The organism is Streptomyces sp. NPDC007095 (assembly GCF_040634475.1).
GTDB lineage: Bacteria > Actinomycetota > Actinomycetes > Streptomycetales > Streptomycetaceae > Streptomyces.
On record NZ_JBEYFS010000070.1, the window covers coordinates 1 to 52,824 of the forward strand.

The following is a 52,824-nucleotide window of genomic DNA, read 5'->3' on the forward strand; positions in this document are numbered from 1 at the left end:
CTCGTACTGGACGTACTTGGGTCTGTGCCTGGTGCGGTGAGAGTGCGTGCATGGCGTCGCAGGGCAGACGGGAATTTGACGACAGGGCCTAGTCGGAGGCGGGCAGCGGCTTGGCCGCCTTGATGGTCATCGGGACGCCGTCGCAGCTCAGTTCGCCGGTGCCGGAGGAGGTGCAGAGCACTTCGAGGGCTCCGTCGGCGTCCACGTACCGCTTGCCGATGAGGGTGACGGCCTCGGCCGCACCGCCGGGTGCCGGCCTCGCGCCGGTCGCGGGGACCATCGGACTGCCCCCGCAGGAGAGCTGGACCGAGCCGCCCGCGGGGGCGCGGACGACGACCACCCGCGTGCCGCAGACGGCGCTGGCGAGCTGGTCACCTGGGCGCGGCGTCGTTACCGGTGGGGTCATGGTGGATGTCCCTTTCGAGCAGGCGGTCGGCGAGCAGGTTGATGTCGTAGGACTGGCGGGCCATCCAGAAGCGCAGGAAGCCGGTCAGCGAGTACCGAAGGAAGAGCGCGGAGCCCACCACGGTCGCGGAGATACCCCCCAGTCCGAGCGCGAGTCCGTCGCCCTGGACGAGCGGGTCGACGGTGTTGTGGGACACCAGGTAGCCCGACACGCCGAGCACCAGGCCGCCCACCATCAGCAGGACGCCGAGGCGCAGCCAGAGGGTGGCCCGGGCGGCGGCCGGGTCGGGGATCTTCAGTACCGCCAGTTCCCGGACGAAGCGGTCGGCGCGCGGCTCGGTGGTGGTCATGCGGAACTCCCCAGGTAGAGGGCGGACAGTTCGGCGCGCAGCCCGCCGTCGGGGTGGCCCTGCCGTTGGACCCGGCCACGTACGAGGACGGCCGCGTGGTCGGCGATGTCGAGGACGGCGGCCGCGAACTGCTCGACCACCAGCACGGCCACGCCCTGCCGGGCGATCTCGGCGACCTGTTCGTAGAGCCGGCCGACGATCAACGGGGCGAGCCCCATGGAGAGTTCGTCGAGCAGCAGGACGGCGGGGTCGGTGGCGAGGCCGCGGGCGAGGGCGAGCATCTGCTGCTCGCCGCCGGAGAGGGTGCCGGCCGCCTGCGAGGCGCGGCGGTGGAGGATCGGGAAGCGCTGGAAGGCGATCTCCTCGATCTCCGCACGGCTGCGGCCGGTGAAGGTCATCATCAGGAGGTTGTCGCGGACGGACAGGTTGGGGAACACGCCGCGGCCCTCGGGGATCAGACAGACCCCGGCGCGGGCCAGGTCGCGGGGGTCGGCTCCGGTCATGTCCCGGCCGCCCAGCCGGAGATGGCCGGATTCGACGGGGTGGACTCCGGAGGCGACGCGCAGGGTGGTGGTCTTGCCCGCCCCGTTCGGGCCCAGCAGGGCCACCACCTGCCCGGCGGCGACCTGGAGGTCGACGCCGTGCAGGACCGTGATCCGGTCGTAGGCGGCACGGACGCCGCTCAGTTCGAGAATGGCGCTCACGCGTCCCCCAGGTAGGCCGCCAGGACGGTCTCGTCGTTCCGGATCACCTCGGGCGGGCCGGACGCGATGACCTTGCCGAGATCGAGTACGTACACCTCGTCGCACACGCCCATGACGAGGCTCATGTCGTGTTCGACGAGGACCACGGCCGTGCCGTCGTCGGTCAGCGAGCGCAGCAGCGCGGCGAACCGTTCGGTCTCCTCGCTGTCCTGTCCGGCGGCGGGTTCGTCGAGGAGGAGCACCTTGGGCCGGATGACCATCGCGCGGCCGACCTCGACCAGGCGGCCGACTCCGGTGGGCAGTGCGTCGGGCGGGCTGTCGGCGAGATGTGTCAGGCCGAGCCTGGTGAGGGTCTCGGTGACGGCGTGGTGGGCCCGGCGCCTGTCGGGGCCGAGTTCGGCCGCGACGAGGAGGTTGTCGCGGACGGTGAGTCGGCCGAAGAGCTCCAGCCGCTGGAAGGTGCGGGCGAGTCCGCGCCGGGCGCGGCCCGCGGGACTGGTCCGGGTGATGTCCTGTCCGTCGAGGAAGACCTGTCCGGCGGAGGGCCGGCGCAGTCCGGAGGCGACGTCGAACAGGGTGCTCTTGCCGGCTCCGTTGGGGCCGATGAGTCCGGTCACGCGGGCCGGTTCGGCAGTCAGGGCGACGCCGTCCAGGGCCCGGTTGCCGCCGAAGGCGACGGTCACTCCGCTAATCCGCAGCGAGGCCACGGGCGAGCACCTCCCTGTCCTCGGGGCGCCAGGCGCGCCGTAGTCCCCACCATTCGACGGGGACCTCCGGTTCGGTCGGGGCGGCGGTCTGCCGGGCCGTCGCCCAGATCCGCAGTGCCACCCCAGCGGCCACCGAACAGCCCAGGAACGTCCAGCCGTTGATCAGGTCGCCGAGCCGCAGGACCCACAGCAGGGCGAGTACGCAGAGCAGGCCGGGCAGGGCGATCCGGTCCCGGCCGAGCGGCTCCCACTCGCGGCGGAAGCGGACCACGATGCCGTCGGGGTTGTGGCCGAGCCCGATGCCGGCGAGGCCGGGCAGCAGGGCGACGAGGTTCTGCGCCCAGGGCGCCACGGCGACCAGCGCGTTCGTCGGGCCGATGTAGGCGGTCCCGGCGAACAGTCCGTTGCCGACCGTGCCGAGGCCGCCGACCACCGCGACCAGGAAGATCGGCAGTCCCGCCACCAGGTTGAACTGGTCGGCGGTGATGGACCGCTGCTGCATTCCGTAGAGCGCGCCGCCGAGCCCGGCGATCCCCGAGGAGAGCGCGAACACCAGGACCTTGGCCCGCAGCAGGCTGCCGCCGAGGGTCGCGTAGGCGGCCTCGCTGTCGCGCAGTGCGATCAGCCTCCGCCCGAAGCGGCCCCGGCGCACCGCCGCCACGACCAGCGAGGCGAGCGCGAGGCAGACGGCCGCGAACACCAGTTGCTTCGCCGCGGTGTCCAGTTCGAGGCCGAAGAGCCGAGGTCCGGCCACGTCCACCGACCCCTGGTCGAACAGGGCGATCCGCATCCCGAAGAGGTGGAAGGCCGGCAGGGTGAAGATCCATCGGTCCAGGACGACCGCGAAGGCGGCGGTCCCGAGCGCCCGATACACCCCGGACAGCCGCAGCGCGGGCAGCGCGACGACGGCGCCGGCCATCGCGGAGACCAGGATCGCGGCGCCGAGCGCCCAGAACTCCCCGTGCGCGCCCAGGTGGGCCCATACGACGGCCCCGATCCCGGCCATGCTCAGCTGGCAGAGCGAGATCTGCCCGGCGTACCCGGCCAGGGGTACGTACGACAGGGCCACCACGCCGAGCGAGAAGATGGCGCCGTAGGTGATGAGGTCGGCCTCGCCGAGGACCGAGGCCAGCACCGCGCCGAACGCGACGACACAGGCGGCGAACACGGCCGTGCCGCGGGCCGTCGGAACCGGCACCGGGCGCAGCTTGCGGTCCCGGCCTCGCAGCCGCCGGTGCGGGAACGCCAGCAGGGCCACGAACAGCAGCAGTGCGGGGGCGGCCAGCCTGAGGCCGGGCAGGTAGGCGTTCTGCGGGAGATAACCGGTCAGATAGCTCTCCATGCAGCCGACCACGATCGCGCCGACGAAGGTCAGGGGCACGCTGCGGAGCCGGCCGAAGACGGCCGCGGTGTAGGCGCTCACGATCAGCAGCGAGAGCTGGGCGGCGTCGAGGGTGACGGTCGGGGCGATGAGGATGCCGCCGATCGCGGCGAGTTGGGTGCCGAGGATCCAGGCGGTCTTGTTGGCCCGTACGGGATGGGCCCCCGTCAGCCCGACCAGGGCGCGGTCGTCGACGGTCGCCCGCATCTCGGCGCCGGGGCGGGTGCGGTGGAGCAGGATCCGCAGGCCGACCGCGACCAGCACCGCGACGGCCATGGTGAGGGCCTGGTGCCAGGTGACCACGGCCGAGCCGATGTGGAAGGGTTTGCGGTCGGCGAAGAACGTGGGCAGCGTGCGTGGCACGTTGGGATCCCAGATCCAGCGGGCGACGGCGATGAGGCCGCTGAGCAGCGCCACCGTCATGACCAGCCGTTCGGCCTCGCCCAGCGCCTGGACGGGCCGGAGGACGACCCTCTCGACGAACAGGCCGAAGGCCGGGGCGAGGACGAGCAGGACCACGGCCAGCGCCACCGGTACCGGCCAGCCCCAGCCGGTGGTGAGCTGCCAGTAGGTGAAGGCCGACAGCATGCCCGCCGCGCCGTGCGCGAAGTTGAAGACGCCGGTCGTCGTGTAGGTGAGCACCAGACCGCTGCCGATGACCGCGTAGATCGCGGCGGTGCTCAGGCCGACGATCCCGAAGGTGAGGAACTGCTCCATGACGGGCCCTCACTCAGACTCTCGCCGGGGCCGGCGAGAGCGAACGGTCTCGGCGGCCGGTCGGCCGGGAGGCGGCGGTGCCATCTGCTGCGAGGCGTACTCGGCGACCGCCCCCAGGGCGGCGAAGGGTGTGGGCTGGTTCAAGGGGTCTCCTCCTCGGTGCTGTCCCCGAGCGGCCGGCGGGAACAGGTGATCGCCCCGGCCACCTTGAGCGCGAGGTGGTTCTCCTCCTCTCTATTGATGGAAACTAGCTTCTCACTAAGAGAGAATCAACCATTCAAACAAAGGCAGGAGAGACGATGAGCGGACAGCGCAGGGGAACCGCGATCGCCATGACCGACCCCGAGCGGGACACCTTCCTGCGAACCCAGCCGCTGTGCCGGGTCGCGACCGTCGGACGGAACGGGGATCCCCATGTCAGCGCCCTGTGGTTCGTGTGGGACGGGTCCACGCTGTGGCTCAACTCGCTGGTACGCAGTCAGCGCTGGACCGATCTGGACCGGGATCCGCGGCTCAGCGTGATCGTCGACGACGGGGGCACGGACTTCACGGCCCTGCGCGGCGTCGAACTGCGGGGCAGTATCGAGGCCGTCGGCGAGACACCCCGCAAGGGAGACCCCCTGGACGAGCTCGTGCACCCCGAACAGCTCTTCGCGGACAAGTACATGGGCGGCGGCGCGTTCCGGCACGACGGGAAGCACGGCTGGCTCCGGCTCACCGCGGAGAAGGTCGTGAGCTGGGACTTCGCGAAGCTCCGCCGCGACCGTTGACGCCATGACCGTTGACGCCATGACCGACACATGGAAACCTGCCACTCGTGAATGAGAATGCCATTCTCACCGAAGGGCGGAAAGGTCCTTGTCCACTGACGACCTGATGGAGATTCAGCAGTTGCTGGGCCGCTACGCGGTCCACATGACCCGGGGCGACATCGACGGGGTGCTCGCGGTCTTCACCCCCGACGGCACCTACAGCGCCTTCGGGGACACCTATGGCCTCGACGAGTTCCCGGCCCTGGTCGCCGCCGCACCCAAGGGGCTGTTCCTGGTGGGTACGGCGGTGGTCGAACTGCCCGCGGAAGGAGACCGGGAAGGGGGCGGGGACACCGCGACCGGCACCCAGCCGCTGTGCTTCATCGACCACGCCACCCACGCCATGCGGATCGGCTACTACAACGACACCTATCTGCGGACCGCCGACGGCTGGCGGCTGCGGACACGGGCGATGACGTTCATCCGCCGCAGCGGGGCGCACGACTCGGGCCGCCCGCACGCCTTCGAACGCCCGGGCGCATGAACGTCACGGAGTTCCGGTCGGATCTGCGCCGCTGGCTCGACCGGAACGACCTCTCCCCCGGGCCCGATCACTCCCTCGACGGCCAGGTCGCGCAGCTGGCCCGGGTCCGGCGCGCCCTCTACGAGGCGGACTGGATGCGGTACGGCTGGCCCGCCGAGGTGGGGGGTCTCGGCGGGCCGGCCGTACTGCGGGCCGTGCTCGGCGAGGAGGTCGCCACGCGGGGCCTGGCCGAGCCCGGCATCTACTCGATGATCGAGGTGCTCGCCCCGACGATGATCTCGTACGCCCGTCCGGAGCTGGCGGCAAAGATGGTCCCGCTGCTGCTCGGCGGCCGGGAGCAGTGGTGCCAGGGCTTCTCCGAACCCGGCTCGGGCAGCGACCTCGCCTCCCTCACCACCCGGGCCGTCCCCCGGGGCGGGGACTGGGTGGTGACGGGCCAGAAGGTGTGGACGAGCCTCGCGCAGTACGCGGCCCGCTGTGTCCTGCTCACCCGCACCGCGCCGGGCCACGACGGGATCACCGCGTTCTTCGTCGACATGGACACCCCCGGCATCACCGTGCGGCCGCTGCGCACGATGCACGGTGTGGACGAGTTCGCCGAGGTGTTCTTCGACGACGTGGCCGTCCCCGCCGACCGGATGCTCGGCCGCCCCGGCGACGGCTGGCGACTCGCGATGGACCTGCTCCCGCACGAGCGCTCCACCTGCTTCTGGCATCGCGTCGCCCACCTCTACACCCGGCTCGACCGGCTGGTCACAGAGATGGCCGGACCGCAGGACACCGGGGAGGACCTGGCCCTGGGCGCCGCCTATCTGGCGCTGCACACCGTGCGCTGCCGCTCACACGGCACCCAGCGGCGACTCGCGGCGGGCGCCCGGCTCGGCCCGGAGACCTCCGTCGACAAGGTGCTGCTGGCCACCGCCGAGCAGCAACTCTTCGACACCGCCCGGGACCTGCTCCCCGGCGTGCTGGAGCTGACGGACACGCCGTGGCGGGAGGAGTACCTGTACTCGCGGGCGGCGACCATCTACGGCGGCACCGCCGAGATCCAGCGCAACATCATCGCCCGTCGGCTGCTGGACCTGGGAAGGGACTGACACACCATGGATGCCGCCGAGCGGGACCTGTTCGCGCAGACGCTCCGCAAGACGATGACGGCGGCGTCGGGCCGCGCGCTCGACACGGCCCTGGCCGACCTCGGCTGGTCCGACCTGCTCACGCAGGCGCCGGACGTGGCGGTCCCGCTCGCCTTCGGGCTGCTCGGCGAGACCGGCGCGCACGCACCGCTGCTGAACGACGTCATGCTGCACGCGGCGGGACGTGCCGTCGGGGGCACGCTGCCCCTGCCGTACACGGGCGGCGCGTGGGTCGTGTGGGAGCGCACGGACGAGACGGGCGGCGCGCTGGACGGCAAGCTGCCGTTGCGCACCGTCACGGCCGGGGATCCCGTCCCGCTCGCCGCGGGACGCCGGGCGCTCGGCTGGTGGCTCCTGGGCACCGGCCGGGCGATGCTCGCGCTCGCCCGCTCGCACGTGCTCGACCGGACCCAGTTCGGCCGTCCCCTGGCCTCGTTCCAGGCCGTACGGCACCGGCTCGCCGAGACCCTCGTCGCGCTCGACGGCGCCGAGGCGACCCTCGTGGCCGCCGAAGACGACCTCGGCTGCCTGCTCGCCAAGGCGGCGGCCGGACAGGCGGCACTGACGGCCGCCCGGCACTGTCAGCAGGTCCTCGGCGGGATCGGCTTCACCGCCGAGCACGATCTGCACCGGCACGTCCGGCGCGCCCTCGTGCTGGACGGACTGCTGGGCAGCGCCCGGGAGTTGACGCGGGAGGCCGGGGCGCTGATACGGCAGGGCCACTCGGCTCCGCGACTTGTTCAGCTGTGACGCGGGCCCGTGAAGTCGTCGTTCAGCTCTCGATCTCACCCGCGATGCCGTCCAGGGTCCACCACGTGCCCGACTGCCACACGCGGTCGTCCCAGACGGCGCGTCGGGCGCCACGGGGGTCGTCGACGGTGTGGGCCCCCGCCGCGTCGAAGACCATGGTGGTGCGCCGGGCGACGTCATAGGCGGGCCAGCTCGGCAGGCCTTCGGCGGTGGGGACGCCGGTCGTGACGAACGCCGCCCAGGCCTCGTGCAGCCGCTGGTTCACGCCCTGCCCGCCGAGCCAGACGGCGTCGCCGTCCGTGCCGTGCATCGCGGGCAGGGCACCGGACGGGGCGACGGCGGGCGGCAGGCCGGTCAGCGGCACGTCGTAGCGGGAGCGCCATACGGGGGCGTGGGCGGACTGGGCGTCGGCGAGGCGGCCCGAGGGGATGACGTACCGTTCGTCGGTCATGAGGTCGACCCGCAACTGGACCGGATCATGGGCGAGTTCGGGACGCGCCGCGATGTACGCGGCGAGGATCCGGTCGCGTGCGGCGGCACCGAAGTACTCCTCCAGCACGCGGTCGGCCTGCTCGGCCGCGTCCGGATCCAGCAGCTGGTACAGGGCGCATTCGTTGACGCACGTCTGCACCAGCAGCGGGATCCCCGTGGCGGCCCCCGCCCCGATGGCGTCCAACGGCTTGCGGGTGAGGGCGAGACCGTCGACGGAGGGGCGCCACAGCCAGCCGGCCCGCGTGCCCTCGCCCAGCGCGGTCTGCGCGTCGAGCATCTCCTCGGTACTCACCTTCCGGAGGTCTTCCGCTCCGGCTCCCAGCGCGCGCAGGAACCGCCTGGTGATCGCGGCGTCCTGGTCCCGGTCGGCGACGTGGTCCGCCCCGCCGCTCGACGAGGCGGCGCGATGGATCATTCCTCGGGTCAGGGGTGAGGCCAGCAGGTTGGCGACGGACTTGGCGCCGGCGGACAGGCCGTAGAGCGTGATCCGGTCCGGGTCGCCGCCGAAGACGGCGATGTTCTCGCGGACCCAGCGCAGCGCGGCGATCTGATCGTGCAGACCGAAGGCGCCGGTGTGCTCCTCACCGTCCACGGCGAGGAACCCGAGCGCGCCCAGCCGGTAGTTGAACGTCACGACGACCACGCCGTGACGGCGTGCGAAGGTACGGCCGTCCCCGGCGATGTCACTTCCGGTGCCGACCTGGTATCCGCCGCCGTGGATCCACAGCAGGACGGGGAGGCCCGCAGCGTCGGCCGGGGCCGTCACATTGACGTACAGGCAGTCCTCGGACGGTTCCGGCAGCACGGGAGCGTCGGTGGGACCTGCCGCACCGGCGGGGACCGGCATGGGCGGTTGCGGGGCGGGCGCCCCGTACGCCGTCGCGTCGCGCACCCCGCTCCACGGCTCGGGCCGCCGCGGCAGCCGCAGGCGCGACAGGCCCACGGGCGGGGCCGCGTAGGGGATGCCGCGCCAGGCGAGGACGCCCTCGTCGATCTCGGCGCCACGCACCTTGCCGCCGGTCGTGTCCACGACGTACGCCGTCATACCGTCCGTGCCCTCCTGCCGTGACGTCAGGACCGGGCCTGTGTCCGTCCCCGCGCGGTGACGTCGGCGCGCCGGGTGGCGACCTCGCTCGTCCCCGGCTGCCAGGTCTCGGCCAGGTACCCCTCGATGAGGTGCGCCTCGTCGAGGGTGGCCGCGCCCGCGATCTGACGGTAGTGCCGCAGCAACCGGCGGACGCCGCGCTGGTCGTTGTTCACGATGTCGGCGGCCAGCCTACGGGTGAAGGGGAGCAACTCCTCGTGCGGCACGACATGGTTGACCAGTCCGAGGCCGAGCGCCTCCTCGGCGGTCAGGAAGTTGCCGGTGAGCGACATCTCGACGGCCCGCCGGTGCCCGACGGCCTGGGTGAGGAGTACGGTCGCGCCGCCGCCCGGCATGATGCCGAGCCGGGCGTGGGTGTCGGCGAACCGGGCGCGCCGCGACGCCACCAGGAACGTGCACTGCAGGGCCACTTCGAGCCCGCCCGTCACCGCGACGCCGTTGACGGCCCCGATGACGGGCTTGCCTATCACCGGCAGGAACCGGAAGAGGCCGTTGGCATCGCGCTCCGGCCCTTGACCGGGCGCCCGGGGGACGGCGCTCGGCGGCGACTCCCCCGACACCTCCTTGAGGTCGGCCCCGGCGCAGAACGCGGGATCCGCGCCGGTCAGGATCACGGCATCGACGTCGAGGGCCTTCCCCGCGGCCGTGACCGCGTCCCACAGCGCGAAGGTGACCTCCCGGCTCAGCGCGTTGCGCGCCTCGGGCCGGTTGAGCGTCACCGTCGCGATCCGCTCCTCGACGTCTACAAGGACGACAGGCTCCCGCCCGGCCAAAGCGCCACCTCCACCCACCCGGAAGAACCTCACGGCCGAGGCAACCTCACACCGCAAGAACCTCGTTCTCAGAATATGCATACCTTACTATCGTCACATGAAAATCGACGGTATGGTCCTCGGGTTGCCGGACGCCGCGGAACGGGCCCGCACCCTCGAGGAGCACGGCTACGACGCCGCGTGGGCCGGAGAGGTCAATCAGGACCCCTTCCTCCCCCTGGCCGTCGCCGCCGGGGCGACCGGACGCCTCGCCCTGGGCACGTCCATCGCGGTGGCGCTCGCCCGCTCCCCGATGACCCTCGCCCACACCGCCGACGACCTCCAACGGCACAGCCGCGGCCGGTTCATGCTCGGAATCGGCTCGCAGGTGAAGGCCCATGTCGTACGCCGGTTCTCGATGCCGTGGGGCAGACCGGCCGCGCAGATGCGCGAGTACGTCCTCGCCCTGCGGGCGATCTGGTCGGCGTGGCACGACGGCACCCCCCTGGACTTCCAGGGCGAGTACTACCGTCACACCCTGATGCCCCCGGACTTCGTGCCGCCCCCGCACGACTTCGGGCCGCCTCGGGTGCTGCTCGCCGGCGTCGGCGACCTCATGACCCGGGTCGCGGGTGAGGTCGCGGACGGTTTCCTCTGCCACGGCTACACCACCGACCGCTGGATCCGCGAACGGACGCTGCCCGCCCTGCTTGAGGGGCGCGCACGCGCGGGCGTGTCCCTCGACGACTTCGAGGTGCTGGGTACCCCGTTCATCGTCACGGGCACCGACAAGGAGATCGAGACGACCCTCCCGGTGCTCCGCGGCCGTATCGCCTTCTACGCCTCCACACCGGCGTACCGGGGCGTCTTCGCGCTGCACGGCTGGGACGGCGCGAGCGAGGAGCTGACCGCGCTGTCGAAGGCGGGGCGCTGGCCGGACATGGCCGGGCTGATCACGGACGAGATGGTCGACGCGTTCGCGATCGTCGCCCCTGCCGACGAGTTGTCCGCCCGGGTCGCCGACCGCTTCGGCGGGCTGCTGACCCGTCTCTCGTTCACCCCACCGCCGAGCCTGGACCGTGAAGCCGCCATGGACCTCGTCGCGCGCCTGCGCGCCTGCTGACCCACGTACTGAACGCCGCACCACAGCCACCGCAACCCTCACAACCCAGCGCGACCCACCGCGACCCGTCGCATCCCACCGAACCGCACCGGGAGTGCCTGTGACCGACCTCTGGAACGACCTGCTCGCCTGTCTGGAGCTGCGCCCCGATCCGTCGGCACCCGAGCCCGTCACGGGCTTCGAAGGGTCCAATCAACACCTCAGCTATCACCGGCTGTTCGGCGGGCAACTGCTCGCCCAGTTCGTCCGGGCCGCCGCTCTCACCTGCCCGGACAAGGCCGTCAAGTCCCTGCACGCCCAGTTCCCGCGCGAGGGCCTGACCGACGAACCCGTGCGCTACGAAGTGACGCGCCATCGCGAGGGCGGCACCTTCGCGACGCTGACGATCGTCGCCCGGCAGACGCCGGGCGTCATCGCCACCGCCTCGGCGTCCCTGCACGCCGAGGAGGGCGGACCCGACCAGCAGAGCGACTTCAAGGTCCCCTCGGTGCCCGGCGCGGAGCACGACGTGGACCTCGGCCTCATCCCCTGGACGGCCCGGTCGGTCACCGACCTGGAGTCCCCGAAGGCGGAGCCGCCCGAGTACGACCTGTGGATGCGCACGCCGGAGGTCGCCCCCGAACTCACCCCGGCGCTCATCGCCTACGCCACCGACCTGACCCTCATCGGCACCGCGGTGCGCCGCCTCGACGGGATCTCGCAGCGGGACTCGCGTACGGCGTTCACCTCCGCCGTCACCTCGCACAGTCTCTGGTTCCACCGGCCGCTGCGCACCGAGGACTGGCTGCTGCTGCACCAGCACAGCCCGATCCTGGCCCACGGCCGCTGCTTCGGCCGGGGGGACGTCCTGACCGAGGACGGCTCTCTCGTCGCCTCGTACGCCCAGGAGGCGCTGCTCCGCTTCCGGAACTGATCCACCGGCGGCTTGCGGAGCCGACCCACCGGCGCGCCGGGGTTCGTCCGGGGCGCCGATCAGCGGGGCGCCCCGGCCCGGCGCGGGTACGCGCCGTACGCCGGGGCGCGCCGTCAGGTCAGGGTGCCGGGACCTCGATGACCGTCGCCGACCCCATACCGCCGCCCGCGCACAGGGCGGCCACGCCGATGCCACCGCCGCGCCTGCGCAGTTCGTGGACGAGCGTGACCAGCATGCGGGCCCCGGTGGCGGCGACCGGGTGGCCGAGGGAGCAGCCGCTGCCGCTGAAGTTCACCGTGTCCGGGTCGAGTTCGAGCAGCCGGACGGCGGCGACGGGCACCGAGGCGAACGCCTCGTTGATCTCGAACAGGTCGACGTCGGCGATCGCCAGGCCGGCGCGGGCCAGGGCCTTGGGGATCGCCTTCACCGGGGCCAGGCCCATCTCGGCGGGGTCGACGCCGACGGAAGCCCAGGACCGTACGGTGCCCAGGACCGTCAGCCCCTCACGGACCGCCGTCGTGTCACTGGCGACGACCAGGGCGACGGCAGCGTCGTTGGCGCCCCCGGCGTTGCCCGCCGTGATGCTGAACCCGTCGATCTCCGGGTGCAGCGGCTTCAGCTTGGCCAGTTTCTCGGCGCTGGTGTCCCGGCGCGGGTGCTCGTCGACGGAGAACAGACCGTGGGGGGTCTCGATCGGGACGATCTCCTCCTTGAAACGGCCCTCGTCGATGGCCGCCACGGCGTTGCGGTGCGAACGCAGCGCCCAGGCGTCCAGTTCGGCGCGGGTGAGGCCCGCCGCGACGGCGGTGTTCCAGCCCACCGTGATGGACATGTCCTTGTTGGGGGCGTCGGGGCGGTCGGGGTGGGTGGGCGACATCCAGGGTTCCCACTCCCCGTTGACCCGGAAGAGCGCCTTCGGGGAGGTGGAGGCCGAGTTGACGCCGCCGGCGATGACGAGTTCGTCCATGCCCGCCATCACGCTCGCGGCGGCGCTCTGGACGGCGGCCATGCCCGCGGCGCAGTGCCGGTTGTTGGCGAGCCCCGCGACCGAGGTGAGCCCCGCGGTGACCGCGGCGTGCCGGGCCAGGACGCCACCGCCGTAGAGGCCCTCGCCGAGGATCACGTCGTCGATGAGGGCCGGGTCGAGGCCCTCGGCCGCCGCGGTGACGATGTGGTGGGCCAGGTCGAACGCGGTCGTGTCGCGCAGGGTGCCCTTGACGGCGGTGCCGATGGGGGTGCGCAGGGCGGACGCGATGACTGCTTCAGGCATGGGTGGTCTCCAACTCGGCCAGGAGGGTGCGGCGCAGCAGTTTTCCGGTCTCGGTCTTGGGGAGTTCGGCTCGGAACACGATGGCGTCCGGCGTCTTGGACGAGCGGAGCCGGTCCTTGACCCACTGCCGGATCTCGGCCGGGTCGCCCGCACCGACGACGATGGCGACGATCCGCTGCCCCCACTCGGGGTCGGGCAGCCCGACGACGGCCGCCTCGACGACGCCGGGGTGGGCGAGGAGTACGTCCTCGATCTCGGCCGGGGCGATGTTCTCGCCGCCGCGGATGATGGTGTCGTCGGCGCGCCCCTCGATGAAGAGGTAGCCCTCGGCGTCGAGCCGCCCCCGGTCCCGGGTGGCGAACCAGCCCTCCGCGTCCAGGGCGCTGCGGCCGCCGTACTCGCCGGAGATCTGCTCCCCCCGAACGAAGACAAGCCCGGTCTCCCCCGCCGGGGCCGGCCTGTCGTCGTCCGTGCGGATCCGGATCTCGATTCCGGGCAGCGCCCGGCCCACCGAGCCGAGGCGGTCTCGTACCGCGGGGTCGTCCGACACGGACGCCTGCCAGTGGTCGTCGGGGCCCAGCACGGCGATGGAGGAGGCGGTCTCGGTCAGGCCGTAGGCGTTGACGAAGCCGGTCTGCGGGAAGACGCGCAACGCCCGTTCCACGATCGGCCCCGGGGTACGGGCGCCGCCGTAGGCGAGACTGCGCAGCAGGGGGGTTCCGGCGTCGTCGCCGGGCACTTCGGCGACGATCCGGGCGAGCATGGTGGGGACCACGAGGGCGTGGGTGATCCGCTCCCCGCGTACGGTCTCCAGCCACTGCCGTGGCTCGAACGTCTGCAGGTACACGATCCGGCGGCCGGAGTAGAGGTTCGTCAGCAGGTTCATCAGTCCCGCGACGTGGTACGGCGGTACCGCCACCAGCGACGCGTCGCTCTCCTCGGCCGACGCGAACTCCTGCGTGTTCAGCACGTAGGCGAGCAGATGGCGGTGGCGGAGCACGGCTGCCTTGGGCTCGGCGGTCGTGCCGCTGGTGTAGAGCAGCACGGCGACGGAGTCCTGGTCCTGCGGCGGGTCCAGCAGCTCCACGTGCGGCTGTTCGTCGAGGAGGGCGTCGAGGTCGGCCGGGCGCAGGACCACGGCGCCGGGATGACGGTCCAGCAGGGCGTTCAACTGCTGCTCACCGAGACGGTAGTTGACCGGGACGAAGGGAACTCCCGCCAGAGCGGCTCCGAACAGGGCGACGGGATAGGCGAGTTGATTGGCGCCGAGATAGACGACGGCCTGACGGCCCCGGAAGCGGTGGGCGGCGGCATGGGCGCGGTGCAGCAGTTCGGCGGCGGTCAGCGAACGGCCGCCCGCCGTTATCACCGCCCGATCGCCGGCCGAAGCCGCCATCTCAAGGATCATGGTGATATTCATGAGAATGCTATTCTCATATACACAGAGCCCTGCTTGCAAGAGAGGATAACCTTGATGCAGATCAGTGGGAGTTCCGCGGTCGTGGTCGGTGGGGCGGGGGGCCTGGGCGAGGCCACCGTCCGTCGCCTCCACGCGGCAGGAGCGAAGGTGGTCGTCGCCGACCTCGCCGACGAGAAGGGCAAGGCGCTCGAGGCGGAGTTGGGGGTGCGCTACGTACGCACGGACGCCACCGACGAGAACGACGTCAAGGCGGCGATGGCCGAGGCCGAGGCGGCGGGACCGCTCAGGATCTCGGTGGACGCGCACGGCGGCCCGGCCAGTGGCGGCCGGCTGGTCGGCAAGGACGGCGAACCCCTGGACCTCGCGGGCTTCCGGAAGACCATCGACTTCTACCTCACGGCCGTCTTCAACGTCATGCGCCTGGCGGCCGCGGCCATCGCACGGCAGGAGGCGGTCGACGGCGACCGGGGCGTCATCGTCAACACCGCGTCGATCGCCGCGTACGAGGGGCAGATCGGGCAGATCCCGTACGCCGCCGCCAAGGGCGGGGTGGTCGGCATGACCCTCGTCGCCGCGCGCGACCTCTCGCCGCTCGGCATCCGGGTCGTCACGATCGCCCCGGGCACCTTCCTCACCCCGGCCTACGGCGCGGCCGGCGACCAGCTGGAGGCCTACTGGGGGCCCAAGGTCCCGCATCCCAAACGCATGGGCCGCTCCCCCGAGTACGCGGCTCTCGTGGAGCACATCTGCGCGAACGACTATCTCAACGGCGAGGTCATCCGCCTCGACGGCGCCCTCCGGTTCCCGCCGAAGTGACCGGCCGAGTGAACGGACGAGTGAACGTGAGCGGCGAGCTGAAGGGGAAGGTGGCGTTCGTCGCCGGGGCGAGCCGGGGCATCGGCCGGAACGTCGCGCGGGGGCTCGCGGAGGCCGGAGCCGCGGTCGCGGTCGCCGCGCGCTCCGAGGAGGAGGGCCGGATACCGGGCACGATCCACGCCGTCGCCGAACGGATCACGTCGGCGGGTGGCCGCGCCCTCGCGGTCGCGTGCGACGTGACCTCCGAGGCGTCGGTCGAGGCCGCCGTGGCCGCGACCGTCGCGGAGTTCGGCGGGATCGACATCCTGATCGCCAACGCCGGGGTCATGTGGCTCGGCCCGGTCGAGTCCACCCCGCTCAAGCGCTGGCAGCTGTGCCTGGACGTCAATCTCACCGGGGTCTTCCTGGTCACCAAGGCCGTCATCCCGCACATCAGGGCTCGCGGCGGGGGCTCGCTGGTGGCCGTGACGACCAACGGGGTCGGCATGACCGACAAGGGCGCCAACGCGTACTGGGTCTCCAAGGCGGGCGTCGAGCGCCTCTATCTCGGACTCGCCGCCACCCTCAAGCCCGACAACATCGCGGTCAACTGCCTGGCCCCGTCGCGTGTCGTCGTCACCGAGGGCTGGCAGGCCGGGGGCGGCGGACGCGAGATCCCACCGGAGATGATCGAACCCCCGGAAGCGATGGCCCACGCCGCGGTACGCCTGGCCGGCCAGGACGCGAGCGGTATCACCGGCACGGTGCAGAAGTCGGAGTCGATGCCGCGGTGAACGGAAGGGGTCCCGGAAGTCGAACTCCCGGGACCCCTTCACACGACACGACCGCTGCCAACGGCCCAGGCGCTACGAGCCGTGCTCGCCCAGCCGGGGCGGGGGCCCGTACTCGGGCTCGTACCCGGCCACCCGCACCGGCCCGCGTACCAGCCGGAAGTCCCCGGCCGTCACGATCGCTTCCGGTGTCGCCGCCAGCGCCTGCGGCAACGTCCGTACGGCCGCCGCGGGTACACCCAGCGGACGCAGGCGCGTCTCCCAGGCGGTCGCGGTGTCGCTCGCCAGGGCCTTCGTCACCACGTCGAGCACCTCCTCGCGACGCGCCGCGCGTTCGGCCATCGTCGGGAAGCCCTCGATGCCCGCCTCCGCGGCGAAGGACTTCCAGAAGCTGTCGTGGGTGATGAACAGGGCCAAGTGGCCTTCCGCCGTGGGGAAGAGCTGTGCCGGAACGTAGTAGGAGTGCGCGCCCAGCGGCAGACGGCGCGGCTCGACTCCCTCGTTGAGGTAGGCGGACGCCCGGTAGTTGAGCTGGGAGAGCATCACGTCCCGCAACGACACCTCGACCTGCCCGCCCCGGCCCGAGACGATCTGGGCGAGCAGACCGAGTGCCGCGGTGAGGCCGGAGGAGTTGTCGGCCGAGGAGTAGCCGGGCAGGGTCGGCGGGCCGGCCGGGTCGCCGGTGAGCGCGGCGACGCCGGTGGCCGCCTGGACGACGTAGTCGAAGGCCGGGTCGTCGCCAGCGTCCAGGCCGAAGCCCGTGAGCGCGACGCAGACGATCCGTTCGTTCCACTTCTTCAGTGCCTCGTAGGTGAGCCCGAGCCGGTGGATCGCCGACGGCTTGAGGTTGACCAGCAACGCGTGGGCGTCCGAGACGAGTTCACCGAGTCGCTCCTGACCGCTCGGTGTGGTCAGGTCGAAACGGACACTGCGCTTGCCCCGGTTGAGGCTGGCGAAGTACGCGTCGCTCACCTGCCGGGAGATGTCCCCGCCCGGCGGCTCGATCTTGACGACCTCTGCACCGAGGTCGGCGAGCATCATCGTGGCGTAGGGGCCCGCGAGCATGTGGCCGACCTCCAGGACACGGATGCCGGCCAGCGGCCCGGGGGTCGCGGGGCCGGTGGTCATCGGAAGTCCGCCGCGATCCCGGCGAGCACGTCGCGGGTCCGTCCCTTGGAGGCGATCAGTTCCTCGCGGCCCTCGCCGATCGGCAGCAGCCGTACCGACAGGTCGGTGACCCCGGCGTCGGCGAAGCGCCGGAAGCGGGCCGCGATGGCCGTCTCGTCACCGGCCGCGCACAGGTCGCCGATGTCCCGGGCGTCGCCGTAGTCCAGCAGCCGCTGGTAGTTGGGCGAGATCTCGGCCTCCCCGAGGATCCGGTTGGCTCGCTCGCGCGCCGCGTCGACCTCGGCGGGCCGGCACAGGCACACCGGGATGCCCGCGACGATCCGCGGCGCCGGACGCCCCGCACCGTCCGCCGCCTTGGTGATGCGGGGTACGACGTGGTCGGCGACCGCGCGTTCGTCGGCCATCCACAGGACGGTCCCGTCCGCCCGCTCGCCCGCGAGTGCCAGCATGACCGGGCCGAGCGCGGCGAGCAGCACCGGAAGGGGGGCCACGAGTGCGAGGTCGAGCGGGTTGTGCACGGTGAACGTGCCGTTCTCGACGTCGACCGGGCCCGGTCCGCGCAGCGCCGCGTCCAGGACCTCGAGATAGTCACGGGTGAAGGCGGCGGGCCGCTCGTAGGGCAGTCCGAGCATGTCCTGGACGATCCAGTGGTGGGAGGGTCCGAGGCCCAGGGCGAGCCGCCCGCCCGCGGCGCCCTGCGCGGACAGCGTCTGGCGCGCGAGGGCGATCGGGTGCTGTGTCTGGAGGGGTACGACCGCGGTCCCGATCTCGATCCGCTCGGTCCGCGCGCCCATCAGGGCCACGGCCGTCAACGCGTCGAAGTCCGTGGGGATCTGGGGCACCCAGGCGGTGTCGAGGCCCGCCCGCTCCGCCCAGGTCACGTCGTCGATCATCCGCGCGACCTTGCGCGCGGAGTCTCCACGCTCCGGCCCGATCATCACACCGACCCGCACAGTGCCTCCCGGCTTTCGATGTTTCGTGGATCCGACGTTTCGAGTGGTCGACCTCCCGCGTCCTTCGGCAGGGGCGGGGCGTCAGGGCGAGGCGGGCACGACCGCCGTCAGGGCGCGCATCTCCGCGACGATGGCGTCGAGGGGGGTTCCGGTCGGGAAGACGGCCGCCGCACCCGCTGCCTTCATGCGGGGCACGTCGGCCAGAGGGATGGTGCCGCCCACGACGACGGCGATGTCCTCGGCCCCGGCGGCCCGCAGCCCCGCCACGACCCGCGTCGTCAGCGCCAGGTGGGCGCCGGAGAGGATGCTGAGGCCGACGACGGCGACGTCCTCCTGGAGCGCGGTCGCGACGATGGTGTCGACGCGCTGGCGGATGCCGGTGAAGACCACCTCGAAGCCGGCGTCGCGCAGCGTCCGCGCGACGATCTTGGCCCCGCGGTCGTGTCCGTCCAGACCGGGTTTGGCGATGAGTACACGGGTCGACATCAGAACACCACCGGTTGCCGGAACTCGCCCCAGACCGCCTTGAGGGCGGCGGCCATCTCGCCGACCGTGCAGTAGGCCTTGGCGCAGTCGATGAGCAGGGGCATGAGGTTGTCGGTGCCCTCGGCGCCGCGGGCGAGCGCGGCGAGGCGGTCCCGTACGGCCGCGGCGTCGCGGGTGGCCTTCACGTCGGCGAGCCGCTTCAGCTGCCGGTCGCGGCCCTCCGCGTCGAGCTCGTAGGTCTCCAGCCGGGGCGGGGGTTCGGGCGTGGCGAAGCGATTGACGCCGACGACCGGCCGGGTGCCCGCCTCGACGTCCTGGTGGAGGCGGTAGGCCTCGTCGGCGATGAGGCCCTGGAGGTAACCGTCCTCGATCGCCCGGACCATTCCGCCGTGGTGTTCCAGGTCCGCCATGATTTCGACGATGCGTTCCTCGGTGGCATCCGTGAGGGCCTCCACGAAGTACGAGCCGCCGAGCGGGTCCGCGACCCGGGCGACGCCGGTCTCGTGGGCGAGGATCTGCTGGGTGCGCAGGGCGAGCGTCGCCGACTCCTCGCTGGGCAGCGCGAACGGCTCGTCCCAGGCCGCCGTGAACATCGACTGCACGCCGCCCAGCACCGAGGCCATCGCCTCGTACGCCACCCGGACCGTGTTGTTCTGCGCCTGCGGCGCGTACAGAGAGGCCCCGCCGGCCACACAGCCGAAGCGGAACATCGACGCCTTGTCGGTGCTCGCGCCGTACCGCTCGCGGACGATCGTCGCCCAACGCCTGCGGCCCGCACGGTACTTGGCGATCTCTTCGAAGAAGTCACCGTGGGTGTAGAAGAAGAAGGAGATCTGCGGGGCGAACCGGTCGATCGTCATCCGGCCGCGTGCCAGCACCGTGTCGCAGTAGGTGACCCCGTCGGCGAGCGTGAACGCCATCTCCTGCACGGCGCTGGCGCCGGCGTCGCGGAAGTGCGCGCCGGCCACCGAGATCGCGTTGAACCGCGGCACTTCGGCCGCGCAGAACTCGATGGTGTCGGCGATCAGCCGCAGCGACGGCTCGGGCGGCCAGATCCAGGTGCCCCGGGAGGCGTACTCCTTGAGGATGTCGTTCTGGATCGTCCCGGTGAGCTTCGCCCGTGGTACTCCGCCGCGCTCGGCGGCGGCCACGTAGAACGCCAGCAGGATGGCCGCCGTGCCGTTGATGGTGAAGCTGGTGCTGATCCGGTCGAGGGGGATGTCCTCGAAGAGCACCTCGGCGTCGGCGAGCGTGTCGAGGGCGACGCCGACCCGGCCGACCTCCTCGCTCACCTCCGGGTCGTCGGAGTCGTAACCGCACTGGGTGGGCAGGTCGAGCGCCACGGACAGTCCGGTGCCGCCCTGTTGGAGGAGGTAGCGGTAGCGCCGGTTGGACTCCTCGGCGGTGCCGAAGCCGGAGTACTGGCGCAGCGTCCACAGCCGCCCCCGGTAGCCGGAGGAGTAGTTGCCGCGGGTGAAGGGGAAGCGCCCCGGCTCGGGCGGCTCGACGGGCCGGTCCGCGGGCCCGTAGACCGCCTTCAGGGGAATCCCGGAGGCCGTGTGGGAGAAGTCGTCCTTCGCCGACGGCTTCACCGGATCCGTCGCCGACGGCTGCACGGGATCCGTCGTCGGCGTCTTCACGGGAGGCTTCTCTGGAAGCGTCATCGCAGTTGGTCCTTCATCACCTTGCCGGTGGCGTTCAGCGGCAGCTCTTCGAGAAACTCCACATACCTGGGCACCTTGAACCCGGCCATCCGCTTCCGGCTCCAGGCGACCAGCTCGTCCGCCGCGAGGGCCCCGCGAGGAACCACGAAAGCCTTGCCCACCTGGCCGAGCCGCTCGTCCGGTACGCCGATCACGGCGGCCTGGGCGACGGCCGGATGTTCCATCAGGAAGCCCTCGATCTCGGCCGGGTAGGCGTTGAAGCCGCCCACGATGAACATGTCCTTCTTGCGGCCGACGATCCGCAGACGGCCCCGGTCGTCGAGCGTCCCGAGGTCCCCGGTGTGCAGCCAGCCGTCCGGGTCGATCGCCTCGGCGGTCGCGGCCGGGTCGTCGAGGTAGCCGCGCATGACGCTGTACCCGCGCACCAGGACCTCTCCGTCGTCCGCGATCCGGATCTCGACGCCGTCGCAGGGGGTGCCGACGGTCGTCGCGATGTCCTCGAAGGAGTCACCGGGCCGCGAGGCCGTGGCCGTACCCGCCTCGGTGAGGCCGTAGCCCGTCATGACGGAGCGGAAGGGCAGGTCGCTGACGATCCTGCGGACGAGGTCGACCGGGATGTCGGCGGCTCCGGTGACGGCCACCCGCAGCGAGGACAGGTCGTGGCCGGCCTGTGCGGCCAGCAGTGAGTGGTAGAGGGTGGGCGGGCCCGGCAGGACCGTCACCTTCTCGCGCTCGACCAGTTCGAGGACCCGGTCCACGTCGAAGACCGGCACCGGGAGGATGGTCGCGCCCCGGATCAGGGACGTGATGCAGCCCGCCTTGTAGCCGAAGATGTGGAAGAACGGGTTGACGATCAGATAGCGGTCGCCCTCCCTCAGGTCCGCCAGGTCGCACCACTCCGCGTACAGCCGGAGCGTCTGGGCGTGTGTCATCAGCACGCCCTTGGGCCGCCCGGTGGTCCCCGAGGTGAACACGATGTCGCACACGTCGTCACCGCTCACCTCGGCCTCGTACGGCGAACCGCTCGCGAGGAAGTCCGACTTGATGTCGATCACGGGCACGCCGGAAGGCACCTCGAAGTCCAGACCGAGGAAGCCCTTCTCGACGAGGACGACCTTGGCCGCGCTGCGGCGGATGATGTCGCCCGCCTCGTCCGCCTTGAACCGGGTGTTGACCGGGACCAGGACACCGCCGGCGGTCAGCAGCCCGAAGGCCGCGATGATCCACTCGGCGGAGTTGGGCGCCCAGATCGCCGCCCGGTCGCCCCTGCCGACGCCGGCCGCCGCGAACGCTCCCGCGGCAGTGCGCACGCGGTCGGCCAACTCCCTGAAGGTGAGCCGGAGGTGGCCGTCCACGACCGCTTCGGCGTCACCGAAGCGGTCGGCCGCGCTCAGCACCATCCCCGGGATGGTCTCCCCTTTCATACGCCGATCAACCGGGCCAGGTTGCCGCCCATGATCTTGGCCTGGTCGGCCTCCTTCATGCCCTGGATCGCGTCGATGTAGGTGACAGGGTCGGCAAGACCCTCGGGGTGGGGGTAGTCGGAGCCGAAGAGCACCCGCTCGACACCTATGATCCCGGCCAGCTCGGCCATGTCCTCCTCCCAGAACGGGCTGATGTGGATCCGGTTCTTGACCTCTTCGACCGGGTCGCCCAGGAAGCCCTGCGGCTGCTTCTTGTAGACGTCGGCCAGCTGGTCGAGGAGCGGCACCAGCCAGGAGGACCCGTTCTCGATGACCGAGACCTTGAGCTCGGGGAAGCGGAACAGCGCGCCGTGGCAGACCCAGGAGGCCACGGAGTCGGTGACCGGACGCCATTCGCCCAGCATCCGGAAGGTCTGCGCCTGGAACGGCGTCATCTCCTGGCTCTTGCCCTCCCAGTCGCTGGAGTAGCGCGAGTAGCCGCTGTCGGAGGAGTGCATCGACACCAGCACCCCGGCCTCCTCGACCCGCTTCCAGAAGGGGTCGAACTCCGGCAGCGCGAAGGACCGCGAGCCGCCGAACCCGGGGACCGGGGCGGGCCGGACCAGGATCGAGCGCGCTCCGCGCTCCAGGCACCACTCCAGCTCGGCGATCGCCTTGTCCAGGATCGGCAGGCTGATCACCGGCGTGGTGAAGATCCGGTCTTTGTAGTTGAACTTCCAGGTGTCGTACAGCCACTCGTTGAGCGAGTGGACGACCGCGTGGATGAGCTCCGGGTCGTCCCGCATCCGCTCCTCGATCAGGCTGGCCAGAGTCGGGAAGTTCAGCGCCTGCTGGATCCCCGTCTCGTCCATGAGCTCAAGCCGCGGTCCGGGCTCACGGAACGCGGGAATCGACTTCATCGGCTCGCCGAACAGCTCGCGGTGCGACTTGCCCTCCGGATTGCCCTCCCGGAAGTACTGCTCCCACGCCCCCGGCCGGGCGACCACCGAGAACGTGGGGTTGGGGATGTAGTCGCTGATCTGACCACGAATCGCGATCTTCGTACGACCCTTCACCTGCACGTACTGGATGGCTCCCTCGTACTGCTTCGGCAGGTACCGGGTGAGCGCATCCTCCGTCTCGTACAGGTGGTTGTCGGCGTCGAACAACGGATACGGCAACACGCGCGACGGCATGAGATCCTCCTTCGCTGATTACGAGAATCCTATTCTCAAGTTGCTCGTGCGGCAATGTCCCGACGGAGAACGAACTTCTGCACCTTGCCGCTCGCCGTCCGCGGGAACTCCCGCACGATGCGCAGCTCCTCCGGCCACTTCTGACGGGCCAGACCCACCCGTTCGAGGTGGACGCGCATGTCGTCGAGCGTGGGCGCGGGGTGACCGGGCCTCAGCCGCAGGACCGCCGCCGCATGTTCGCCGAGGCGGGCGTCGGGGGCGGCCACCACGGCGGCCTCGGCGACGGCCGGCAGGGCGAGCAGCGCCTCCTCGACCTCCAGGGCACTGATGTTCTCGCCGCCACGGATGATGATGTCGGCCTTGCGGTCGGTGACGGTGAGGTAGCCGTCCTCGTCGATCACCCCGATGTCACCGGTGCGGTACCAGCCCTCACCGTCGAAGGCGCGCTCGGTCAGGGCCGGATCGGTGTACCCGAGGCACAGGTCGGGTCCGCGGCTGAGGATCTCGCCGTCCTCGGCCAACCGGATCTCCGTGCCCGGCAGGGCGTCACCGTCCGTGTAGAGCCGCTTGGCCTCGGGAGCGGTGTACCGGGAGCCGGTGATCGAGGGGTGTTCCGTGCTGCCGTACGAGCGGAAGACCGTCATGCCGAGTTCCGTGAGGCGGGTGGTGACCGCGACCGGGACCGCCGCCCCGCCGAGTCCCGCGTACTTCATGGCGGTGAGGTGCCGGGGGGTGAAGTCGGGGTGGTCGAGCAGGCTCGTCATGAAGTACGCCGCCCCGCCGCCCACGGTGAGCCCGTCGCTCTCCATCAGCTCAAGCACCCGCCCGGGGTCCCAGACGTCGGCGAGGTTCACCGGTGAGCCGTCGAGGACGGGGATCAGGAAGGAGTTCACCATCCCGATGAAGTGCCCGACCGGAGCGGCGGTGAGCTGACGGCCCCGGTCGGGCGGGTAGAGCCCGGCGAGCTGGCGCGTCTCGAAGCCCAGTGTCCGATGGGAGTGGACGACGCCCTTGGGATCGCGGGTGGTACCGGAGGTGAACGCGATCAGGGCGGGCGCGGCCGGGTCCGTCGCGAGGACACCGGACAGCGGCTCGTCGGCGAGCAGGTCGTCGAAGTCCCGCCCCACGACACCGACGACGGGCACCGCGGCGCTCAGGTCCGGCTGGTGCGCCATCCGGCCGAAGCGGTCGGCCGTGACGAAGACGCGCGGCGCGACGGCGTCGAGGATGTAGCCGACCTCCTTGCGCCCGTAGAAGTGGACGATGGGCACCACGACCGCCCCGAGGAAGGCCGAGGCCCAGAACACCGCGGCGGCTTCCATCCAGTTGGGCAGCTGGAAGGCGATGACGTCACCGGAGCCGACTCCCCGGGCACGCAGCCCCCCGGCGAGCCTGCGGGCCGTCCGTTCGACGTCGGCGAAGGTCCCTTCCCAGGGCCGGACGGCCGAGTGCACCCGGAACTCGACATCGGGGGCGGCGTCGAGGCCGTACGCCAGCAGGTCCCCGATCGTCTCCCGAGTCCACCAGCCCTCCGCTTCATACCGTTCGATCAACTCGGCGGGCATCGTTCGCATGGCGGTTCGCATGGCGAGAGCTCCCTCCTCGGCGCGAGAATTGCACTCTCGCAGAGAGAGAAGCTAAATTCCACACATGGTACGAGACCACGGCTTCCACCCGGTCCGGATCAAGCGGATCGTCCAGGAGACAGCCGACACGCGCACATACGTGCTCGACGCCCCGTTCCCCTACCGGGCCGGGCAGTTTCTGACGGTCAGGGCCTGCGGCGCCCTGCGCAGTTACTCGATGTCGAGTTCTCCGGAGACCGACGACGAGTTGATGACGACGGTGAAGCGCGTGCCCGGCGGCCTGGTGTCGAACTGGATGCACGAACATCTCGCACCCGGGGACGTCATAGAGACCACGGCGCCCGCCGGAGTGTTCTGCCTGCGGGAGTCCGACGTGCCGCTGGTGGCCTACTGCGGGGGCAGCGGCATCACGCCGGTCCTGTCGCTCGTCAAGACCGCGCTGGCGACGACGAGCCGACGCGTCCGTGTCCTGTCGGCCAACCGGGACGCCGACTCGATCATCTTCGGGTCCGCGCTGACCGAACTGGCCGAACGGCACCCGGACCGGTTCGAGATCCGCCATCACCTGGACGATCAGGGGGGGTTCATCACGGACCGTCAGGTGCGCGAGTTCGCCGGCGTCGACCTGGACGCGGACTTCTACCTCTGCGGCCCCGCGCCCTTCATGGACCTGGCGGAGCGCGCCCTGCTCGTGCACGGCGTCGACGCCGGGCAGATCTTCGCCGAGCGCTTCGCCCCGGCGGCCGACGAGACTCCGAACGGCCCGGGAAACGCAGGCGCGGCGGAGAAGGAGGGCACGGTCAGCATCGTCCTCACCGGCAAGCGGCGCTCGGTGCCGCGGCACTCCGGCGAGACCTTGCTGGAGAGCGCGCGCCGGGCCGGTCTCATGCCGCCCTTCTCCTGCGAGTCGGGCAACTGCGGCACCTGCATCGCCCAGGTCACCGAGGGCGAGGCCAAGATGCGGGTCAACAACGCGCTCGACGACGACGAGGTCGCCGAGGGCTGGGTGCTGACCTGTCAGGGCGAGCCGGTGACCCCGGACATCACCGTCGTCTACGAGGACTGACGTGCGCCGTACGGCGAGAGGGGGGCGGCGCCGGTCTGGACTGCCACCCCTGGCAAGAATATGATATTCACATACCGAGAATGCCGCTCTCTCCCCTGGAGAAGAATGTATGGTTGATCTTGAATTGGACCAGGGGCTCGCGGTCATCACCATCGACCGTCCGCACGCCCGCAACGCCATCGCGCCGGCCACCATGGACCAGTTGGACAAGGCCCTCGACGCGGCCGCGGACGCCCTGGCCCTGGTCGTCAGGGGCGCGGGCGACCGGGCGTTCGTCTCGGGCGGCGACCTGAAGGAACTGGCCGCGATCCGCACCGAGGACGAGGCGACGGCCATGGCCCTGCGGATGCGCGGGATCTGCGACCGGCTCGCGCATTTTCCCGGCCCGGTGATCGCCGCTCTGAACGGCCATGCCCTGGGCGGCGGCGCCGAGTTCGCCATGGCCGCCGACATCCGGGTGGCCGCGGACGACATCAGGATCGGCTTCACCCAGGTGAACCTCGCGATCATGCCCGCGTGGGGCGGCGCCGAGCGGCTCGCGGAACTGGTCGGCAGGGGGCGGGCGTTGATGCTCGCCGCTTCCGGAACCGTGCTCGGCGCCGAGGAGGCCCAGCGGCTCGGGGTGCTCGACCGGGTGCTGCCGCGGGCCGAGTTCGACCAGGGCTGGCGCGCCCTGGCCCGGTCCCTCGCCTCCGTCCCGGCGCGGGAGATCAAGCACGTCATGAGCGGCGCCGTACCGGCGACCGAGGCGGCGCGCGCCTTCGCCCGCCTGTGGGTGGCCGACGAACACTGGCAAGCAGCGGAGAAGGTGATGTCCCGTGGCAAGTGAGGTCCAGGTGGAGACGAGCCCCGTCGGTCCGGTCGCACGGCCGCCCGGCGGCACCGAACTGGTCGTGCTCTATCTGCATGGCGACCGGCACCTCTCGTGCGCTCCGGAGGCCGCGCTCGACCTGGCCGGCCGTCTCGCCCTGTGGACGGACGCCGTCGTGGTCTGCGCCCGCTACGGGGGCACCTTCCCTGACGCGCTGGACGACGTGCACGCCGCGTACGACTACTGCGAGTCCAAGGGCCCGGTGGCGGTGGCGGGCGAGCTGCTGGGGGCCGGGCTCGCGGCCTCCCTGCTGGTGCGGCTGCGCGACCTCGGGGCCCCACCGCCCCTGTGCGGGGTGCTCAACTCGGCGCTGCTCGACCTGACCCTGGACTCCCCGAGCCTGTTGCTCAACGCGGCGGCCGACCCGGCCTTCGACGTCTCCGAACTCCGGCGCCGCTGCGCGCATTACGCCGCGGGCACCTCGCCGACCGATCCGCTGCTGAGCCCGCTGCACGCCAACCTCCACGGGCTGCCCCCCGTCCAGCTGCTCGCGGCGGGCACCGATCCCCTGCTGGACGACTCGCTGGGTTTCGCCACCCGCGCGGCGCACTCCGGTGTCACGGTGGACCTGCGGATCCGGCCCGACGCGACGAGCCTGCACCCGGAGAGCGTGACCGCCATGGGCGACTTCATACGGGCGTGGACCCCAGCAGCACGGACAGCACATCCCGCATGATCTCGGGGTAGTCGTCCTGCTCGCCGTCCAGCAGCCACTGCTGCTGCATGCCGTCGAGCATCGCCAGCATGGCCCGGGCCGCGGCCCGCGGGGTCAGACCGCTGGGAAGGCGCTCGCCGTACCGCTCGGTGAGCCGGGCCATCATCAGCGCCTGCATGGTCTCGTAGTGGTCGTGCAGGTACTGCTGTGCCGGGTCGGCTCCCGTGACGCCCTCGGCCAGCATCACGCTGTGGACCTGGGCCAGGCAGGGATAGGTGTGGTCGTAGGCGACGACCTCGGCGAAGAGGGCCGGCCAGTCGTCCTGGTGGTCGTGGCCGACGAGATGCTCGCGGTTGAGGTCCTCCCGGAAGCGCAGGAGCGCCATGAAGAGCTTCTTCTTGCTCGGGAAGTAGTGCAGCACGCCCTGCCGGGTCAGTCCCGCCCGCTCGGCGACCGCGTCGATCGAGGTCCCCCGGTAGCCCCGCTCCGCGAACACCCGCAGGGCCGCCTCAAGGATCTCCTCCCGCCGGGTCTCTTTCATCCGGTACCCCTCCCGCGACGGACCGTGCCGACGTAACACTACGTTTGCCGTCGCCGTCAGGGGACCCCTCGAACACGTACCGTTCGGCGCCGTACGGCCGGGGCTCAGCGCTCGTGCTCGATCAGGACGAGGGCGGCGTCCGCCGCGTCCAGCACGATGCCGGCCGAGACCTTCGCCACGCCTGCCAGATCGGCCACCAGCCGGACGTCCTTGCGCAGCAGCGCTCCGGCCTGGGACGCGAGGCGGTCGAGCGTCCCGCCGGCCGCCGCGATCCGGCCCAGCGCGAAGCTCGATCCGCTGCCGTGGGCCATCACCTCGGCGAGACCGGCGGGATCGACGTCGAGCTCCCGGCCGAGTGCGAGGGTGCCGGCCGCGGTCGCGAGATTGGCCGTGAACAGCACGTTGTTGAGGAGTTTGGTGAGCTGCCCGGAGCCCAGCGGGCCCATGTGGACCACGGGATCGCCGTATGTCTCGAACACCTTGCGGCAAAACCGGACGGTGCCGGACTCGCCCCCGACCATCACCAGCAGACGGCCCTCGGCCGCCGCCGGGCCGCCGCCGCTCACCGGCGCGTCGATCAGCGTGACCCCGTGCGCGCGGGCCCGGTCGGCGAGTCGGTGGCAGGTGTCGGGGTGGACGGTGCTGTGCACGGCGATCACCCCTCCCTGCCGAAGGCCCGCCAGCACCCCGCGGTCCCCCGCGACGACCTCCTCTACGTCCGCGTCGTCGACGACACACACGCACACGAGGTCGCTGGCGGCGGCCAGTTCGGCGGGGGACCCGGCACGCTTCGCGGGCGTGTCGTCGAAGGGGGCGAGCGAGGCGGGACGGCGTGCCCACAGGGTCGTCTCGAAGCCCGCGTCGACGATCCGGCGTGCCATGGGGGCGCCCTGACTGCCCAGGCCTATGAATCCGACGCGCATCAGCGGGCCTCCTGCTCGGCCGGTTGTCCGGGCACGGCGGGAGCTTCCGCCGTGCCGTTCGGCTTCGGTTCGGTCGGCTTCGGTGCCGGGCGCCAGAACACGCCGAGCAGACCGGCCGTCGCCGCCACGGCCACCCCGAGGGCGATGCCGCCGCCGGCCCAGCCGGTCACCTCGATGTCCCCGGCATGGTCCGCCGAGAGCCGGCCGGGGCCCAGTACCGCCAGGGCCAGCGAGACCACCGCGAGGACGAGGACGTACTCGTAGCCCTCCTTGAAGACGAAGAAGCCGTTGGGCCGGTGCGCGAGGACGCCCGCGACCAACATCACCGAGATGACCGCGGCGCAGGCCAGCGGGGTGAGCAGCCCGGCGATCAGCAGGGCGCCCGCGCCGACTTCGGTGACCACGCTCATCCACGCCTGAAGCGTGCCGCTGCGCAGGCCGAGGCCGGTGAACCAGCGGGCGGTGCCCTCGATCCGGCCGCCGCCCCGCCAGTGGTTGAGGCCGTGCGCGATCATCACGATCCCCAGGACCACCCGTACCAGCAGCAGCGCTGCCACATCCGCGTCGGTCAACTCGCCCTCCCGGGCCGCTCTTGTGCCACGCTCGCGCGAGCCAGCACACACTCCTCGACGAACGACAGGATCTTGAGGTGGTACGCCATCGCCGTCAGCCCGATGCTCAGGTTGTGGCCGCCATCCGCCTGCTCGTCGACGACGACGCGCGGCGAGGCGGTGAACAGGGACGCGATATCGGCCAGCGCCGCGGGCCCGGACCGCCACACCCGCTCGTGCTCGCCGAGGCTGTAGTGCACGGGGACGCGCACCTGTGGGGCGAGTTCGGGAAGGACCAGCGGCCAGCTCCTGGCCACGACCCCCTCGTAGGAGGGCGAGGGCGAGGCGAACCGGGCGCCGCCGACGACATCGTCCTCGTAGAGGTGCGAGGGATTCCACAACAGGTCCCGGACACTGCCGGCCGCCGGCCTCGGCCACGACTCGTTGTGCCGTACGCCCAGGATGTCCACCGCGTCGTCGTGATGGTGGCGCCCGGTGCCGGCGATCTCCACGCCCAGCAGGTCGCTCCCCCGCTCGTCGGCCGCCATGCGCAGCGCCAGCTCGCAGCCGATCGAGTGCGCCAGCACGAAGACGCCCGCCCCGCGCGGACGTGAGGCGAGCAGCCGGTCCACCGCCGCGTAGGCGAGATCGACCCGCCGCTCCACCGGGGCCAGCTCCCCACCGTGCGGGGCGGAGCTGCCGTATCCCGGCCGGTCGAGCGCGAGGACGGTGAAACCGAGCGCCGAACCGGTGCGCAGCAGCGACAGATGCGGCCTGCCCGGGTAGTCGAAGTACCCCGAGTGCGCCGCCCCGCCGTGCAGCGCCAGGACGACGGCCCGGGGCCGGCGCGCCTCCTGCAGCAGCGCCGACACGGGGATGCCGCCGACGTCGACGACACGGGAGACGCCGGTCATGTGTCCGCCCGCAGCAGGATGACCCCGCTCGGGGTGAGACCGCCGGTGCTCGTCACGGCGACCCGCGCACCGCCGACTTGGCGCGCTCCGGCCTCGCCGCGCACCTGGGTGACGGCCTCGTGGACGAGCCCCAGACCGTGGGTGCGGCCGTGCGAGAGCTGGCCGCCGTGGGTGTTCAGCGGGAGCAGTCCGTCCCTGGCGATGTTCTTGCCTCCGTCGAGGAAGTCCTTGGCCTCACCGATGCCGCAGAAACCGAGCCCCTCGATCCAGGAGAGGCAGTTGAAGGTGAAGCCGTCGTAGAGCTGGGCCACGTCGACGTCCGAGGGACGCAGTGACGTGCGCGTCCACAGGTGGACGGACTGGCCGAGCACCTGTGGTTCATGGGTGAGGCAGCTCTGGTCCCATTCGAGCCGCTCCATGATCTGGGTGCCGACGGCCTCCACCAGGACAGGCGGCTTGGCGAGGTCCCGTGCGGCGTCCACGGCCGACACGATGACGGCCACCGATCCGTCGCAGGGCACGTCGCAGTCGTACAGCCCGAAGGGGGTGGTGACCGTCCTGGCCGACAGGTAGTCGTCCATGGTCATCGGATCGCGGTAGATCGCGGTCGGGTTGAGCGCGGCGTTCGCGCGCTGGTTGAGCGCGATCCAGCCGAGCGTCTCGCGCGAGGTGCCGTAACGGTGGAAGTGCCGCTGGGCGTTCTGGGCCAGGGTGTGGGCCGCGGAGACCGCCCCGAAGGGCTTCTGCCAGCCCGTGACCCTGCGACCGGTCTCCTGGGTGATCCGGCCGCGCCGGATCAGCTCGCCGTAGGAGGCCTCCCAGACCGTACGGAAGCACAGCACATGCCGGGCGAGTCCCCCCGCGACCGCCAGCATCGCGGCGATGAGCGAACCGCCAGGACCGAAGGTCTCGGCGCCGCCGTTGTACCAGGTCGGCCTGATGCCGAGGGCGTCCTCCAGCGCGGTGATGCCGCCCTCGGCGAAGCCGCCGTAGGCGCCCGCGCCCGGGTAGGTGGCCAGACCGTCGATGTCGTCGAGGGCCAGGCCCGCGTCCGCGACGGCGCGTTCGCAGGCCCGCACGGTCAGCGACAGCGGCGGCACCATCAGCCGGCGCCCGATCTCCGACATCCCGATGCCGCTGATCGCGACCTTGTCCTCGAACTTCTCGGGCGTGGCCATGGGGCGTATGTGGCGCCGCATGTGCTCGGGTTCCACCTCGTCCGAGGGCAGCGGAGCCGGGGGGCCCTGCTCGGCCGCGGGGCGGAAGAGCGGGAGCCATACGTCCTCGACCTGTTCGAAGACGACCTCCAGCCGCATGCCCACTTCGAGCTCGTCGGGGTCGCATTCGACGAGGTTGGTGGTGAGCCGGACCCGGGTGTCCTCCTCGACGGCGACCTGCGCCACCACGTAGGGCGCGGGCATTCCGGGCGCGCTGAACCGGTGGTTGACGGTGAAGCCGATCAGCGTCGCGTACCCGGAGACGGCCCGCACCCCGGTCTCGTGTCCCCGGCAGTAGCGGCAGACGGGCTGGGGTGGATGCAGCAGGGCCGAGCAGGACTCACACTCCGTCAGGCGCAACCGGCCGTCCGCGCCGGAGGTCCAGAAGAACTCGTTCTCCTCTGTGATCACCGGCAGCGGACGTCCCGTGGGTCCGGCCACATCGTCTCCTCACCGTGCCACCGCGCCGGTGGCACACGTACTCCTGACGGGCCGCCGAAGATCAGCGATCGATCCTCGCCTGCCCCTTGCGTACCGTGACCGGCTCGGCGAGCCGCTGTTCGTCGACGACCCTCTGGAGGGTCTCCAGGGTCTCGTCGAGCCCGGCGCCGGTCCGGGGGCCGGGCGTGAAGGTCGCCGGGAGGTGCCGCATGCCCTGGATGACGCCGATGGTCTCGTAGTGCTCCGCGCCCTCGGGGTCACAGCGGAAGTCCGGCATCCGGTCGAGGACCTGGGTGACCATCCGCTTGAACACCGTGCGTGCCACGTTGGAGCCGATGCAGCGGTGGATGCCGAGGCCGAAGCTGCTGTGCCGGTTGCCCTTGCGTTCCATGTCGATGGAGTCGGGCTCCGGGAACACCTGCGGGTCCCGGTTCGCCATCGCCCAGGACAGCCAGAGCCGTTCACCCTCCTTGAACCGGGTGCCGGCGATCTCGCAGTCCGCGGAGAAGGTCCGTCCGTCACCGGGCGCGGGGGCGTAGAAGCGCAGGAACTCCTCGGTCGCGGAGTCCAGCAGCGCCTTGCGGTCCCGGCTGAGACGGTCCCGTTCGGCCGGGTGCTCCGAGAGCCATTCCAGCGCGTGTGCGGTGAGCGCCGTGGTGGTGTCGAAGCCGCCGCCGATCAACAGGGCGAGCACGCCGAGGAGTTCGTCGTCGGGCGGGGTCTGGCCGTTGATCTCCGCGTGGACCAGGGCGTCGACCAGGCCCGGTCGCGGTGTCTGCCGGATCTCCGCGATGGTCATGGCCAGGTCCGTGCCCATCGCCTTCTGCAGTTCGACGACGCGGGCCTGGTCGGGCGAGTTCGGCGGTGTGTAGACCGAGGCGTGGGCCGCCTCGTTGTAGATGGTCCACTTCCTGACCGGGATGCCCATCATGGCGAGGGTGAGCACAGCCGGAACGACGTTGGCGAGGTCGTCGACGAAGTCGATCCGCCCCGACTCGATCTTCTCGTCGATGCAGGCGCGCGCCACCTCGTCGATCAGCGGAATCCAGCGGCTGATGGCGGCGGGCGACAGATAGGGGTTGAGCGTCTGGCGGTAGTAGCGCTGCTCGGGCGGATCCATCTCCAGGAACCCGCCCCTGACGGCCTTCGCCCGGGGCGGCGGCGGGATGGTGATGCCCTGGTACCCGCGCCGCTCGCCCTTGACGTCATGGTCGTTGGAGAGGAACTCGGCGGACCGGGCCAGCTCGAAGACCTCACGGTTGCCACTGGCGACCCAGTGGCCCCCGTAGGTCTCCGACCAGGCGATGGGGCACTTGGACTGCAACTCCTGGGTGACCGCCTGGAATTCGTGACGGTACTCGGGAGTGTGCCGGTCGAAGTGCACCGGGTTCCTCTTGGGGTCGTCGTTGACGGTGTCGTCCGTGGTCATCGGATTGTTCTCCCCTCAGGAGATGAAGATCGCTCGCTCGGGGCAGGACCTGACGGCCTCGACGGCCTCGTCCTGCTGGTCGTCCGAGACCTCTTCCTTGATCACCGATGAGTGACCGTCGATCTCGCTGAGCTCGAAGATGTCCGGAGCACGCATGGCGCAGAGCGTGTGACCCTGGCAGCGCTCCGGGTCTACCCGTACCTTCACGTCGCTTCCTTCCTGCCGCGGGGGTGGTTACTTGAGGTCGGCCAACGACTTGCCGACATCGGCCAGGGTCATGGGCTTGGTGTAGGTGCCCTTGAACTTGTAGGGGGTCACGTTGCAGCGATAGGCGCCGGTGTCCGGCTTGAAGTCGGCGGCCACCCAGCCCTTGGCGGTCGCCTTGACCGGGTCGAAGCACTTGGGAGGCACGGTGGGGGACGACAGGTCCATCGGGGCCTGCAGGCCACCGCCGGTCCACGCGGTCTGCTTGCGCGCGTTGTCGTACACGCACGTGCGGGTGAGCTCGGCGCAGTCGCCTGCGGCCGTGGCGAACAGCAGCCAGCTGGAGAAGGCCTTCAGTGCCGGCAGGGTGACCTGGGCATCGGGGGCGTACTTCTTGTAGAGGTCCTCGACCATCTTGGTCGCCGGGTTGGCGGAGGCGTCCTCCAGCGGGGAGAAGCCGCCGAGGTCGGCGAAGTTGGCCTGCTTCGCCAGCGCGGGACCGGCCAGCTGGATGAAGGCGGGGCCGTAGGCGTTGCTGTTGGCGTCGATCCAGTCGGGTGCGTAGCCGATGTTGGTGAGGACCTGCTCCAGCTTGGCCAGACTGGCGAAGTCGCCGAGGAAGACCAGTCCCTTGACCTTCTTGTTCTTGATGGCCTGGGCGTACGGCGTCCAGTCGGACACGCCCTGGGCCGGATACAGGTCCGAGTAGGTGATCTTGCCGCCCGCCGCGGTCAGCGTCTCCTTGTCCTGCGCGGTGATGGGTTTGACGACCGGGGAGTCACCGGCGATGATCCCGACGCTGCTCGCCGACGCCGGGTACGCCTCCTTGAGCAGCCAGGAGAAGTAGCCTCCGTAGGGTGAGTAGCCGGTCGCGGCGCCCTGGACGGTCACCTGGAGGTCCGCTCCGATGGCCTGGCTGGTCTGGGCGGGGAAGTCGGGGAGCAGGCAGTTCAGCCTGTCCTTGACGCCCATGCCGTCGAGCGCGGCGCCGCCGCCGACGAGCGCGAAGTCCGAGCGGCAGGCCTCGATCATCCGCTGGCGGACCTCGACGAGCTTGGAGTCGTGGGTGACGGGGACGAGCTTGCGTCCGTTGATGCCGCCCGCGTCGTTGCACCAGGAGGTGAACACTTTGGCCGCGTCGACGAACTCCGGGTTCTTGGTGAAGCCGACGTCGCTGAAGACGCCGATCTTGATCTCGGAGTTGGTGACTCCCTGGGAGGTGGAGGCCTTGGCGGTGCCGGAGCGGCAGACGTGTCTGAGCGTGCCGAAGTCGGCCGCCGCGGCGGAGTCGGACGCCGAAGCGGAGGGCTTGTCGCCGCTCGGCGACGTGGTGGAGCGGGCGGAACACCCGGCCAGGGCCAGGACGGCCACAGCGATGAGCAAGCGTCTCATCGGTTCTCCTCGATTTCGTTCCCCGAAAAAGGGTGGTCAGGTGACCGCGCCCGCTTCTTTCAGCTCGATGATGCGGGGCCAGTCCAGTCCCAGTTCCATGAGGATTTCCTCGGTCTGGGCAGCGAACTCGGGCGCCGGCCCGAGTGAGGGAGCGGTGGTGTCGAACTGCACGGGGCTGGCGGCCAGATCGATCTCGCCGACCCGGAGCAGGTACTCGTTCGCCCGGATCTGCGCGTCGGCACCCACCTGCAGGGTGTCCTGCACCGGGGCCCACGGCCCGGCCAGGGTGGCGAAGCGTTCGGTCCACTCGGCGAGGGTGCGGCCGGCCAGCACCGTCCGCAGGATCTTGACGGCCTCTTCGGTGTGGGCGGCGAGCTGCTCCGCCGTGGCGAAGCGGGGGTCGTCGGCCAGCTCCGGGTGGTCGATGTGCCGGCACACGTCGGCCCAGAACTTGCCGGGCTGGAGCATGACGAAGGCCAGATAGCGGTCGTCGGCCGTGGCGTAGATGCCGGACAGCGGGTTGATCGGCGAGCCGTGGACACCGGGCACCGGTGCCACCCAGGACTTGTCGAGGTGCAGCGAGACCGCGGTGGCCTGGCCGTTGGCCCATACGCCGCTGCCGAGCAGGGAGACGTCCACGACCGACGGTTCGCCGGTGCGCTCGCGCCGCAGCAGTGCCGCCGCGATGCCTCCGGCGAGGTTCGTGCCGGAGATGGTGTCCCCGTAGGCGGGCGTGGGGCTGATCATGCCCTCGACACCGGGCGGGGTGATGCTGGCGGCGGTGCCGCCCCGGGCCCAGAAGGCGGTCATGTCGTACCCGCCCTTCTCGGATTCCGGTCCGCGCGGCCCGAGCGCGCTGCCGCGGGCGTAGATGATGCGGGGGTTCACCGCGCGGATGTCGTCCACGTCGATGCCGAACCGACGCCGGTGTCCGGGCAGGAAGCTGGTGAGGAACACGTCGGAGCGGCGGGCCAGGTCGTAGAGCACTTCCTTGCCCTCGGGCCGGGTCATGTCGAGGCCGAGGCTGCGCTTGCCCCGGTTGGCGTGCTCGATGTTGGGGTTCGGGTCGCCCTCGACGCGCAGCGTGCCGGTCTGCCGCAGACCGCGCTGCGGATCGCCGGTCACGGCGTGCTCGACCTTGATGACGTCGGCGCCCCAGTCGGCGAGCACGGCTCCCGCCGAGGGGACGAAGCCGTACATGGCGACTTCGAGGACGCGGATGCCTTCGAGCGGACGCATTACGGGACCACCACCGCGAAGGACTTGGTCTCCAGGAACTCCTCCAGTCCGGCGACGCCGCTCTCCCGGCCGACGCCCGACTGCTTGTAGCCGCCGAAGGGGACTTCCTGGGAGAAGTAGTTGCCGCCGTTGATGCTGAAGGTGCCGGTACGGATCCGGCGCGCCACGGCGATGGCCCGCCGCGCGTCGGCGCTGTGCACCGCGCCCGACAGACCGAAGATCGAGTCGTTGGCGATGCGCACGGCGTCGTCCTCGCCGTCGTACGGGATGACCGCGAGCACCGGTCCGAAGACCTCGTCCTGCGCGATCTCGCTGGCCGGGTCGACGTCGGCGAGCAGGGTGGGCGTGTAGAAGAAGCCCGGGTCGACGCGCTTGCCTCCGGTGACCAGGGTGGCGCCGGCCGCGACGGCCCGCTGCACCATGCCGTCGACCTTGTCGCGCTGGCGCTCGCTGATGAGCGGCCCCATGAAGGTCTTGGGATCGGCCGGATCGCCGTACGACACGCGTTCGAGGCCGGCGGCGACCATGGCGACGATCTCGTCGTGGTGCTCCCTCGGCACGAGCAGTCGGGAGGTGAGCGCACAGCCCTGTCCCGAGTGGGAGCAGATGGTGAAGGCCGCGAACATGGCGGCGGCGCGGAAGTCGGCGTCGTCGAGCACGATCATGGCGGACTTGCCGCCGAGTTCCAGGAAGACCTTCTTCACGGTGGCACTCGCGGCCTTCATGATCCGGCGGCCGGTCGCGGTGGAGCCGGTGAAGGTGACCATGTCGACGTCGGGATGCTTGGTGAGCACCTCGCCCGCCTCGACCCCGGAGGAGACGATGACGTTGACCACGCCGGGCGGGATGTCCGTGTGCTCGGCTATCAGTTCGCCCAGGTACAGGGTGGTCAGCGGGGTGTCCGGGGCGCCCTTGAGGACGACCGTGCAGCCTGCCGCGAGCGCGGGGACCAGCTTGGCGAGCGCGAGCTGGTTCGGGTAGTTGTACGGGATGATCGCGGCGACGACCCCGGCCGCCTCCTTCTCCACCCAGCGGCGGTGGCGCTGCCCGCGGATCTCGGTCTCGCCGAGCTCCTCGGTCAGCGGGTACTTCTCCAGCAGGTCGGTGTAGTACGAGACCAGCTTGATCGGCTCGTCCAGCTGAGGGCCGTGGGTGAGCATACGGGGCGCGCCGACCTCGGCGATCGTCAGGTCGCGCAGCTCTTCCTGATGGTCGGTCAGCGCCTGGTGCAACTGGCGGAGGCAGCGCAGGCGCAGGGCGGTGTCGGTCGCCCAGCCCGTGGTGTCGAAGGCGCGGCGGGCGGCCGATACGGCGGCTTCGGCCTCGGCGGCCGTGGCGTCGGGGGCCTGGTCGAGCACCTCGCCGGTCGCGGGGTTGAGCGAGGGGAAGGTGTGGTCGGTCACGACGAGCCGGCCGTCGATGAGCAGGCGCTTCACAGCCGGACCACCTGTCCGCCGTCGACACTGACGACCTGACCGGTCAGCCAGCGCGCCTCGTCGGACAGCAGGAACAGGAGGGCGGGCGCCAGGTCTTCGGGCGTGCCCATCCGCTTGATTGCCAGGCTGTTCGTCATCTGCTCCTGGAACTCCTTGGGCACGATGCTCCGGGTGGCGTCGGTGTCCGTGGGTCCCGGCGCGATCCCGTTGACCCGGATGTTCTTGCCGCCGAGTTCGGCGGCGAGCGAGGCGGTCAGGCTGTTGATCCCGGCCTTGGCCAGTCCGTAGTAACCCCCGCCGAGCCAGGCGGCGGTGGACGACTGGTTGACGATGGCGCCGCCCTCGGACATGTGCGGGACGACGGCGCGGGTGCAGTGCAGCGCGCCCATCAGATTCACCTGGAGGAAGCGGTTGAGATAGTCGAGGGGGACCGTGGTGAGGCCGTCGCGCCTCATGCTGTGGAAGATGGCAGCGTTGTTGACCAGGTAGTCGATGCGTCCGAACTCTGCCATCACGGCGGCCGCCATCGCCCCCGCCGACGCCGGGTCGGCCACGTCCACCTTGACGAACAGAGCCGCGTCGCCGATCTCCTTGGCGACCCGCTCGCCCTGTTCCTCGTTGAGTTCGGCGACCACCACGCGTGCGCCCTCGGCCGCCAGTGCCCGGGCATAGCCCTCGCCGATGCCCTGGCCCGCGCCGGTGACGATCGCCACCTTGTCCTGGAACCGCATCCTGCCTCCTTGCTCGGATGTGGTGGAAACTACATTCTCGGTCTGCGCAAATCAATATTCCGGAAACGAGAACGTCATGCCAGATAAGAGAAGGCGACGACCGGCCAAACCTGACCATCATTCAGAATCTGAGGCCGAACTCGCCGGGTTGGCGAGAGGCCAGAGGCCCGCCGTCCCGGTCCTTCCGGTGGACCAACAGGCGAGAATACTATTCTCGCATCCGGAAGGGAGATTTTCATGATCGCAACGAAGGCCCTCAACCCGAGCCTGGGCGTAGAGGTCACCGGCGTCGGCAATCTGCTCGACGATCAACTGATCAGCCGGTGCGCGGAGGCGCTCCAGTGGCGCGGCATCCTTCTCATCCGCGGGCTGCACCTCGACGACGAAGGCCAACTGGCCTTCAGCCGCAAGCTGGGCAAGGTCTTCGCGGTGCGGGGAAAGGAGATCTTCACCGTCTCGCTCGACCCGGCCAGGAACCCGACGGCCGAGTACCTCAAGGGGACGTTCCACTGGCACATCGACGGCACCACCGACCCCGTACCGACCAGGACGACCACGCTGACCGCCCGGCACGTGGCCATGACCGGCGGCGGGACCGAGTTCGCCAGTACCTACGCGGCGTACGAGAACCTTCCGGAGGCGGACCGAAAGCAGTACGACGACCTGCGCGTGGTGCACAGCTTCGAGGCGGCCCAGCGGCTGGTGACGCCCGACCCAGGGCCCGAGGTGCTCGCGGGCTGGCGCGAAGTCCCCACCCGCGAGACGCCGTTGGTGTGGAAGCGCCGCGACGGCCGCCGCTCCCTGGTGATCGGGGCGACGGCGGACCACATCGTCGGCATGGCGGCCGCCGAAAGCCGGGCGCTGCTGGACCGGTTGCTGGAGTGGACCACCCAGGAGAGGTTCCGCTACACCCACGACTGGCGGGTCGGCGACCTGGTGGTGTGGGACAACACCGGGATGCCGCACCGGGCGCTGCCGTACAGCGCCGACTCGCAGCGGACGCTCCAGCGCACCACCGTCGTCGGTGACGAGGCGCTGTCATGAGGACGGCGGTCGTCACCGGCGGCGCTTCCGGTATCGGTCTGGCCATCGCGGAGCGGCTGACGAAGGACGGCTACCAGGTCGCCGCGCTCGACCTCAATCCGTCGGACACGAGTGTCGTTCCGGCCACCGACGTCGCCGACCGGGCCCAGGTCGATGCGGCGCTGGCCGCGGTCAGGGAGCGGCTGGGACCGGTCACGATCCTGGTCAACGCGGCCGGAACGGACGGCTTCAAGCGCTTCTCCGACCTCACCTTCGAGGCCTGGCACCGGGTGATCAACGTCAATCTGAACGGCGTCTTCCACTGCGTGCAGGCCACGCTTCCGGACATGACGGAGGCGGGCTGGGGACGGATCGTCAACATCTCCTCCTCCAGCGCCCAGTCGGGCCAGCCGTTCATGACGCACTACGTGGCGTCCAAGTCGGCGGTCAACGGCCTGACGAAGGCGCTGGCCCTGGAACTGGGCCCGTTCGGCGTGACCGTCAACGCGGTGCCGCCCGGTTTCATCGACACCCCGATGCTGCGCAAGGCGGAAGCGCGCGAACTGCTCGGCGGGACGGTCGAGGAGCACATCCAGCGCACTCCGGTACGACGGGTCGGTCGCCCGGAGGACATCGCCGCGGCCTGCGCGTTCCTCGTGTCGGAGGAGGCCGGATACATCACGGGCCAGATCCTGGGTGTGAACGGGGGCCGCAACACATGAACCGTATCCCGCCGCTCCCCTACGAGGAGTGGGACACCGAGGCGCTGGCGTCCCTCGCGCCGGGGCGCAAACTGCCGCCGTCCAACGTCCTGGGCCTCTTCGCGCAGCACCCGGAACTGGCCACGGCCTTCCTGGGCTACAGCCGATACCTACTGAGCCGCCGTTCGACACTGTCGCCGCGCAGCCGCGAACTGGCCATCCTGCGGGTGGCCTGGCGCAGGCGCTGCCAGTACGAGTGGTCCCAGCATGTACTGATCGCCCGGAAGGCCGGCGTCACCGACGAGGAGATCGACGCGATCCGCGTCGGCAAGCCGACCCCGATCACGAGGGCGGTGGACGAACTGGAGACGGACTCAGGCCTGTCCGACGACACCTACCAGGCGCTCGCCGCCGAACTGAACGACCGGCAGCTCATGGATCTGGTCTTCACGATCGGCACGTACGGCCTGCTGGCCATGGTCCTCAACACCTTCGAGGTGGAGCTCGATCCCGGCCTACCTGTGGAGAACTTCACTACCACTGAGTGAGAATGCTATTCTCACTCCGGAAAGGGGAGCAGCCATGCCACACTTCAGCAAGCCTGAGGCCGGGAGCTGGACCGAGCAGTACCCCGAACTGGGCACTAGTCCCGTGAACTACGAGGACTCGATCGATCCCGCCTACTACGAGGCCGAGCGCGAGGCCATCTTCAAGCGGACCTGGCTCAACGTCGGCCGCGTCGAACAAGTCCCCAAGCCCGGCCACTACTTCACCAAGGAACTCGCCGCCGCCGGCACCTCACTGATCATCGTCCGCGGCCGCGACCAGCAGATCCGCGCCTTCCACAACGTCTGCCGCCACCGCGGCAACAAGCTCGTCTGGAACGACTTCCCGGGCGAGGAGGTCAAGGGCACCTGCCGCCAGTTCACCTGCAAGTACCACGCATGGCGCTACGACCTCACCGGCAAGCTCACCTTCGTCCAGCAGGAGGGCGAGTTCTTCGATCTCGACAAGGACGACTACGGCCTCAAGGAAGTCGCCTGCGACATCTGGGAAGGCTTCGTCTTCGTCAGCCTCGACCCCCAGCAGAACCTGCGGGAGTACCTCGGGGACATGGCCAAGGGCCTGGAGGGTTACCCCTTCCACGAGATGACCGACGTCTTCACCTACAAGGCCGAGGTCGGCAGCAACTGGAAGCTGTTCATAGACGCCTTCGCGGAGTTCTACCACGCACCCGTCCTGCACCAGAAGCAGGCCACCAAGGAGGAGGCGGAGAAGCTCCTGGGCTACGGCTTCGAGGCGCTCCACTACGAGTTGCACAGCCCGCACTCGATGATCTCGTCCTGGGGCGGCATGGCGCCGCCGAAGGACCCCTCGATGGTCAAGCCGATCGAACGGGAGCTGCGCAGCGGCCTGTTCGGCCCCTGGGACCGGCCCGACATCGCGGGCCTGGACCCACTGCCGACCGGTGTCAACCCGGCCCGCCACCGCTCCTGGGGCACCGACTCCTTCGTGCTGTTCCCCAACTTCATGCTGCTCATCTGGGCACCGGGCTGGTATCTGACGTACCACTACTGGCCGACGGCCGTGGACAAGCACCTGTTCGAGGCGAACCTCTATTTCGTCCCCGCGAAGACGGCCCGCGACCGCCTCGCCCAGGAACTCGCCGCCGTCACCTTCAAGGAGTACGCACTCCAGGACGGCAACACCCTCGAGGCGACCCAGACCATGCTCAAGGGCCGCTACGTCACCGACTTCCCCCTCAACGACCAGGAGATCCTCCTGCGTCACCTCCACAAGGTCGTGAGGGACTACGTGAAGGAGCACGCCGATGCTGCCGAGTGACTTCGCCGAACTAGAGCCCTACAGCGACTGGGTCCTCGGCAGCGAACGCGAACGCTACGCCAAGCGCCTCGCCAGCAGCATGGCCGACATGCAGGCGTTCTACGACGCGGCGTTCCCCCTGCTTGACCGCGCGACGACACACCTCGACACGTTCCCGCTCGACGACCTGCCCGAGCCCGAACGCAATCTGATGCTGCTCATGTTCTCCCTCGTCATGGTGTCGTTCCCCATCGAGGTCTGGAAGCAGCCCCGCGTCCCCGACTCGGGCGCCGCCTACCTCGACGTCATCGCCGAGCCGCAGGTCTGAGCGTGATCACGCTCAAGGCCGCCCGCGTCCTGCACGTCGACACGGGGCGGATCGAGGAACCGGGCCTGGTCACCGTCGACGGCGACCGCATCGCAAGCGACGGCGGAGAAGGAGGCGAGGGTGACGTCCTGGATCTGGGCGACGTCACCCTGCTGCCCGGCCTGATGGACATGGAGGTCAACCTCCTCATGGGAGGCCGGGGCGAGGTCCCGGGCCTCTCCCCCGTCCAGGACGACCCGCCGCTGCGCATGCTCCGCGGGGTCGCCAACGCACGCCGGACACTGCGCTCGGGTTTCACCACCGTCAGGAACCTCGGCCTGTTCGTGAAGACCGGCGGCTATCTGCTGGACGTCGCCCTGGCCAAGGCCATCGACGCCGGCTGGATCGACGGCCCCCGCATCGTCCCCGCGGGGCACGCGATCACCCCGACCGGGGGGCATCTGGACCCCACGATGTTCGCCGCGTACGCCCCCGGCGTCATGCCCCTCTCCCTGGAGGAGGGCATCGCCAACGGCGTCGACGAGGTGCGCAAGGCCGTCCGCTACCAGATCAAGTACGGCGCCCAGCTGATCAAGGTCTGTGCGTCGGGCGGGGTCATGTCCCACACCGGCACCGCGGGCGCGCAGCACTACTCCGACGAGGAGTTGCGGGCCATCGTGGACGAGGCCCACCGGCGCGGACTCAAGGTGGCGGCGCACACCCACGGCGCCGCCGCCGTCCGGTCGGCCGTGGAGGCCGGCATCGACTGCATCGAGCACGGCTTCCTGCTGGACGACGAGACCATCGAGCTGATGGCCGAGCGCGGCACCTTCCTCGTCGCCACGACCGCTCTGATCGACGGCATGGACATCTCCAAGGCCCCACCCGAACTGAAGGCCAAGGCCGGCGAGATCTTCCCGCACGCCAGGACGGTCGTCGCCCGGGCCCTCAAGGCGGGCGTGAAGATCGCGGTCGGCACCGACGCGCCGGCGATCCCGCACGGCCGCGGCGCCCAGGAGCTCATCGCCCTCGTCGAGCGCGGGATGACTCCGCTGGAGGTGCTCAGGGCGGCGACGGTCAACGCGGCCGAACTGATCGACGCCGAGGACCGCGGACGGATCGCCGAGGGACTCCTCGCGGACCTGATCGCCGTACCCGGCAATCCGCTGGAGGACATCTCGGTGATGGCCGACGTCCGCTTCGTGATGAAGGGAGGGAAGGTCTTCCGTCACGAGCGCGGCTGAACGAGGTCTGTCCGCTGGGTCGTTCTGAGGGGCGGGGCGCGTTTCGCGCCCCGCCCCTCAGGACGTCATCTTCAAGCCGGCCGCGTTCACTGCGCCTTGATGTGGTCCTTCATCTCTTCCAACCGCGTGAGGATCGGGTATCCGCCCACGCTCAGCGCGTTCCCGTGCCCGGTCTCATGGATGTCGAACACCGACTGGACGGCCGCGTAGAAGCCCTGCACGTCCAGGGTCTGGTTGACGGCCCGCTTGGCCTGGCGGAGCGCGAAGGGGTGCATCCGCGCGATCTGCCCGGCCAACTCCATGGTCGCCGCGTCCAGTTCGTCGAGCGGTACGACACGGTTGACCATGCCGACCTTCTCCGCCTCCTCGGCGGTGACGGCCCGTCCGGTGAAGAGGATCTCCTTGGCCTTGCGCGGTCCGAGCTCCCAGGTGTGACCGTGGTACTCCACTCCCCCGATGCCCATGTGCACCACGGGATCGGAGAACTCGGCGTTCTCGGCGGCCACGATCAGATCGCAGGGCCAGCACAGCATCAGGCCGCCCGCGATGCACTTGCCCTGGACCGCGGCGATCGACGGCTTGGGCACATTGCGCCAGCGCAGGGTGTACTCCAGGTATCTGCGCGCCTCGGCGGTGTAGATCCACTCCAGGGTGATCTTGTCGGGGCTCGGCCAGCGGTCCTTCAGGTCGTGGCCGGCCGAGAAGTGCCGTCCGTTGCCCCGCAGCACGATCACCCGTACGTCCTCGTCGGCCGCGGCGCGGGTCCAGGCCGCGTCCAGGTCGTCGAGGAGGCTCATGGTCTGGGCGTTGGCGACCTCGGGCCGGTTGAGGCTGATGACCGCGACCCGGTCCTCGACCTCGTACAGAATCTGGTCCATCCACGTCCTCCTGGGTCATCTCGGCAGGCCGAGGATGCGCTCGGCGATGATGTTGCGCTGGATCTCCGAGGTGCCGCCCGCGATCGTCCCGGCGAAGCTGCGCGCGTACCGCTCGAACCAGCTGGAGATGAAGTTGTCGATGCTCATATGGTTCGGCGGGCCGGTCACTTCGGGATGGACCAGGCCCTCCGGCCCGCGGTCCTCCAGTGCGTTGAGGCTCGCGACCTGGATCGCCTCGGAGCCGAGCAGCTTGAGGACCGAAAGCTCCGCCGGGTCGTGGTCGCCGCCCAGTTGGCGGTAGCCGAGAAGCCTGAGCGCCTGGGCGTCCATGAGGAGTGTCGCGTACCACTCCTCGTCGCTGGGCGCGTCCCGGATCAGGTCGTCGAGGCGCTCGGCGAAGCTCAGCCACAGCATGGTCCGCTCGTGCCCGAGCGAGCCGTGCGCCACCGACCAGCCCTTGTTCAGGGGGCCGACGAGGTTCTCGCGCGGGACCCTGACGTCGGTGAAGAACACCTCGTTGAAATCGAGGTCGTCCTGCGCGGCCATGGACGCGAACGGCCTGCGCACCACGCCCTCGGTGTCGGTGGGGATGAGCAGCACGCTGATGCCCTTGTGCTTGGGCACGGCCGGGTCGGTGCGGACGAACGTCAACAGGACGTCCGCGTCGTGCGCGCCCGAGGTCCACACCTTCTGCCCGTTGACGACGAAGTGGTCGCCGTCCAGGACCGCGCGGGTGCGCAGCCCGGCGAGGTCGGATCCGGCGCCCGGCTCGCTCATGCCGAGCGCCGCCGTGATCTCGGTGCGCAGGATGGGGATCGCCCAGCGCTGCTTCTGCTCCTCGGTCCCGAAGGTGAGGATCGAGGCCGCGATGATGCCGATGCCCTGGGGGTTGAAGCTGTGGTAGATCCGCCGCCCCGACAGCTCCTCCAGGTGGGCGAGTTGCTGCGGCAGGGTGGCGTCCCGGCCGCCGTACTCGGGGGGTTTGCCGGGCAGCAGCCAGCCCGCGTCGAACAGCGTGCGCTGCCAGCGGCGCGCCCACGCGGGGACGTCGGCGCTCGACCGCGACGCGGGGTGGGCCTCGCCGGGGGTGGGCAGGTGGGCGTCGAGGAAGGCGGCGAACTCGGCGCGGAACTCCTCCACTTCGGAGCCGGAGTCCAGCTTCATCCCGCCACCACCCCTTCCTGCCCTCTCGTCTCCCGATCCGGCCCGGACCTCTCCAGATCCGGCCCGGACCTCTCCCGCTGCGACCCCGGCCTCTCCCGTTCCTGCCGCGTCTGTTCCAGCAACGCCCTGCGGTGTACGGCCGCCGTCCCCAGCAGCAGATCGCCGGCCATGGCCCGCTTGAGGTGGATCTGCAGTTCGTTCTCCCAGGTGAAGCCCATCGCTCCGAAGAGCTGGAAGCCGTTACGGAAGACGGTCCGCTGACACTCCCCGGCGGCGGCCTTGGCCATCGAGGCCGCCCTGCCGCTCCGTGGGTCGTCCTCGGCGATGGTCAGCGCGGAGAAGTAGGCGAGGGCCCGGGCCCGTTCGATGGCGACGTACATGTCCGCCGCCTTGTGCTTGACGGCCTGGAAGGAGCCGATGGGCACGTCGAACTGGACGCGTTCCTTCACATGGGCGACGGCCAGGTCCAGGATGCGCCGGCAGCTGCCGACCGTGGAGATCGCCAGACCCATCAGGGCGAGGTCCGGGATCCCGGGGACCAGGTCGGGGACCTCGACATGGGCCGTGTGGAGGGTGGGGTCGAAGATGTCGACGCGTGCCGCGCCGAGCTCCGGGCCCGCCACGATCCGTACGCCGTCGCGGGTGAGCAGGGCGATCTCGTCCGCCCGGTCCGCGTCGAGGACGAACCGACCGGTGCCGTCGAACACTCCGGTTCCCGAGCCGCCCGGCAGCCGCCCGGCGAGCGGAGCGAACCAGGTGGCCGTGGCCAGGAAGGGGGTCGGATCAGCGGCGTACCCCAACTCCTCCAGGACGATGGCCAGTTCCACCGGAGGGGCCTCCAGCCACCCCAGTTCCAGATAGGTCGCCCAGAGCCGGTCCTCGGGCTGCGAGCGGGACTTGGCGACCGTTTCCCTCACCAGCCGTTGCAGCAGCCGTTGGTCCTCGTCGAACTCAAACTCCACGGCCCACCTCCAGAAGGGTCTTGCCGATGGCGCGGCGGTCCAGGTCCAGGGCGGTCGCCACCTCGTCGAGCGGGTGGACGGCATGGACCCGGGGGTGGATCAGACCCTCGGCGAACATGCGGTTCAGCTCGGCGCGGGTGACGGCCAGCCGCTCCCGGCCGTGCCGCGCCCAGCCGCCGAAGTCGAAGCCGTGGATCGTGACGCCCTTGAGCATCGCCAGATTGAGCGGGAGCCGGGGCACCTCGCCGCTGGCGAAGCCGACGTTCACGAACCGGCCGCCCCAGCGCATGGCCCGCAGCGCCTGTTCGGAGTGCGGTCCGCCGACCGGGTCGATCACGACGTCGGCGCCGCCCGCATCCCGCAGCCGCCGCTTGAGGTCGTCGTACGGGAGTGCCTCGTGAGCGCCCTGTTTGAGGCAGGCCGCCCGCTTCTGCGCGGTGGAGGACACGGCGACCACCTCCGCGCCGAGCAGCGCGGCCAGTTCCACGGCCGCGAGACCGACCCCGCCGGCCGCGCCCAGCACCGCCACCCGCTCCCCCTCCTGGAGGCGGCCGATCAGTGTCAGCGCGTTGTACGCGGTGGCGTGCGAGACCCCGAAGGCCGCCGCGCGCCGGGTCGGGATCGTGTCGGGGATCCGGTACAGGCTGGCCGCCCGGACGGCGACCCGCTCGGCGAAGGCACCGACGAATACGGACCCGAAGACCCGCTCACCCTTCTCGAACCCGTGTCCCGACTCGGCGACCACCCCGGCGAACTCGCTGCCCGGAGTGAACGGCAGGTCCGCCTTCACCTGGTAGGTGCCCCGGATCACCAGGATGTCGGCGAAGTTCACCGCCGCGTAGTGCACGTCGACGGGTACCTCACCGTCCGGGTCGGGGACCTCCTCGACGACCACCGGGCCGCCGACGGCGTGGCATCGGGCCGCCCTCATAGCCGTGTCGTCGCGGCCAGTTCGGCCGCCTGGGCCGCCATCTGCAGGACCGCGTCCCCGTAGTAGGCCATCTTCGGGTTGCCGCCGTCGCCCTTCACATGGCGGGCATAGCCGCCCTCCAGCACGATCGCCATCTTGAACCGGGCGAGGATCACGTAGTAGTCGATGTCGCCGACGTCCCGGCCGCTGACCTTGGCGTAGTGCTCGATGATGTCGGCCCGGTCCGGCATTCCCGTGTAGTCGGCGTACCTGCCCGCGGCGTCCCGGTCCTCGTCGGCGTTCGGCCAGCCCATGACGACCCAGCCGAGGTCGAGCAGCGGGTCGCCGACGGTGGCCATCTCGAAGTCGACCAGGGCGGCGAGCTCGGCGGGCGCCCCGTGCTTGAACATCACGTTGGCGAACTGGTAGTCGCCGTGGATGATGCCCGGCTCCCAGTGGCGGGGCCGGTGCGTGCGCAACCAGGCGGCCGCCGCGTCCAGTCCCGGTATCTCGCGGAACCTGAACTTCGCCAGGTGCGCCTGCCAGCGGTCCACCTGGCGGTCGTGGAAGCCGTCCGGCCGGCCGAACCCTTCGAGTCCCTGGGCCCGCCAGTCGACGTTGCCGAGCTTGGCGATGCCCTCCACCAGCTCGTAGGCGAGACCGGGGCGCAGGGACAGGTCGCTCCTGAAGGGCTCGGGCCAGCCGTCGGTGTTCATCGGTGACCAGCCGTTCACATGGCCCATGAGGTAGAAGCACGAGCCGATCACGTCGGTGTCGTCGCAGACCGCGATGGCCTCCGGGTGCGGCACCTCGGTCCCGCCCAGCGCGTTCAGTACCCGGAACTCCCGCAGCATGGTCTCGTTGCGGCCCGGCGGGACCTTCTCCGGGGGCTTGCGCAACACCATCCGCCGCTCGCCTCGCCTGATGTCGAAGATGTCGTTGGAGGTGCCCCCGGAAATGAGGGACACCTCGACCGGTTCACCCGGAGCGATGTCCTGACCGTCCAGCCAGCGGGCGAGCGACTCGATGTTCACATGTTCTCCAGCTGCTTGCGGGCCCACTCCCGGCGAGCGGGCAGATGCTGTGAGGGCCAGGGCCCCGACGCGGCCTCGTAGCCGCGCAGGAGGTCCTTGGCCACCGTGACCTTGTGGATCTCCGAGGGCCCGTCGACGACCGCCATGACGGCCGCGCCGGTCCACATGTCGGCGAAGGGCATCTCGTTGGACACGCCCAGGGCGCCGTGCAGGTGCATGGAGCGGTACACGATGTCGTGCAGCACCTTCGGCGTCAGGAACTTGATGGCGGAGATGTCCTTCCGGACCCGCTTGTAGTCCTGGTACCGGTCGATCTGCCAGGCCGTGTGCAGCACGAACAGCCGGAACTGCTGCAACTGCGCGTACGAGTCGGCAAGGTCCGCCTGGACGAGCTGCTTGTCGGCCAGCCTGCTGCCCTGGGTCTCCCGGGACAGGGCGCGCTCGGCCATCATGTCCAGTGCCTTCTGGCACTGGCCCACGACCCGCATCGCGTGATGGACCCGCCCGCCGCCGAGCCGGGTCTGCGCGATCGCGAAGGCCTGGCCCTCACCGCCGAGCAGCGCGTCACCGGGGACGCGGACGCCGTCGTACTCGATGAGCGCGTGCATGCCCTCGTCCGGGGCCTCGCTCATCAGACCGAGGTGGCGCTCCATCCGGATGCCCGGAGTGTCGCTGGGCACCAGGAACATCGACATGCCCCGGTAGGCGCTGACGTCCGGGTCGGTCACGGCCATCACGATGACGAACTTCGAGGTGCGCGCGTTGGAGGAGAAGAACTTGCGGCCCGTGATGACCCAGTCGTCGCCGTCCCGTTCGGCGCGTGTGGTGAACATCTTCGGGTCGGCGCCGGCCTGCGGCTCGGTCATGGAGAAACAGGAGAAGCACTCGCCTTCGAGCAGCGGCTTGAGATAGCGCTCCTTCTGCTCCTCGGTGCCGTAGCGAGCGATGATCTCGGCGTTGCCGGTGTCCGGCGCGGCCGTGCCGAAGATGACAGGGGCCCAACTGGACTCGCCCAGGATCTCGTTGATGAGGGCCAGCTTGAGCTGTCCGAAGCCGCGTCCGCCGAGCTCCGGGCCGAGGTGGGGCGCCCACAGGCCCTGGTCGCGCACCTGCTGCTTGAGAGCCCGGACGACCGGGCCGGTCTCCTCGTCGAGGGGGTGGAAGGCCCGGTCCGGGTACACCAGGTCCAGCGGGTCCACGCGCTCGGCGCGGAACCACCTGATCCACTCCAGTTTCTTCTCGAACTCCGGCTCGGTGGAAAAGTCCCATGCCATGTCAGACGATCCTCGTTTCGTGGTTCCGCCAGTACGTCTCCCGGAGCGGGCCCTTGCGCAACTTGCCGCTGGGATCCCTGGGCAGACTGAGGACGAAGTCGACGGCGCGCGGGCACTTGTACGGGGCGAGACGCTCCCGGCAGTACGCGAGCAGCTCGTCGGCGGTCACGTCGGCGGCGGCCGGCTGGACCACCGCGAGGACCCGTTCGCCCCTCTCGGGGTCCGGGACCCCGATCACCGCGACGTCGGCCACCCCGGGGTGCATGACCAGGACGTCCTCGGCCTCCTGCGGGTGGATGTTGACCCCGCCGGACACGATCGTGTGCTCGACCCGGTCGGTCAGATACAGATAGCCGTCCTCGTCGAGGTACCCGATGTCACCCAGGGTGTTCTCGCCGAAGTGGACGACGCCGTCGACGATGCGGACGTCGTCGCCCGCCCTGCCCACCGATCCCGGGTGGGCCAGCCACTCCTGCGGACCGATGACCGTGAAGCCGTACGCCTCGGTCCCGGAGTACAACTCGTGGATGATCGGACCGAACCAGTCGAGCATCCGCCGCTTGACCTCCACCGGGCAGGGCGCGGCACCGTGCAGGACCACGCGCAGGCTGCTCAGGTCACGGGCGCGCCGCGCGGCGGGCAGCTTCAGCAAGCGGACGAACATGGTGGGGACGAACTGTGCGTGCGTGACCCGGTGACGCTCGATCAGCTCCAGGCACTCGGCCGCGTCGAAGCGGTCCATGACCACGAGGGTCGCGCCGAGCCGCAGCAGCGACATGCAGTAGACGAGCGGTGAGGCGTGGTGGAACGGGGCCGTCGAGAGGTACACGGCCTCAGGGCCGAAGCCGTAGTGGGCCAGCCCCTGGGCCACTTGTACGCACTCGGCCGCGGGGTCGCCCATCGGGCCCGCGGTGAGCTGCTTGCGCACGGCCTTGGGACGCCCGGTGGTCCCTCCCGAGAAGGGGAGCTCCCGCCCCTCGCACTCCTCGAACTCCCCCGTGCCGGGCGCCGCGAGCAGGCGCTCGTACACCTCCTCGGTGATGAGCAGCTTGCCCTCCGCCATCTCCTCGACCTCGGCGGGGAGGAGATGGATGTTGACCGGCGTATAGAGGAGGCCGGAACGCTGGGCGGCCCAGGCGACTTCGAGGAAGGCCGCGCCGCTGGGCATACGGATCGCGATGGCGTCCCCCGGCCTGAGGCCGAAGGCCGCCGCCAGCTGCCGGGACCGTGCGTCGAGCTCGGCGTATGTGACGGTCCTGCCGCCGCTCTCGATGACCGCGATCGCGTCGGGGCGCTGCTTCGCCTGCCATCCCAGATGCATGCGGTGAGAATATCATTCTCAGTGAACGCAAGTAAGAGTCTCGTAACCTGCGATGCGCGATTCGGTAGGGCGCCGCAACTTATTCCCACTGAAGTGGAGTATCGTTCTGCAAGTGACCGCAGTCCCCGAAGAACCAGCGTGGCGCCAGCGCGCCGTAGAGCGATCGACCCGTGCCGCGAAGCTTCGCGCCGAGCAACGCGTGCAGCGCTTCCTGGACTCGGCACAGGAGTTGATCGTCGAGAAGGGCACGACCGACTTCACCGTGCAGGAGGTCGTCGACCGCTCGAAGCAATCCCTGCGCAGCTTCTACCAGCACTTCGACGGCAAGCACGAGCTGCTCCTCGCCCTGTTCGAGGACGCGCTCTCGATGGGCGCCGCCAAGGTCCGCGAGGCGTCCGCCACGGAGAGCGATCCGCTGCAGCGCCTGCGGATCGCCGTCGAGACTCTCTACGAGCAGTCGCACCCCAGCCCCGGCGTCCAGCGCCCGCTGTTCAACGACTTCGCGCTGCAACTGCTGGTCAAGCACCCCGAGCAGGTGGCGACCGCCCACATCCCGCTGCTCACGGTCTTCACTGAAATCATCGAGCAGGCCGCCGAGGCCGGTCTCATCGCCGGCGGGAAACCCCGCCGTCAGGCCGCCCTCGTCATGCAGACCGTCATGTTCGCCTCACAGGCCCACGGCGTCCCCGCCGACAGCCACGCCCACCCGGTGACCTCCGAGGAGGTCTGGCAGTTCTGCCTGGGCGGCATCTCGGGCGTTCCGGCCACGGCGGGCAGGTCCGCCTCCGCGTAACACGGGTCCCGCCCCCCTGACCCACCCGCACGGGGAGTTCCATTCTCTATTTCGGAGAGTATGGTTCTCACCATTGCGCCGGAGGATCAGGGGGTTCCCATGACCGTACGGACGGACGCCAGGCCTCACTACCGGGTCGTCCAATGGGCCAGCGGCAACATCGGCTCCCGCGCGCTGCGGGCGGTCCTCGAACATCCGGACCTGACGCTGGCCGGGCTGTACGCGCACACGACGGACAAGGCGGGACGTGACGCGGCGGAGCTGTGCGGCCTGGGCCCGACCGGTGTGATCGCCACTCACGACATCGACGAGATCGTGGCGCTCGGCGCCGACTGCGTCCTCTACATGCCGCGCGCCTGCGACATGGACGAGGTGTGCCGGTTGCTGGCCTCGGGCGCGAACATCGTGACGACGCGGGGCGAGTTCCATCGCGCCGCCGGCCTCGACCCCGCGGTGCGCGAGCGGGTCGAGGCCGCGTGTGAGAGCGGCAAGTCCTCGATCCACAGCACGGGCAGCAGCCCGGGGTTCATCACGGAGGCGCTGCCCCTCGCCCTGACCTCGATCCAACGACGGCTCGACGGCCTGACGATCGAGGAGTTCGCCGATCTCTCCCAGCGCGACTCGCCCGGACTCCTCTTCGACGTGATGGGGTTCGGCAAACCCCCCGCCGAGTACGACGAGCGCCGGCTGTCCGTGGTGCGCGACAGCTTCGGCCCGTCGCTGCACATGGTCGCCGACACCCTCTCGATCCCGCTCGACTCGGTGGAGGCCGAGGGGGAGGTCGCGACCGCGCCCCGCCCGGTCCACATCGCGGCGGGCACCCTGCGGCCGGGCACCGTGGCCGCCCAGCGGATCACGGTCTCGGGACTGCGGGACGGCCGGCCGTTGCTGCGCTTCCGGGCCACCTGGTACTGCACCACCGACCTCGACCGCGCCTGGGACGTCCGCGCCACCGGCTGGCACATCACGATCGAAGGTGACGCGCCACTCGACATCGACCTGCGCTTCCCGGTGCCGCTCGACCGGATGGCCGCCATGTCGCCCTCGTACACGGCGAACCGCGCCGTCAACGCCGTACCGGTCCTGTGCGAGGCGTCCCCCGGAATCCGCTCGACCGCCGACCTTCCGCACATCGTGGCCCGGCTCGGCTGAGCCGCCGTGCTAGGCCCTGTCGTCAAATTCCCGTCTGCCCTGCGACGCCATGCACGCACTCTCACCGCACCAGGCACAGACCCAAGTACGTCCAGTACGAGGGC

At 70.6% G+C, this 52,824-nt stretch carries 53 protein-coding genes; 19 read left to right on the forward strand and 34 right to left on the reverse strand.

The genetic code is table 11. From position 1 onward, the window contains the following. Nucleotides 1-88 precede the first annotated feature (88 nt). Genes ABZ656_RS23935 through ABZ656_RS23955 form a run of 5 tightly spaced genes read right to left on the reverse strand, consistent with a single transcriptional unit; the run spans nucleotide 89 to nucleotide 4,264 of the window. Nucleotides 89-406: a hypothetical protein gene (locus ABZ656_RS23935; RefSeq protein ID WP_360270349.1), complete on the reverse strand. Its 318-nt coding sequence runs from the start codon at nucleotides 404-406 to the stop codon at nucleotides 89-91. After that, a complete protein-coding gene (locus tag ABZ656_RS23940) occupies nucleotides 372-755 on the reverse strand; it encodes a hypothetical protein (RefSeq protein ID WP_067374632.1) in 384 nt (127 codons plus the stop codon). The genes ABZ656_RS23935 and ABZ656_RS23940 overlap by 35 nt, the downstream gene beginning before the upstream one ends. Then, nucleotides 752-1,459 carry an ABC transporter ATP-binding protein gene (locus ABZ656_RS23945; RefSeq protein ID WP_101406911.1) on the reverse strand — a complete coding sequence of 236 codons (708 nt, stop codon included), beginning with the start codon at nucleotides 1,457-1,459 and terminating at the stop codon, nucleotides 752-754. Before ABZ656_RS23945 ends, ABZ656_RS23940 begins: the two co-directional genes overlap by 4 nt. Further along, nucleotides 1,456-2,166, reverse strand: coding sequence for an ABC transporter ATP-binding protein (locus tag ABZ656_RS23950; RefSeq protein WP_101406912.1), 711 nt, complete (start codon nucleotides 2,164-2,166; stop codon nucleotides 1,456-1,458). The genes ABZ656_RS23945 and ABZ656_RS23950 overlap by 4 nt, the downstream gene beginning before the upstream one ends. Next, nucleotides 2,147-4,264 (reverse strand): ABC transporter permease, encoded by a 2,118-nt coding sequence (locus ABZ656_RS23955; RefSeq protein ID WP_360270352.1) that lies wholly within the window; start codon nucleotides 4,262-4,264, stop codon nucleotides 2,147-2,149. Before ABZ656_RS23955 ends, ABZ656_RS23950 begins: the two co-directional genes overlap by 20 nt. Before the next feature lie 299 nt (nucleotides 4,265-4,563). Between ABZ656_RS23955 and ABZ656_RS23960 the strand changes: the two genes are divergently transcribed. The 4 genes from ABZ656_RS23960 to ABZ656_RS23975 all read left to right on the forward strand — a co-directional run bounded on the left by ABZ656_RS23960 (nucleotide 4,564) and on the right by ABZ656_RS23975 (nucleotide 7,446). After that, nucleotides 4,564-5,034, forward strand: a complete 471-nt coding sequence (locus tag ABZ656_RS23960; RefSeq protein ID WP_360270354.1) for a pyridoxamine 5'-phosphate oxidase family protein — start codon at nucleotides 4,564-4,566, stop codon at nucleotides 5,032-5,034. Between the two features lie 88 nt (nucleotides 5,035-5,122). Next, on the forward strand, nucleotides 5,123-5,560 hold the full coding sequence (locus tag ABZ656_RS23965; RefSeq protein ID WP_360270356.1) for a nuclear transport factor 2 family protein: 438 nt from the start codon (nucleotides 5,123-5,125) through the stop codon (nucleotides 5,558-5,560). Continuing rightward, entirely contained in the window at nucleotides 5,557-6,657 is a 1,101-nt protein-coding gene (locus ABZ656_RS23970) for an acyl-CoA dehydrogenase family protein (RefSeq protein WP_360270358.1), read from the forward strand. Before ABZ656_RS23965 ends, ABZ656_RS23970 begins: the two co-directional genes overlap by 4 nt. 6 nt (nucleotides 6,658-6,663) lie before the next feature. Continuing rightward, nucleotides 6,664-7,446: an acyl-CoA dehydrogenase family protein gene (locus tag ABZ656_RS23975; protein WP_360270360.1), complete on the forward strand. Its 783-nt coding sequence runs from the start codon at nucleotides 6,664-6,666 to the stop codon at nucleotides 7,444-7,446. 22 nt (nucleotides 7,447-7,468) lie between these two features. Here ABZ656_RS23975 and ABZ656_RS23980 read toward each other — a convergent pair whose 3' ends face one another. Beyond that, nucleotides 7,469-8,983: a carboxylesterase family protein gene (locus tag ABZ656_RS23980; RefSeq protein ID WP_360270362.1), complete on the reverse strand. Its 1,515-nt coding sequence runs from the start codon at nucleotides 8,981-8,983 to the stop codon at nucleotides 7,469-7,471. Nucleotides 8,984-9,009: 26 nt separating this feature from the next. Next, nucleotides 9,010-9,816 (reverse strand): enoyl-CoA hydratase, encoded by an 807-nt coding sequence (locus ABZ656_RS23985; RefSeq protein WP_360270364.1) that lies wholly within the window; start codon nucleotides 9,814-9,816, stop codon nucleotides 9,010-9,012. A 97-nt stretch (nucleotides 9,817-9,913) separates the two neighbouring features. Between ABZ656_RS23985 and ABZ656_RS23990 the strand changes: the two genes are divergently transcribed. Together ABZ656_RS23990 and ABZ656_RS23995 are read left to right on the forward strand one after the other, a co-directional pair. Beyond that, a complete protein-coding gene (locus ABZ656_RS23990; protein ID WP_360270366.1) occupies nucleotides 9,914-10,918 on the forward strand; it encodes a TIGR03617 family F420-dependent LLM class oxidoreductase in 1,005 nt (334 codons plus the stop codon). 100 nt (nucleotides 10,919-11,018) lie between these two features. Further along, on the forward strand, nucleotides 11,019-11,831 hold the full coding sequence (locus tag ABZ656_RS23995; RefSeq protein WP_360270368.1) for an acyl-CoA thioesterase domain-containing protein: 813 nt from the start codon (nucleotides 11,019-11,021) through the stop codon (nucleotides 11,829-11,831). A 118-nt stretch (nucleotides 11,832-11,949) separates the two neighbouring features. On the opposite strand, the gene ABZ656_RS24000 is transcribed toward ABZ656_RS23995, so the two are convergent. Both ABZ656_RS24000 and ABZ656_RS24005 read right to left on the reverse strand, forming a co-directional pair. Further along, nucleotides 11,950-13,101 carry a thiolase family protein gene (locus ABZ656_RS24000; RefSeq protein ID WP_101406922.1) on the reverse strand — a complete coding sequence of 384 codons (1,152 nt, stop codon included), beginning with the start codon at nucleotides 13,099-13,101 and terminating at the stop codon, nucleotides 11,950-11,952. Next, nucleotides 13,094-14,521 carry an AMP-binding protein gene (locus tag ABZ656_RS24005; RefSeq protein WP_180362661.1) on the reverse strand — a complete coding sequence of 476 codons (1,428 nt, stop codon included), beginning with the start codon at nucleotides 14,519-14,521 and terminating at the stop codon, nucleotides 13,094-13,096. Before ABZ656_RS24005 ends, ABZ656_RS24000 begins: the two co-directional genes overlap by 8 nt. 54 nt (nucleotides 14,522-14,575) lie before the next feature. On the opposite strand from ABZ656_RS24005, the gene ABZ656_RS24010 reads away from it, so the two are divergent. Next, nucleotides 14,576-15,337, forward strand: coding sequence for an SDR family NAD(P)-dependent oxidoreductase (locus tag ABZ656_RS24010; protein WP_101406923.1), 762 nt, complete (start codon nucleotides 14,576-14,578; stop codon nucleotides 15,335-15,337). Between the two features lie 26 nt (nucleotides 15,338-15,363). Beyond that, nucleotides 15,364-16,110 (forward strand): SDR family NAD(P)-dependent oxidoreductase, encoded by a 747-nt coding sequence (locus ABZ656_RS24015; protein WP_360270371.1) that lies wholly within the window; start codon nucleotides 15,364-15,366, stop codon nucleotides 16,108-16,110. Between the two features lie 72 nt (nucleotides 16,111-16,182). On the opposite strand, the gene ABZ656_RS24020 is transcribed toward ABZ656_RS24015, so the two are convergent. The 7 genes from ABZ656_RS24020 to ABZ656_RS24050 all read right to left on the reverse strand — a co-directional run bounded on the left by ABZ656_RS24020 (nucleotide 16,183) and on the right by ABZ656_RS24050 (nucleotide 24,523). Continuing rightward, nucleotides 16,183-17,235: a CoA transferase gene (locus ABZ656_RS24020; protein WP_101406925.1), complete on the reverse strand. Its 1,053-nt coding sequence runs from the start codon at nucleotides 17,233-17,235 to the stop codon at nucleotides 16,183-16,185. After that, a complete protein-coding gene (locus ABZ656_RS24025; RefSeq protein ID WP_360270407.1) occupies nucleotides 17,232-18,173 on the reverse strand; it encodes an LLM class F420-dependent oxidoreductase in 942 nt (313 codons plus the stop codon). The genes ABZ656_RS24020 and ABZ656_RS24025 overlap by 4 nt, the downstream gene beginning before the upstream one ends. 96 nt (nucleotides 18,174-18,269) lie before the next feature. Continuing rightward, nucleotides 18,270-18,674: a cobalamin B12-binding domain-containing protein gene (locus ABZ656_RS24030; protein ID WP_101406927.1), complete on the reverse strand. Its 405-nt coding sequence runs from the start codon at nucleotides 18,672-18,674 to the stop codon at nucleotides 18,270-18,272. Then, entirely contained in the window at nucleotides 18,674-20,338 is a 1,665-nt protein-coding gene (locus tag ABZ656_RS24035; protein ID WP_360270374.1) for a methylmalonyl-CoA mutase family protein, read from the reverse strand. Before ABZ656_RS24035 ends, ABZ656_RS24030 begins: the two co-directional genes overlap by 1 nt. Then, a complete protein-coding gene (locus ABZ656_RS24040) occupies nucleotides 20,335-21,762 on the reverse strand; it encodes a FadD3 family acyl-CoA ligase (RefSeq protein ID WP_101406928.1) in 1,428 nt (475 codons plus the stop codon). Before ABZ656_RS24040 ends, ABZ656_RS24035 begins: the two co-directional genes overlap by 4 nt. Beyond that, nucleotides 21,759-22,937, reverse strand: coding sequence for an amidohydrolase family protein (locus ABZ656_RS24045; RefSeq protein WP_101406929.1), 1,179 nt, complete (start codon nucleotides 22,935-22,937; stop codon nucleotides 21,759-21,761). The genes ABZ656_RS24040 and ABZ656_RS24045 overlap by 4 nt, the downstream gene beginning before the upstream one ends. A gap of 35 nt (nucleotides 22,938-22,972) precedes the next feature. After that, the gene (locus ABZ656_RS24050; protein ID WP_360270377.1) at nucleotides 22,973-24,523 is read right to left on the reverse strand and encodes an AMP-binding protein; all 1,551 of its coding nucleotides are present in this window, start codon (nucleotides 24,521-24,523) and stop codon (nucleotides 22,973-22,975) included. A 64-nt stretch (nucleotides 24,524-24,587) separates the two neighbouring features. On the opposite strand from ABZ656_RS24050, the gene ABZ656_RS24055 reads away from it, so the two are divergent. From ABZ656_RS24055 to ABZ656_RS24065, 3 genes are all read left to right on the forward strand, one after another. Next, nucleotides 24,588-25,589, forward strand: a complete 1,002-nt coding sequence (locus tag ABZ656_RS24055) for a ferredoxin--NADP reductase (protein WP_101406930.1) — start codon at nucleotides 24,588-24,590, stop codon at nucleotides 25,587-25,589. Nucleotides 25,590-25,698: 109 nt separating this feature from the next. Beyond that, nucleotides 25,699-26,418: an enoyl-CoA hydratase/isomerase family protein gene (locus ABZ656_RS24060; protein WP_360270379.1), complete on the forward strand. Its 720-nt coding sequence runs from the start codon at nucleotides 25,699-25,701 to the stop codon at nucleotides 26,416-26,418. Beyond that, nucleotides 26,408-27,136 (forward strand): alpha/beta hydrolase fold domain-containing protein, encoded by a 729-nt coding sequence (locus tag ABZ656_RS24065; RefSeq protein ID WP_360270381.1) that lies wholly within the window; start codon nucleotides 26,408-26,410, stop codon nucleotides 27,134-27,136. The genes ABZ656_RS24060 and ABZ656_RS24065 overlap by 11 nt, the downstream gene beginning before the upstream one ends. Here the strand turns inward: ABZ656_RS24065 and ABZ656_RS24070 are convergent. From ABZ656_RS24070 to ABZ656_RS24120, 11 genes are all read right to left on the reverse strand, one after another. Continuing rightward, nucleotides 27,090-27,656 (reverse strand): TetR/AcrR family transcriptional regulator, encoded by a 567-nt coding sequence (locus ABZ656_RS24070; protein WP_168488004.1) that lies wholly within the window; start codon nucleotides 27,654-27,656, stop codon nucleotides 27,090-27,092. The genes ABZ656_RS24065 and ABZ656_RS24070 overlap by 47 nt on opposite strands. A 104-nt stretch (nucleotides 27,657-27,760) precedes the next feature. Further along, nucleotides 27,761-28,579 carry an NAD(P)-dependent oxidoreductase gene (locus ABZ656_RS24075; RefSeq protein ID WP_101406934.1) on the reverse strand — a complete coding sequence of 273 codons (819 nt, stop codon included), beginning with the start codon at nucleotides 28,577-28,579 and terminating at the stop codon, nucleotides 27,761-27,763. Beyond that, nucleotides 28,579-29,151 (reverse strand): DoxX family protein, encoded by a 573-nt coding sequence (locus tag ABZ656_RS24080; RefSeq protein WP_101406935.1) that lies wholly within the window; start codon nucleotides 29,149-29,151, stop codon nucleotides 28,579-28,581. The genes ABZ656_RS24075 and ABZ656_RS24080 overlap by 1 nt, the downstream gene beginning before the upstream one ends. After that, nucleotides 29,148-30,044: an alpha/beta fold hydrolase gene (locus ABZ656_RS24085; RefSeq protein WP_101406936.1), complete on the reverse strand. Its 897-nt coding sequence runs from the start codon at nucleotides 30,042-30,044 to the stop codon at nucleotides 29,148-29,150. Before ABZ656_RS24085 ends, ABZ656_RS24080 begins: the two co-directional genes overlap by 4 nt. Next, entirely contained in the window at nucleotides 30,041-31,702 is a 1,662-nt protein-coding gene (locus ABZ656_RS24090) for an OB-fold domain-containing protein (protein ID WP_360270384.1), read from the reverse strand. Before ABZ656_RS24090 ends, ABZ656_RS24085 begins: the two co-directional genes overlap by 4 nt. A gap of 61 nt (nucleotides 31,703-31,763) precedes the next feature. After that, nucleotides 31,764-33,131, reverse strand: a complete 1,368-nt coding sequence (locus ABZ656_RS24095) for a cytochrome P450 (protein ID WP_101406938.1) — start codon at nucleotides 33,129-33,131, stop codon at nucleotides 31,764-31,766. 15 nt (nucleotides 33,132-33,146) lie between these two features. Then, nucleotides 33,147-33,338: a ferredoxin gene (locus tag ABZ656_RS24100; protein ID WP_054235694.1), complete on the reverse strand. Its 192-nt coding sequence runs from the start codon at nucleotides 33,336-33,338 to the stop codon at nucleotides 33,147-33,149. Nucleotides 33,339-33,365: 27 nt separating this feature from the next. Next, nucleotides 33,366-34,727 carry an ABC transporter substrate-binding protein gene (locus ABZ656_RS24105; protein WP_360270387.1) on the reverse strand — a complete coding sequence of 454 codons (1,362 nt, stop codon included), beginning with the start codon at nucleotides 34,725-34,727 and terminating at the stop codon, nucleotides 33,366-33,368. Between the two features lie 36 nt (nucleotides 34,728-34,763). Next, complete coding sequence (locus ABZ656_RS24110; protein ID WP_360270389.1) at nucleotides 34,764-35,966, reverse strand: CoA transferase; 1,203 nt, start codon at nucleotides 35,964-35,966, stop codon at nucleotides 34,764-34,766. After that, nucleotides 35,966-37,402 carry an aldehyde dehydrogenase family protein gene (locus ABZ656_RS24115; RefSeq protein WP_218978352.1) on the reverse strand — a complete coding sequence of 479 codons (1,437 nt, stop codon included), beginning with the start codon at nucleotides 37,400-37,402 and terminating at the stop codon, nucleotides 35,966-35,968. Before ABZ656_RS24115 ends, ABZ656_RS24110 begins: the two co-directional genes overlap by 1 nt. Further along, nucleotides 37,399-38,133 (reverse strand): SDR family oxidoreductase, encoded by a 735-nt coding sequence (locus tag ABZ656_RS24120; RefSeq protein WP_360270391.1) that lies wholly within the window; start codon nucleotides 38,131-38,133, stop codon nucleotides 37,399-37,401. Before ABZ656_RS24120 ends, ABZ656_RS24115 begins: the two co-directional genes overlap by 4 nt. A gap of 237 nt (nucleotides 38,134-38,370) precedes the next feature. On the opposite strand from ABZ656_RS24120, the gene ABZ656_RS24125 reads away from it, so the two are divergent. The 6 genes from ABZ656_RS24125 to ABZ656_RS24150 are packed head-to-tail and all read left to right on the forward strand — an operon-like array spanning nucleotide 38,371 to nucleotide 43,232. Next, entirely contained in the window at nucleotides 38,371-39,177 is an 807-nt protein-coding gene (locus ABZ656_RS24125; RefSeq protein ID WP_101406943.1) for a TauD/TfdA family dioxygenase, read from the forward strand. Beyond that, nucleotides 39,174-39,878 carry an SDR family NAD(P)-dependent oxidoreductase gene (locus ABZ656_RS24130; protein ID WP_101406944.1) on the forward strand — a complete coding sequence of 235 codons (705 nt, stop codon included), beginning with the start codon at nucleotides 39,174-39,176 and terminating at the stop codon, nucleotides 39,876-39,878. Before ABZ656_RS24125 ends, ABZ656_RS24130 begins: the two co-directional genes overlap by 4 nt. After that, the gene (locus ABZ656_RS24135) at nucleotides 39,875-40,405 is read left to right on the forward strand and encodes a carboxymuconolactone decarboxylase family protein (protein WP_360270394.1); all 531 of its coding nucleotides are present in this window, start codon (nucleotides 39,875-39,877) and stop codon (nucleotides 40,403-40,405) included. The genes ABZ656_RS24130 and ABZ656_RS24135 overlap by 4 nt, the downstream gene beginning before the upstream one ends. Before the next feature lie 34 nt (nucleotides 40,406-40,439). Continuing rightward, a complete protein-coding gene (locus ABZ656_RS24140) occupies nucleotides 40,440-41,702 on the forward strand; it encodes an aromatic ring-hydroxylating dioxygenase subunit alpha (protein ID WP_101406946.1) in 1,263 nt (420 codons plus the stop codon). Then, complete coding sequence (locus tag ABZ656_RS24145) at nucleotides 41,689-42,009, forward strand: hypothetical protein (protein ID WP_101406947.1); 321 nt, start codon at nucleotides 41,689-41,691, stop codon at nucleotides 42,007-42,009. Before ABZ656_RS24140 ends, ABZ656_RS24145 begins: the two co-directional genes overlap by 14 nt. 2 nt (nucleotides 42,010-42,011) lie before the next feature. Beyond that, complete coding sequence (locus ABZ656_RS24150; protein ID WP_101406948.1) at nucleotides 42,012-43,232, forward strand: amidohydrolase family protein; 1,221 nt, start codon at nucleotides 42,012-42,014, stop codon at nucleotides 43,230-43,232. 86 nt (nucleotides 43,233-43,318) lie between these two features. Here the strand turns inward: ABZ656_RS24150 and ABZ656_RS24155 are convergent, their stop codons facing one another. Genes ABZ656_RS24155 through ABZ656_RS24185 form a run of 7 tightly spaced genes read right to left on the reverse strand, consistent with a single transcriptional unit; the run spans nucleotide 43,319 to nucleotide 50,775 of the window. Continuing rightward, a complete protein-coding gene (locus tag ABZ656_RS24155; protein ID WP_101406949.1) occupies nucleotides 43,319-44,110 on the reverse strand; it encodes an enoyl-CoA hydratase in 792 nt (263 codons plus the stop codon). Nucleotides 44,111-44,125: 15 nt separating this feature from the next. Next, nucleotides 44,126-45,274 carry an acyl-CoA dehydrogenase family protein gene (locus tag ABZ656_RS24160; RefSeq protein ID WP_360270397.1) on the reverse strand — a complete coding sequence of 383 codons (1,149 nt, stop codon included), beginning with the start codon at nucleotides 45,272-45,274 and terminating at the stop codon, nucleotides 44,126-44,128. Continuing rightward, the gene (locus tag ABZ656_RS24165) at nucleotides 45,271-46,236 is read right to left on the reverse strand and encodes an acyl-CoA dehydrogenase family protein (protein ID WP_101406951.1); all 966 of its coding nucleotides are present in this window, start codon (nucleotides 46,234-46,236) and stop codon (nucleotides 45,271-45,273) included. The genes ABZ656_RS24160 and ABZ656_RS24165 overlap by 4 nt, the downstream gene beginning before the upstream one ends. Further along, nucleotides 46,226-47,167, reverse strand: coding sequence for an NADPH:quinone oxidoreductase family protein (locus ABZ656_RS24170; protein WP_101406952.1), 942 nt, complete (start codon nucleotides 47,165-47,167; stop codon nucleotides 46,226-46,228). The genes ABZ656_RS24165 and ABZ656_RS24170 overlap by 11 nt, the downstream gene beginning before the upstream one ends. Next, complete coding sequence (locus ABZ656_RS24175) at nucleotides 47,164-48,180, reverse strand: phosphotransferase family protein (protein WP_101406953.1); 1,017 nt, start codon at nucleotides 48,178-48,180, stop codon at nucleotides 47,164-47,166. Before ABZ656_RS24175 ends, ABZ656_RS24170 begins: the two co-directional genes overlap by 4 nt. Next, nucleotides 48,177-49,454 (reverse strand): acyl-CoA dehydrogenase family protein, encoded by a 1,278-nt coding sequence (locus tag ABZ656_RS24180; protein WP_190173876.1) that lies wholly within the window; start codon nucleotides 49,452-49,454, stop codon nucleotides 48,177-48,179. Before ABZ656_RS24180 ends, ABZ656_RS24175 begins: the two co-directional genes overlap by 4 nt. A gap of 1 nt (nucleotide 49,455) precedes the next feature. Next, nucleotides 49,456-50,775: an AMP-binding protein gene (locus ABZ656_RS24185; RefSeq protein WP_360270401.1), complete on the reverse strand. Its 1,320-nt coding sequence runs from the start codon at nucleotides 50,773-50,775 to the stop codon at nucleotides 49,456-49,458. A 112-nt stretch (nucleotides 50,776-50,887) separates the two neighbouring features. Between ABZ656_RS24185 and ABZ656_RS24190 the strand changes: the two genes are divergently transcribed. Both ABZ656_RS24190 and ABZ656_RS24195 read left to right on the forward strand, forming a co-directional pair. Continuing rightward, nucleotides 50,888-51,568, forward strand: coding sequence for a TetR/AcrR family transcriptional regulator (locus ABZ656_RS24190; RefSeq protein WP_360270403.1), 681 nt, complete (start codon nucleotides 50,888-50,890; stop codon nucleotides 51,566-51,568). Between the two features lie 99 nt (nucleotides 51,569-51,667). After that, a complete protein-coding gene (locus ABZ656_RS24195; RefSeq protein WP_360270405.1) occupies nucleotides 51,668-52,720 on the forward strand; it encodes a dihydrodipicolinate reductase in 1,053 nt (350 codons plus the stop codon). Nucleotides 52,721-52,824: the final 104 nt, after the last annotated feature.

What these genes read in the sequence shown, in the direction of transcription:
- ABZ656_RS24005 (WP_180362661.1), bottom strand. Translation starts at nt 14,521, where the DNA reads ATGAATATCACCATGATCCTTGAGATGGCGGCTTCGGCCGGCGATCGG.
- ABZ656_RS24035 (WP_360270374.1), bottom strand. Translation starts at nt 20,338, where the DNA reads ATGACGCTTCCAGAGAAGCCTCCCGTGAAGACGCCGACGACGGATCCC.
- ABZ656_RS24185 (WP_360270401.1), bottom strand. Translation starts at nt 50,775, where the DNA reads ATGCATCTGGGATGGCAGGCGAAGCAGCGCCCCGACGCGATCGCGGTC.
- ABZ656_RS24070 (WP_168488004.1), bottom strand. Translation starts at nt 27,656, where the DNA reads ATGAAAGAGACCCGGCGGGAGGAGATCCTTGAGGCGGCCCTGCGGGTG.
- ABZ656_RS23960 (WP_360270354.1), top strand. Translation starts at nt 4,564, where the DNA reads ATGAGCGGACAGCGCAGGGGAACCGCGATCGCCATGACCGACCCCGAG.
- ABZ656_RS23975 (WP_360270360.1), top strand. Translation starts at nt 6,664, where the DNA reads ATGGATGCCGCCGAGCGGGACCTGTTCGCGCAGACGCTCCGCAAGACG.
- ABZ656_RS24110 (WP_360270389.1), bottom strand. Translation starts at nt 35,966, where the DNA reads ATGCGTCCGCTCGAAGGCATCCGCGTCCTCGAAGTCGCCATGTACGGC.
- ABZ656_RS23955 (WP_360270352.1), bottom strand. Translation starts at nt 4,264, where the DNA reads ATGGAGCAGTTCCTCACCTTCGGGATCGTCGGCCTGAGCACCGCCGCG.
- ABZ656_RS24125 (WP_101406943.1), top strand. Translation starts at nt 38,371, where the DNA reads ATGATCGCAACGAAGGCCCTCAACCCGAGCCTGGGCGTAGAGGTCACC.
- ABZ656_RS24000 (WP_101406922.1), bottom strand. Translation starts at nt 13,101, where the DNA reads ATGCCTGAAGCAGTCATCGCGTCCGCCCTGCGCACCCCCATCGGCACC.
- ABZ656_RS24025 (WP_360270407.1), bottom strand. Translation starts at nt 18,173, where the DNA reads ATGATCGGGCCGGAGCGTGGAGACTCCGCGCGCAAGGTCGCGCGGATG.
- ABZ656_RS24040 (WP_101406928.1), bottom strand. Translation starts at nt 21,762, where the DNA reads ATGAAAGGGGAGACCATCCCGGGGATGGTGCTGAGCGCGGCCGACCGC.
- ABZ656_RS24170 (WP_101406952.1), bottom strand. Translation starts at nt 47,167, where the DNA reads ATGAGGGCGGCCCGATGCCACGCCGTCGGCGGCCCGGTGGTCGTCGAG.
- ABZ656_RS24145 (WP_101406947.1), top strand. Translation starts at nt 41,689, where the DNA reads ATGCTGCCGAGTGACTTCGCCGAACTAGAGCCCTACAGCGACTGGGTC.
- ABZ656_RS24085 (WP_101406936.1), bottom strand. Translation starts at nt 30,044, where the DNA reads ATGACCGGCGTCTCCCGTGTCGTCGACGTCGGCGGCATCCCCGTGTCG.
- ABZ656_RS24135 (WP_360270394.1), top strand. Translation starts at nt 39,875, where the DNA reads ATGAACCGTATCCCGCCGCTCCCCTACGAGGAGTGGGACACCGAGGCG.
- ABZ656_RS24095 (WP_101406938.1), bottom strand. Translation starts at nt 33,131, where the DNA reads ATGACCACGGACGACACCGTCAACGACGACCCCAAGAGGAACCCGGTG.
- ABZ656_RS24105 (WP_360270387.1), bottom strand. Translation starts at nt 34,727, where the DNA reads ATGAGACGCTTGCTCATCGCTGTGGCCGTCCTGGCCCTGGCCGGGTGT.
- ABZ656_RS24060 (WP_360270379.1), top strand. Translation starts at nt 25,699, where the DNA reads ATGGTTGATCTTGAATTGGACCAGGGGCTCGCGGTCATCACCATCGAC.
- ABZ656_RS24050 (WP_360270377.1), bottom strand. Translation starts at nt 24,523, where the DNA reads ATGCGAACCGCCATGCGAACGATGCCCGCCGAGTTGATCGAACGGTAT.
- ABZ656_RS24120 (WP_360270391.1), bottom strand. Translation starts at nt 38,133, where the DNA reads ATGCGGTTCCAGGACAAGGTGGCGATCGTCACCGGCGCGGGCCAGGGC.
- ABZ656_RS24045 (WP_101406929.1), bottom strand. Translation starts at nt 22,937, where the DNA reads ATGCCGTCGCGCGTGTTGCCGTATCCGTTGTTCGACGCCGACAACCAC.
- ABZ656_RS24180 (WP_190173876.1), bottom strand. Translation starts at nt 49,454, where the DNA reads ATGGCATGGGACTTTTCCACCGAGCCGGAGTTCGAGAAGAAACTGGAG.
- ABZ656_RS24020 (WP_101406925.1), bottom strand. Translation starts at nt 17,235, where the DNA reads ATGACCACCGGCCCCGCGACCCCCGGGCCGCTGGCCGGCATCCGTGTC.
- ABZ656_RS23990 (WP_360270366.1), top strand. Translation starts at nt 9,914, where the DNA reads ATGAAAATCGACGGTATGGTCCTCGGGTTGCCGGACGCCGCGGAACGG.
- ABZ656_RS24030 (WP_101406927.1), bottom strand. Translation starts at nt 18,674, where the DNA reads ATGTCGACCCGTGTACTCATCGCCAAACCCGGTCTGGACGGACACGAC.
- ABZ656_RS24130 (WP_101406944.1), top strand. Translation starts at nt 39,174, where the DNA reads ATGAGGACGGCGGTCGTCACCGGCGGCGCTTCCGGTATCGGTCTGGCC.
- ABZ656_RS24075 (WP_101406934.1), bottom strand. Translation starts at nt 28,579, where the DNA reads ATGCGCGTCGGATTCATAGGCCTGGGCAGTCAGGGCGCCCCCATGGCA.
- ABZ656_RS23935 (WP_360270349.1), bottom strand. Translation starts at nt 406, where the DNA reads ATGACCCCACCGGTAACGACGCCGCGCCCAGGTGACCAGCTCGCCAGC.
- ABZ656_RS24140 (WP_101406946.1), top strand. Translation starts at nt 40,440, where the DNA reads ATGCCACACTTCAGCAAGCCTGAGGCCGGGAGCTGGACCGAGCAGTAC.
- ABZ656_RS24160 (WP_360270397.1), bottom strand. Translation starts at nt 45,274, where the DNA reads ATGAAGCTGGACTCCGGCTCCGAAGTGGAGGAGTTCCGCGCCGAGTTC.
- ABZ656_RS23940 (WP_067374632.1), bottom strand. Translation starts at nt 755, where the DNA reads ATGACCACCACCGAGCCGCGCGCCGACCGCTTCGTCCGGGAACTGGCG.
- ABZ656_RS23980 (WP_360270362.1), bottom strand. Translation starts at nt 8,983, where the DNA reads ATGACGGCGTACGTCGTGGACACGACCGGCGGCAAGGTGCGTGGCGCC.
- ABZ656_RS24055 (WP_101406930.1), top strand. Translation starts at nt 24,588, where the DNA reads ATGGTACGAGACCACGGCTTCCACCCGGTCCGGATCAAGCGGATCGTC.
- ABZ656_RS24195 (WP_360270405.1), top strand. Translation starts at nt 51,668, where the DNA reads ATGACCGTACGGACGGACGCCAGGCCTCACTACCGGGTCGTCCAATGG.
- ABZ656_RS24155 (WP_101406949.1), bottom strand. Translation starts at nt 44,110, where the DNA reads ATGGACCAGATTCTGTACGAGGTCGAGGACCGGGTCGCGGTCATCAGC.
- ABZ656_RS24010 (WP_101406923.1), top strand. Translation starts at nt 14,576, where the DNA reads ATGCAGATCAGTGGGAGTTCCGCGGTCGTGGTCGGTGGGGCGGGGGGC.
- ABZ656_RS23970 (WP_360270358.1), top strand. Translation starts at nt 5,557, where the DNA reads ATGAACGTCACGGAGTTCCGGTCGGATCTGCGCCGCTGGCTCGACCGG.